Here is a 57,423-nt window from a genome sequence, read left to right as displayed (position 1 = left end):
GTGGGAACAGCCTGCCGCGGGTACGGCGTGAAGCGACGTGGAACAACACCGGGGTCGCGGCGGGGCGTTCGGTGGGGCGTTCAGAGGGGAGACACACCCGCCCAGAGGGGAGACACACCCGCCGCGTCACGCCAGAGTCGGTATGACGTCACGGACCTTGGCGGCGATACCGGCGGGCAGCGGCGCGTAGTGGATCTCGGACAGTGCCTGCTGGCCCTCCGTGCTCGCCGTATACGCGAGGAAGGACTTCAGGGCCGGGAGTGTCTCGGGCTTGTTCCCCCGGTTGCAGACGATTTCGTACGTGACCAGGACGATCGGGTAGGCGCCCTCGGCCTTGGTCGCGTAGTCGAGCTTCAGCGCCAGGTCCCCGTCGGTACCGACCACCTCGGCCGATCCGATGCCGGCCGATGCGGTCTGTACGGTGGCGGCCACCGGTTCGGCGGCGCCCGTGTCGATCCGGACGGTACTGATGTCGCGAGCGGCGGCGAAGGAAAGCTCGACGTAGCCGATTGCGCCGTCGTTGCCCTCCACCTCCGACGCGACTCCGTCCGAACCGCTTGCGGCCTGGCCGCCCTTGCCCTGCCAGGTCTTCTCCTTCGGGTACGGCCACTGCTCCGGCGCCGCACCTGCCAGATAGGCGTTGAGGTTCTGCGTCGTACCGGAGTCGTCCGAGCGGTGCACAGCATGGATGGGAAGGGCGGGCAGCGCGGCGCCCGGGTTGAGCTCCTTGATCGCCGGGTCGTCCCAGCGGGTGATCTCCGAGTCGAAGATCCTTGCCAGCGTCGGAGCGTCGAGTACCAGGTCGTCCACACCGGAGAGGTGGTAACCGATCGCGATGGTGCCCCCGACCATCGGCAGGTCGATGGCACGGCCGCCCGGGCAGACCCGCTTGGACTGGTCGGCCTGGCTCGGCTTCAGCGCACTGTCGGAACCGCCGAACGCCGTTTCGCCCAACAGGAACTGGGCTACGCCCGCCCCGGAGCCCTGGCCCCAGTACGCGATCCGGACGCCCTTGCAAGCCCGTTCGTACTGCTTGATCCACTGCTTCATCGCGTTCTGCTGAGCGGTGGAACCCGAACCGAGCACTTTGCCCTGGGGGGCGCAGTCGATGGCTGAGGCGACGGGCTGCCTGCCCTGGGCGTCACTGTCCGCCGCAGGACCCTCGTCGGCCAACCCGCACGAGGTGAGGAGCAGCATGGCTGCCGTCGCGATCACACCCGACACACGCGAGGCCGGCAAACGGGACCTGTTACTGCGTCGAAGCTGCACCGTCGAGTCTTCCTTCTGAGCGCCTGCGGAGTCGGCCGGCCACAACACCCGGTCCGGGCACAGATACTGGCCGAGCCGGGCACGGTCCCGGCAAACTGCAGACGAACAACAGGCGACGTGCTGCCTCTGTGTGACCCACCGTTCACTGTGGCCCGCCGACCGGCGTACGGGGGCGGGCCACAGCGATGCTCAGCGGCCGTACCGGATCAGGGCACGGACCATCGCGCAGGTGAGGTCGGACGGCGGGTGGATCCCGATCCCGGCCGCCGTGCTCCGGATCTTGCGGTTCGGTGCCATGTCCGGGTGGTAGACGCCGGTGTCGAGCAGGGCTATCGCCAGCCGCATGGCCTTGAGGCGGCGGTTGTGGGTTTCGTACCACGCGCGCGGCCGTCCGGCCGGCAGTGGCTTCTTCTGCGGGGCGTGCGGGGGCTGGTGCTGGGGTTTCGTCGCGAGTGCGGCAGCGGCCATCGGCAGCCTCCTGGGGAGCGGTGTCGGACTCTGTCGAACTACCTCGATTCTACTGCCCGGCACTGACAAAAGCCGCTGGCCAGAGGGCACTTCACGACTGCCCGAGCGGTGTTGGCGGTATCGTGCGGCCGCATGGAGATCTGGATCAATCCCGCGTGTTCCAAGTGCCGCAGCGCCGTTCATCTGCTTGATGCGGAGGGGGCCGAATACACCGTCCGCCGCTACCTCGAAGACGTGCCGTCCGAGGACGAGATCCGAGCGGTGCTCGACCGGCTCGGACTCGAACCCTGGGACATCACCCGGACCCAGGAGCCGGCCGCGAAGGAGCTCGGCCTGTGGGACTGGCCGCGCGAGGCCGACGCGCGAGACCGCTGGATCGCGGCGCTGTCGGCGCACCCGAAGCTGATCCAGCGGCCCATCATCACGGCGGACGACGGCAGCGCGGTGGTGGGGCGTACGGAGGAGGCGGTACGGGACGCGCTTTCGCGCTGAGGTGCCGACGGAACGCGCCACGGGCGGCCCGAGTTGCGGCGCGCTCCGGCGGAGTACCTGCGCGCGCCCGGGGTGTGCGAACGGATCCGGGGCCGCCCTGCCCAAGAAGGTGCGGACGGTCTGCTGACGCGGCATCCGGCGGCCATGTCGGCGGTGCGCGACGGGCTGGTGAGGTGTGCGGCGTCGCGCGACCACGCCTTCACCGAAGCCCTGGATGTACTCGGCCGGATCCCGGCGCCAGTGAACCCCGGTAAGTGGTAACGAAGTTATTTCAGTGACGGTTGAGACGAACGGGATTCCTACTCGTACGTAACGGCACACGGATCGAAGCCGGCCGGGGTTCATGGGCCGGGGACAGGGAGTCACGCGTGTCGCGTAAGAAGACCCTCAGCCGCAAGAAGAAGGTCGTACTGCTGATCAGCGCCGCGGCGCTGGCCGGCGGAACAGCGATTGTCATGACCGGGACAAGTCAGGCCTCGGTGGCTTGCGACGGCCTGGCCACGGCACTGCGCAACAACGAGAGCTTCATCGCCGGACAGCGCGCCAACCCGGACGCCCTGTCGGACGCCAGGATCGCCAACCGGCAGGACGTCATCGCGGAGATCAAGCGCAAGCAGGCTGCCTCCGGATGCGAGGTCGGCGAGGGCGGCGGCGAGGCCGCACCTGCACCGGAGCAGCCGCCGGCGCAGCAGCCCGCGAACCCGGGTGAGGCGGCACCGCCGGCCGAGGCCGCCCCGCCCGCCGAGGCCGCCCCGCCCGCCGAGGCGGCTCCGTCCGCCGGGGGGAACGCGGGCGGAGCTGCCGGCGAAGTCGTCTGCGCGGGATCGACCGTCACGCTCTCCGGCGAGGGCGGCGCGCCCGCCGCGTCCAGCAACCAGTTCCCCGTGGGCACCACACTGAAGGTCACCAACCTGGACAACAACAAGTCCACAACGGTACAGGTCACTTCGGTCTCCGGAAGCTGCGCGCTGCTGAACAACGCGGCCTTCGAGCAGGTCCGCGAGCCGGGCAAGTTCCTGATCCGCAAGGCACGGATCGAGCGGGTCGGCTAGGCCGAGGTCCGGGCACCGGGCCGGATCGGCGTGTGCGAGGCCGGACAGGGCGTTCAGGAGCAGTCGAAGCGGTACGCGATCGGCCTTCGGGGACAGTGCGGGCAGACGAACATGTAGATCCCGCCCATGTCCCCGAGCATCAGGCCGGGCGCGCACTGCAGGCTCATCCGCTCCTCGTACGGAAGATCGAGGACCGTCCCGGACGCGGGGCGGTCCTCCTCCGGCAGCCAGGTCCGCCAGCCCACGCCGTCGAACTCGACGCTCCCGACGGTCAGCAGATGGTCCATGCTCCGGCCGCACTGCGCACAGTCCGGCCAGTCGGGGCCCTGCGTCCAGCTCGGATAGCCGCCGGTCTTGATGCCGTCGGCCACGGCGAGGTGCGAGTCGTACTTCAGGCCCGTCTGCCGCTCGAGTTCGTCGAAGCGCTCGCGCAGCGCCTCCCACAGCGGCTCCGGCAGGTCCCGGCTCGGGTACTCCACGATCCGCTCGGGGTGCAGTACGCACGGGTCGGGCACATGGTCGTCAGGGGCACCGGCGGGCAGCGGCGGACCGCTCAGTATCGGCCCGTCGTACGTCGAGGCGCGCCAGTGCAGCCGCGGCTCGGGGGCGTAGTGCGGCTCGTGCTCGAACGGGCACCACAGGACCTGCAGGACGTCACAGTCCGACGGGAACGGCACGTCCAGCACGCCTGGTATGTCCGCCGCGTACAGCTGCAGTACCGGCACGAGCGGGACGGCGCCGTCCGCCGGGACGTCGAAGGCGACCGGCAGATGCTCCGACACGCAGTACGGCCAGGGCTCCCCGGCCGGCCACAGCAGCGGTCCGCCCACCGAACTGTCCCGCACGCCGGGGGAACCGGCCCGCGGGTGCAGCCGTACCGCCTCGCGGCGGTAGGGCACGACCTCGGGGAAGAGCGCCTCCACGTCGACCGGGCGTGGTGGTGTGGTGCGCGTCATCGGGCCCTCCGGCGGGTCTCGCGGTTCTGATCGAAGACTAACCGCGGACGCCGACAGCCCTCCTGGCCGGTCGCCGGCTCAGCGCCGGCCGCGGCTGTGCCGCGCCGGCGCATCTCTTCCCGGCCTTCGCCCGCACCTGAGCCCGCGCCTTCAACTCCGCCTACCCCTGCGCCTTCATCTCCGCTTCCGCTTCCGCCAGGATCTCCGTGACCCGCAGTCCGAAACGGAGATCGCAGGGATGCGGCACACCCGTGCGGACCGATTCCAGAAGGGCGTCGACCGCGCGGCCGAAGGCTCCGGGTACGTCGCTCCACTCCGGCAGCACCGCCACCCCCCGCTCACCCCGGAGCTCGATGCCCACGCCGGTCGCCCGGACCGGTGCGCCCAGCCCCAACGTCGCGGTGCTGGACGCGCCCGAGGCATGCCGCAGTACGAGATGGGCGGTGTCGGCCGGCCCGCCCGCGGCCGTCACCCTCGTCACGTCGCCGAGCACCGGCATGAGTACGGACAACACGTGCGGGCCGACGTCCCACAGCCCGCCCCTTTCCCGGCGCCACGGCGAGTCGGCGTACGGGCTGGTCGTGCCGGGCGAGTAGAGCGCGCCGAGCCACTGCGCGCGTGCGGTGAACCAGCCCTCCGCCGCAGCCTGTTCCGCGATCCAGCCCGCCGAGGGCGTGGCGAAGCGCAGAGTGAAGAAGACGACCGAGGCCACGGCTGCCCGATCCGCTGTGTCGGCGGCCTCGCGGGCCCCCGCCACCGTTGTCGCGACCGGTTTGTCCAGCAGCAGATGACACCCGGCGGCGGCCGCGGGTACGGCCATTGCCGTCTGTACGTCCGGCGGCAGCGCGAACGCCACGGCGTCGCAGTCGGCGAACAGGGCGTCGGCGCTTTCGTACACCTTCACGCCGTACGTCCGGGCGAGCGCACCCGCAGCCTCGGGGCGACGGCCCCACACGCCCGTGAAGTGAACCGCCGGGTGGGCGGCGAGGGCGGGCGCGTGGGTGCGGGCTGCCCACGGGCCGGTGCCGAGGAGCCCGATGCGCAGAGGGTTCGTATCGTACGAAGTCATCACCCACCCAGTCTGCCTCGGCCGAAACCTCGGTAACACGGGGTTCACATTCGGGCAACGGACGGGAAATCGCGTGTTGGCACGCTGCACCGCAGCACCCGCAATGACTGCGCCCGAAGCGACGCACTAAGGATGAAGCCCGTGACCTTCAAGGCTGAGTACATCTGGATCGACGGCACCGAGCCGACGGCGAAGCTTCGCTCGAAGACGAAGATACTGGCCGTCGGCGCCGAGCTCCCCATCTGGGGCTTCGACGGGTCCAGCACGAACCAGGCCGAGGGTCACGCCTCCGACCGCGTACTGAAGCCGGTCTTCTCCTGTCCGGACCCGATCCGCGGCGGTGACAACGTCCTCGTGCTGTGCGAGGTCCTGAACATCGACATGACGCCGCACGAGTCCAACACGCGCGCGCTGCTCCGTCCGGTCGCCGAGCAGTTCGCGGCCCAGGAGCCGGTCTTCGGCATCGAGCAGGAGTACACCTTCTTCGACGGCACCCGCCCGCTCGGCTTCCCGGTCAACGGCTTCCCGGCCGCGCAGGGTGGCTACTACTGCGGTGTCGGCTCGGACGAGATCTTCGGCCGCGAGATCGTCGAGAAGCACCTCGACCACTGCCTCGAGGCGGGTCTGGGCATTTCCGGCATCAACGCGGAGGTCATGCCCGGCCAGTGGGAGTTCCAGGTCGGCCCGCTGGCTCCGCTGGAGGTCGCGGACCAGCTGTGGATCGCGCGCTGGCTGCTCTACCGCACCGCCGAGGACTTCAACGTGTCGGCGACGCTCGACCCGAAGCCGGTGAAGGGCGACTGGAACGGCGCGGGCGCGCACACCAACTTCTCCACGAAGGCGATGCGCGAGGGCTACGGCGCGATCATCACCGCGTGCGAGTCGCTGGGCGAGGGCTCCAAGCCGCTGGACCACGTCAAGAACTACGGCGCGGGCATCGATGACCGGCTGACGGGCCTGCACGAGACCGCCCCGTGGAACGAGTACAGCTACGGTGTCTCGGACCGCGGCGCCTCGGTCCGTATCCCGTGGCAGGTCGAGCAGGACGGCAAGGGCTACATCGAGGATCGCCGCCCGAACGCGAACGTCGACCCGTACGTGGTCACGCGGCTGATCGTCGACACCTGCTGCAGCGCCCTGGAGAAGGCCGACCAGGTCTGATCCGGATTTGAGGCAACTCGGGGCGGGCGCCCACCGGTCACGGTGGGCGCCCGCCCCGTTGTCAGTGCCGGCAGAGTGGAACGGATCGCCGGACGCCGCGACAACGGTCATCGGGCTGGAGTGGTGCAAACGGCCGTCGGGTTGAGGCGGTGGCTCCGTCCGGCCGGGGCGCCAAGGTTCCGTATCGGCCTGTGAGAGGGCTCTGCTGCGGCAGCGTTACATCTGCTTCAATAGGGTCATGGCCAGCTACCAGCACATCGCGACAGGTCGCAGCGACCTCGAGCCGTTCTGGCCTTCCCGTCAGCATCACGATTTCGACCGGGTGTGTTGCCGCGCGACGACTGCGCCGGCCCTCTAACACCTCACCGGTCTTCGGCCAGCGCGCATGACGTACGTCTCCTGTCGACGACTCTCCGCGTGAAAGAGCTGACCTCTCATGGCGAACACCCGTTCCTTCTCCGCTGCGACCGCCACCCCCGGCGCTCCGCCCGTCAACCAGAACCGCCACCGACTGCGTGCCGTCGACCGCGACGAGGTGATCCATGTCGCGGACTTCCTGCCGCCGGGTGCCACCTGGCTGCCGGCGCCGCAGCACTCCGTTCCCAGCCTCCCGGGCCGGCCGCCCATGATCGGGTACCTGGTGCTCGTACCGGCCGATCAGCACCCGCCGTCGCTCGTCGCGTCCGCCCCCGCCGTGGAGGCGGTCACGACCGGTGACGATCGCGTACGGATCGACCCGGCCCAGCGCACCGCCGAGGTCGACGGGCAGGTGCTGGACCTGACGTACCTCGAATTCGAGCTCCTCGCCCACCTGGTGGCGCACCCTCAGCGGGTGCACAGCCGCGACCAGCTGGTGACCACCGTGTGGGGTTACGGGCACGTGGGAGACGGCCGCACCGTCGACGTCCACATCGCCCGGCTGCGCCGCAAGCTGGGTGCCGAGCACCGGGGCACGATTCAGACCGTGCGGCGCGTCGGCTACAAGTACACGCCCTGACCCGGCCCCGGCTCAGCGGATCCCACCATATTTCGCGTCACTCGACCACAGGGCCCCCGGAACACGCGTCCCGGGGGCCTCGTCGTGCGCGCGGTCAGGCCGCTTCGCCGGCCCGGCTGCGGGCGACCAGCCCCAGCACCACGTCGAAGGCCAGGAAGGCCAGCAGGCTGATCCCGAGCAGCGGGACGAACCAGCCGATCAGCGCGGTCGCTGCCACGAGGGGCAGCAGTACGGGGAGCGGCACGCGGCGCCAGGCGCCTCGAGGCATCGGCCGGCCCGCGCTCAGCCTGCGCTCCTTCGTCGGCCTGCGCAGCCACCACATCCGGTAGCCCCAGACGATGAGCAGGATCAGAGCGAGGGCGAGAGCCGCCAGTGCCAGCTGGTTGGCCAGGCCCAGGAAGGCACCCATGTGGGCGTCGATCCCGTAGCGGGTCAGCTTGGCGAGCAAGGGGTAGTCGGCGAAGCGCAGTTCATCCATCACCGTGCCGTCGGCCGGGTCGACCGCTACCGAGTCCAAGTGGACCGGGAACTGCTTGTCCGTCTCCTTGACGACATATCCGTTGCCCTCGCTCGGCAGGATCACCGATATCTCGGGCCCGTCGATACCGGCGGCGCGGGCCGCCTCGAGCGCTTTGTCGGCGCCGACGTCCTGGCCCTGGTGGGCTCCTCCGCCCGAGCCACTGCCGTGGCCCGCGTGTTCACCGCCTCCGTTGCCTCCGTCGAGGGCAGCCGAGACCACCGGGCTGGCGCCGCCGAGCTGGTCCTGGACCTTGCCGATGTTCTCGCCGGCGTACCGGGACCAGGTCAGTCCGGTGGCGGAGAGCAACACCAGTCCGATGACCGCCCACAGGCCGACCGAGCCGTGCCAGGACAGCGTCCTGCGGCGGCCGCTGGCGCCGCGCTCGGGCGCGATCAGGGCCCGCTTCCCGGACCGCTTGCGGCCGGCCCAGAGCAGCAGCCCGCCGAGGGCCACCACCCACAGCCAGCTGGCGGCCAGTTCGCTGTAGTGGCGGCCCGTTTCACCGAGCCGCAGATCGCGGTGCAGCTCGTCGAGCCAGGTGCGCAGCGGGAGGGCGCCCGAGCTGCCGTAGCTGGTGAGCTCGCCCCTTACCTCGGCGGTGTACGGGTTGACGAAGACGGCGAGGGACTTGCCCTCCTCGACCTCGGGAGTGGTCAGCAGCACGCGGGTGGTGGCGCCGTCCTCGGCCGACGGCCAGACCGCGGTCACCGTGCCCTCGGGGTGGGCGGCGCGGGCGGCCGCGATCTGGGCGTCGAGAGGCTTGGCCGCGTCACCGACCGGCACCTCCAGCTCATGGCTGTAGATGATCTTCTCCGCCTGGAAGGAGAGGGCGTACAGCAGCCCGCTCACGGCGGCGACCAGGAGGAGTGGGGCGATGAGCACGCCCGCGTAGAAGTGTATGCGCAGCACGAGGGGGCGCAGGGCGCTCCACGTCGACGGGCGCCCTTCCTGGGCTGCCGTCGCGGTGGGTGCGGTGGTTTCTTCTGTCCCCTTGACGGGGTCGTCGATGGCCATGGGTGTCCTAGGAGTCGGCGTAGACATGGGGAATCGGCCCCCAGGTCACGCCGCGGGTTGCTAGGCGGCAGTGATACGGCCGGAGGCCGTGGCGCGGCTGAACACCCGGGAAGGGGGCCCCCGTCGGGAGAGTGCGTGCGCGAGCAGTACGCCGTGGATGCGGTGCGGCGGCCGGGCCGGGGGGAGTCCGGGGTGCGGAGCCTCCGGCACGCGGAGCCGCACTGACGCGAGCAGGAGCCGCAGCGGGGCGAAGGAGAGCGTGCCGAGCGTGCGGGCCAGCCGGAACACGGCGGCCTCGCCACGAGCCAGCCACAACGCGCAGACGAGGGCAGCGAGGAGATGGGCGCCGAGCATCCCGGCGGTGCCATGGTCCACGGCGCCCGTGGTGAGTGTCTCGCCGGCCATGCCCGTGTGGGCGTGCCGCACGGCGTGCGTATCCGGATGCGGCCGCGCCGCGCCGAAGACCAGATGCAGGGCACCTTGGGCTGCGACCAGTCCCGTACCGATGGAGGGGACGCCACGTCGCTGTCCTCCGGCAAGCCAGGCGACAGTGCCGGTCACGGCGAATACGACCAGAAGCGAGCTGATCGGGATGTCATGCGCGGACATGTACGAATGACCCATCGCGGCCAGTGCTACACACACCGCCGCGAATACCGCGGCCCGTGTGGCGCGCATCGGCGACCGGGCATCCGTCATGGTGGGCACATGGTGCCATCCCCGCGGGGGTGGCGGGAGGCCAGGGGCGGAATGTCCGCCGGGACCGACGCGCCGGGCGCGGCGGTTGGGGGCCGGCCCGGCACGACGGCAGCCCGCCGGCACATTTCGGCACATCCGGGAATCTCATAACCGCCGGGCACACACCAGGTATCCGGCGGTTTTCCGTTCCCGCGCCCGCCGGTACGCGGTACATCGCCCGGTTTGCGGATGGAGTTTAGTACGAACTCGCAATTAGCTTGAACAGGCCGTGACGCCGATCCGTATGGAACGTCGCGCTTCTCCCCTGCCGGGCGTCCCCCTACCCCGGCATCGAAGCAGAGGAGTTCCATGGGACACGCATCGCGCAAACGATCAACACTGGCAAACCGGGCAATAGCCGCCTCAGCTGCTTTGATTCTGGGCGGAGGTGGACTGGTCGCGGCCAATGTCTACGCCTCCGCAGGAGAGGGCAAGTGGGGCGGCGGCGGCAACCGCACGCTCCAGGGCGAGAACGCGGGGCAGCAGGTTTCCACCATCGACTGTCCGGAGGTCGCGAATGGGCTGCCTGATGTGCCTCAGCAGTCTCGCGGTGAAGTCGACCGCGAACTGGCGGCAATCGACACTCAGATCACTGACGCCTACAAGCAGTTCGCGGACCAGAAGGAGGAGATCGAAAGGGACCCGAACCTCGGAAAGAACGCCATTCTCGATCCGCTGGAGGACAAGCGTCGCGCATCAATCGATCGCATAGCCGTCGCCATCGGCCGTTCCGGTCAGCAGCCGGGCAACCTCGAGGGAATGGCACCCTGCACCCTGCGCGCCGAAGAGGGCCAGAACCAGGACAACGGTCAGGGTCAGGACAACGGCCAGGACCAGGGCCAGAACCAGGGCCAGGACGCCGGCCAGGACGGCGGAGACGCCGGCAACGAGAACGGCGATCAGGGTGATGACCAGCAGCAACAGGGCAACGGGCCCAGTCCCGACGACTTTGTCGACATCACGACCGTCCAGCCGAACGTCCAGGTGCCCCAGAAGAAGCGCAACGCATCCAGGGGTACCTTCACCACCAATTGCGGCGTGAATGAGAATGGAAAGTTCAACCCGGACAACGTCATCGTCGCGCCTGGTGTGAGCAATGGCGCGCACCACATGCACGATTACGTCGGCAACCAGGCCAATGACGCCTTCGCGAGCGACGACGACCTGGCCGCCGGTGAGACCACCTGCCGCAACCAGGGCGACAAGTCCACGTACTACTGGCCTGTCCTTCGACTGCAGAACGGCCAGGACGAGGCCGACGTAAATGCCGACGGTGGCGGCAAGGACCAGAATATCGGTGAGATTCAGACACCGGACCAGGTCACTTTGAAGTTCGTCGGCAGCCCGGCCGCAAAGGTCGTCGCCATGCCACGTTTCCTCCGGATCATCACCGGTGACGCCAAGGCGTTCACCAACGGTGACGCGAACGCGAACGCGTCGTGGAGCTGCACCGGGTTCGAGAACCGGCAGCTGAAGGACAAGTATCCGATCTGCCCCGAGGGCAGCAAGGTAGTACGGACCTTCAAGTTCCAGAGCTGCTGGGACGGCCAGAACACCGACAGCGCCAATCACCGGACGCATGTGGCATTCGCGGACGGAAACGGCCGGTGCCAGAACGGGTTCAAGGCGATTCCGCAGCTTCAGCAGCGCATTGTCTACGACGTACCGCCCGGTCCGGGATTCGCGGTCGACTCCTTCCCGGAGCAGCTGCACAAGCCCATCACGGACCACGGTGACTTCATCAACGTCTTCGACGACAACCTGATGAAGAAGGTGGTCTCCTGCATCAACGGAGGCCGCAAGTGCACCTGAGCCACTGACCGGCGGAGGGCGGCGGTGGCCGCCGCCCTCCGCTTTCGGCCTGCGCGGTCAGCTCCCGTGGTGACCGGAGTGCCCGGACTCGTCCCCCCCACTGCCACTGCTCCCCGAGTGGTCCGAGCCCGACTCCACCGTCCCCCCGAGCCGGCCGCGCAGCGTCTTGACCACATCCGGTTCGCCGACGGCGACCCACTTGCGCCCCACCAGGTACTCACCGCCGTAGTCCTTGGCGCTGTTCAGCCACTCCCGCTGACCCCGGTCCGTGCTGAACGTGGCGAGCACCCAGCTGCCGTCCTTCGTCTTGCAGTTGGCCTGCCGCAGTTCCGCCGCATCCGTCTGGATGTTCGGCTTGCAGTCCGTCTTCGCCGCCAGCTGTTCCAGGCTGCCGGTGGCCGTCTCCGGCGCTTCCTTCGCGGCCTTGTCGTCACTCTTGCCGTCCGAGCTGCAGCCCGTCACCAGCGTGAGGGCCAGAACCGCCGCGGCAGCTGCTATCTGGGAGTACTTGCGCATCTGGCCATCGTGCCCCGAGCGCCACGCCCGTGGGGCGCGAATTGCGGGATCGCGCGCCCCCCGGATGCCGAGGTGACCATCCGACGATTCGCTCGTTTTGCTGAACGTGCCCTCACAGGATGCCCTCACCCGCACCCCACCCGGCCCCGTCGATATCGAGCAGGCCGAGGCCGCTCTCGTCGAGCACTATCCGCGGCTGGTGCGGCTCGCCTATCTGGTGCTGCCGCCCACACTCGGCCGCAACCGGCGGGTACTGACCGCACACGCCCTCACCCAGCGCGCGTTGCCCCGCAACCGCTCGGCGGTCACCGCGGCCGACATCCCGGTACCACGCCCGTCGGCGGACGGGACCGCCGCCGATCCCTGCTACGCGTACGTACGACGGCGCGTGCTGCAGACCGCGCTGGAAGCCGGGCTTCCGCTCAGGCGGCGCGCCTGGCCCAAGCGGGCGCAGCTGCCGCCGCTGCTGCCCCAGGTATGGGGACTGCGCCTGTTCCCGCGCTCGGGCGGCGCCGACGAACTCGCCCTGGACCAGCGGCTGTCCGCGGTGTCCGGGCCGGCCCGTGCGGCGTTCGCCCTGCGGGGTCTGGAGCACCTGGCGGACGCGGACGTCGAGCGGGTGCTCGCCACCGCCGGAGTGGCCGACCCGCGGGCGGCACTGGCCGAGGCCGGCCGCATCGAGGCGCCGCCGGGCCGCACCGGCGCCGGCCGGATGACGGCGGGCGGGTCCTCGGCCGCGCTGCTGGACTCCCCCGAGTTCGACCCCTGTTCGCTGCAGGCCCGCCCCACCGACCTGATACGGCGCAGGCAGCACGCGAAGGCGGCGCTGGCGGCCACCGCCGCGGTGCTGGTGTGCGGCGCGCTGTTGGGCCTGCCGGGTGAGGGCTGGGGGCCGGACGGAGCGGCCGCGCCGCCGTACGCCCGTAATCCCGCCGCCCAGCAGGCCCTGGACCCCGCCCGCCTGACCCTCGTCACTCCGGCCGCCTGGCGCTCCTCGACGCGTACCGACTTCTCCGTCTGGCCCGCGCGCGGCGACCGCACCACCGACCGCTCCCTGCTTCGCCGCGCGCTCGCCGTGTGGGCGAGGCCCGGCCCCTCGGTCCAGGTGTCGGCCACTCCCGGCACCGCGGCCGGTCCCCCGCCGGGCCCACCCCAGCTGCTGTTCGCGGGAGCGGTCGACCAGGCCGTGGTGGTCCTGCTGTACGACGGGCTGCGCGTGGCGCGGTACGCGGAACCCAGGCGGGGCGAGGCAAGTGGCGGTGGCGCGGCGCTCGACTTCGCCCGCGCCGACGGGGCCGACGCCGCGACGGCCAACGCCCTGGTGGTGGGCCGCACCGATGGCAATGTCCGCTATCTCACCGCCCCCTGGGTGACGGGAGCGTCGGTACGGGATCTGTTGCGGCCCGCCGACGCCCCCACCGCGCTGAAGCGCACGGCGGACGGCGTGACCGCCCCCTTCCCCAGCCCGGCCCAGGCCCGCGCCTGCACGGGCTGGAATGTCCTCGAGCTGGCCTCGGGCCGGGACACCCGCCTGCTGACGGACCTCGGCGAACTCACCCCCGCCCTGCTGACCTCGGGCCCGCCGTCCGCCCCGCGCGACGTGTCGGGCGGTACCGCGCTCGCCGGCTGGGCCCGCACCGCGTGCCTGCTGCCCGCGGTGCGCTCGCACGGCGTACGCAGCGTGAACTCGTGGCAGTACGCGAAGCAGCGGCTGCCCGAGTCCAACGGCACCGCGACGTGGCTCTGCACCCGTGCCGAGACCTGGCGGGGTCCGGCCAGCCGGGTGCTGGCGCAGTTCCACGCCCCGGCGGTGCAGGCATCGGCGCCCGGCGCCATCGCCGCCCGCGCCGAGGACTCACCGGCGTGCGGGACGCGTGAGCCGCGCGTCCTGGCGGGTGTGCTGTGGAAGTCACGGGGCGGGCAGTGGTACGTCCTGGCGGCAGGCAGCGAACAGTTCGCGTCGGTCACCACCTCGGGCGGCGTGAGCGGCAGCGGCGCGGGCAACCGGCTCGCCGTACGTGCGACGGAAGGCGCGCGGGCGGAGCTCAACGGCCGGCTGGAGGACGGCACCGAGGTCGGCGCACTGCGCTGAGGCGCCGAAGGACTCCACGACTGCTGCCAATGCGCTCGCCCCCGCAGGGGTACTACTGATCAGTCGGTCGGTAGGCTGGCCGCCATGACAACCGGGGTGCGCCGCAGGATGGGCGTGGAGGAGCGACGGCAGCAGCTGATCGGTGTGGCGCTGGAGTTGTTCAGCCACCGCTCCCCCGACGAGGTGTCCATCGACGAGATCGCGGCTGCCGCCGGTATCTCCCGGCCTCTGGTGTACCACTACTTTCCCGGCAAGCTCAGCCTGTACGAGGCCTCGCTGCGGCGGGCGGCCGACGAGCTGGCGGGCCGGTTCCTGGAGCCGCACGAAGGACCTCTCGGGGCTCGGCTGCTGCGGGTCATGGGACGGTTTTTCGACTTCGTCGACGAACACGGTCCGGGTTTTTCCGCACTGATGCGCGGTGGCCCGGCCGTGGGGTCGTCCACGACGAACGCGATGATCGACGAGGTGCGGCAGGCTGCCTACGAGCAGATCCTGGCCCATCTGGGGGTGACGGATCCGCCCGCGCGTCTGGAGCTGGTCGTACGGTCCTGGGTCTCGCTCGCCGAGTCGACGGCCCTGATCTGGCTGGACGGGCGCCGGATACCGCGCGCGGAGCTGGAGTTGCAACTCGTGCACGACTTCGCGGCGCTGGCCGCGGTGAGTGCGGCATACGACGCGGAGATGGCCGGCGTGCTGCTCGACATCCTCGCTGCGGAGCCCGCCGACGGGCCGTTCGGCGATCTCGTCGAACGGCTGGCGGCCCTCGCGCCCTCGGTTCATACAGCGCCGTCCGCGCCCTCGGTGCGTTCGGCGCACTCGGCACCCTCCGTGCCCGCGACGCCCTCGATGCCGGTTCAGCGCGTGCCGTAGGTGACGGTCACCCGCTCGAAGCCGAGCGAGTGCAGCAGGCCCTGCAGCATGCTCGTCGTGTTCTTCTCGGCGCGGGTGGCGAGTTCGCTCTCCTCGGCCGCCTTGCCGATGTGCTGTGCGGCGAGACGGTGGACGGCTCGTTCGTCGGCCGGGTTGTCGGAGAAGAAGTCACCGAGCCGGTCCAGGAGCCCCCGTTGCTTGGACACGGCGTACGAACGGTCCGCGTCCAGCGCCGGCTTGCCGAGTTCGGCGTGCGGCAGACGGATGGTGGCCACGGTCCGGTCCTTGTTGACGGTCACGCTCTTCCCGTCGGCCCGGCCGAGGTCGACATACGCGCCGACGGTTCCGGCCCCGACGTACAGCGTCCGGGTGCCACGGACCGCGTCCGGCAGGAACTTGGCGTCCTTCTCCAGATCGACGACGACCTGGAAGTTGCCGGAGGCCGCCTCGTAACGGCTCATGTCCTGAATGGACTTGAGGAGAGCCGGACCCGAGCGGTCGTGGGTCTCCTCGCCGAACACGTCGTCGAGGCCGGGCAGCAGGCTGAGCCGGGTGCCCAACAGAAGCAGCACCACGATCACCGCCAGCGCTGCGGGCAGCTTCACCCACCACGGCAGCCCGCGGCGACGCCGTGGTGGGCTGGGCTCCCGCTCGGGGGTGACTTCGGTGCGGCCCGTTGCGGGGTGACTGTGGATCGGCATCGCGGCGGTCCTTCCGGGCAGCGGAGGGGACTTCCTCCGGTACGGCTACCCCCGGAGCCCGCCGTCAGTCAGTTCCTGCCCTCCGGCTCGTCCGCGGCGGCCCGCACCGCGGCGGCGAGTTCCTTCTTGGTGGCGAGCTTGTCGAGGCGCTTGTCCAGCTTGTCCAGGCGCCGGCTGATCTGCCCAGCACGGCCGGGGTGACTGCGCCCGCGACCGCAACTGCCGTACGTCACATATGCATTCGAGATGTCGTGATCGGCACCCTAGCCCCGCTTGCCGCCCGGACTCAGACCTTCGGGGAAGGTTCGGCCAGCAATAATCTCCTTCATGATCGATTCGCCGAAGATAACGCTCCGCCACACGGCGGATGCCGATGCCGACACGCTCGTGGCCCTCTACGACCGGGCCGCCCGCTGGATGCGGGACAACTCCATCGAACAGTGGAAGCCCGGTGACAAGGACGCCGAGCACTTCCGCGAGCGCATGAGGACAGGCGAGGTCTGGCTCGCGGAGGCGGACGGGCGGCCCTGTGCGGCGTACGAACTGTGGTGGTCGGACGAGGCCGCCTGGGGCGTTCAGCCGCCCGTCGCCGGCTATGTGCACCGGCTGATGATCGACCGCAGGACCGCGCCGCCCGGCCTCGGCCGCAGGGTGCTCGGCCACGCCGAGCTGCGGATCGCCCGTACCGGGAGGGAGTTCGCCCGGCTGGACTGCCTCTCCTCGAGCCCCCGCCTGCGTACGTACTACGAGGCCGCGGGGTACCGGGTGGCGGGCGAGCACCCGTCCAAGGAGGCGGCCGACGGCAGTACGTACGCGGTGGTGCTGCTGGAGAAGCGGCTCGCAAGACAGCCCTAGACGCGGTCCGGGCGAGCGAGCCCCGTCGCGCCGCTTCGGTGCCGTAGCACCGGCACCGCAGCGGCGCGGGGGCTCAGTTCCGCTCGAAGACGGCCACCGTGCGCCCGGGAACGGTGAAGCTGCCGGAGCTCCCTTCGTACGAGGCCTTCTTGACGGTGGAGTCCGCACCCCCGGCCTGCACCTGGTGCAGCGCGTACGACCGGCCCGCGAACGCGTCGGCGCGCTGCGTCTGCGTGGCCGGGGTCGCGTTGAAGACCACGACCAGGTCACCGAGGACCATGGTGATGACGCCGGGAGTCTCGTCCTTGCCGGAGAGCGGGAAGGACAGCGCGGACTGCACGTCGGCCGCGGAGGACAGACTGAAGACGGGCTCGGTGGTGCGGATCTTCAGCAGGTCCCGGTACGCCGCCGAGGAGTCGGTGATCTCCGGGCAGCCGGCGGTGAGGGCCGGGGCGGTGAGCAGCGGTTTGGAGAAGGGCCACTTGGACCGGTTGTCGGCAGCGGGCGGCAGGCCACGGCCGAAGCCGTTGCCGGCGCGGCAGTCCCAGTGGATCGCGTTGAACCAGTCCCCGCTGTCGTAGGAGTTGCGGTCCAGGGACTTGGAGCGCAGCAGGTCCGTTCCGGCCTGGGAGAGCGCCGGACCCTGCGAGAGCGCCGCGGTGGCCATCGCCAGCACCTGCATCCTGGCCCGGTCACCGGCCTTCACCGCGTGCGGCAGTTTGAAGGCCAGTGCGTCGTACAGGCTCTCGTTGTCGTGGGCGTCCGCGTACGCGAGGGCGTCACCGGGGGCGGCCGCGTAGCCGGCCGGGGCGCCGTTGTAGTCCACCTCGGAGCCCTTGACCGTACGGCCGGCCGTGTCGGTGAAGGTGTACGCGGCCAGGTTGCCGCTCAGGCCGACCTTGATCAGGTCCTGGTAGTGCAGGAGCCGGGCCCGCTGGGCGGCCGGAGTGCCGTTGGCGGGCGAGGAGTTGGGCTCGGTGAAGAGTCCGGACGCGAAGCCCTGGACACCGGGGTCCTCGTCGAAGGGGCCGCCGCCGCGGACGGCGTCCCGTGCGCGGTCGGAGAAGGTCGCGATCCCGGTACCGGCCATGTTCTTCTGCGTGGCCTGGACGAAGCGGGCGTCGTCGGCGACCTCGCCGAAGTTCCAGCCCTCGCCGTAGAGGATGACATTCTTGCCGTCCACGCCGTCCTTGGCGATGGTGAGCGCGTCCAGGGCCTTGCGGACCGCCAGGATGTTGGCCTTCGGGTGGTGGCCCATGAGGTCGAAGCGGAAGCCGTCGACCTTGTAGTCCCGCGCCCAGGTGACGACGGAGTCGACGACGAGTTTGCCCATCATGGCGTTCTCGGGCGCGGTGTTGGCGCAGCAGGTGGAGGTCGCGACCGTCCCGTCGGTCAGCAGCCGCTGGTAATAACCCGGGACGATCCTGTCCAGCACGGACTTGTCGGCCTGGCCGCTCGCGACCGTGTGGTTGTAGACGACGTCCATGACGGTCCGCAGACCACCGGAGTTCAGTCCCTGCACCATCCGCCGGAACTCGACCGTGCGCTTCGTACCCTCCGGGTCACTGGCGTACGAGCCCTCCGGGACGGTGTAGTGCAGCGGGTCGTAGCCCCAGTTGTAGGCGTCCTTCGCCGCGGTCTTCGCGACGCACTCCTGCTGCTGGTCGGAGTCGGGGGCGAAGGAGGCGAGGTCGCAGCCGGGCTCGGCCCGGCCGGACTTCTGCTCCGGGATGGTGCCGATGTCGAAGACCGGCAGGAGGTGGACGTACGACGTGCCGGACGCGGCGAGCTTCTTCAGGTGCTTGACGCCGTCCGAGTCCTGCTCGGTGAAGGCCAGGTACTGGCCGGGGTGCCGGGACGTGCGGTCGGCGACCGAGAAGTCGCGGACGTGCAGCTCCTGGATCTGAGCGTCGCGCAGCTCGACGGCCGCCGGCTTCTTCAGCCCGGCCCATCCCTCGGGTGCGAGCTCCGGGTCGGCCAGGTCGACGACCAGGCTGTGCTTCGAGTCGGTGGTGAGTGCGGTGGAGTAGGGGTCGGTGACGTGGTTGGTGACGACCTTCTGGACGCCGGGCGCCCACACCGTCACGACGTACCGGTACGGCTTGCCGGCCCAGCTTCTGGGCCCGGTGACGGACCACACGCCGCTGCTGCCGTCCCGCTTCATCGGGACGGTTCTCCCGTCGAGTTCCAGGGAGACCTTCTGCGCGGTCGGCGCCCAGACGGAAAGGGTGGGACGGCCCTGGGAGAACACCGGGCCGAGGGACGCCCCGGTCGCGGCGCCGGAGTAGAGGTCGTCGAGTACGCCGGGGATCTGGACGCCGGTGGCGGCGAGCAGCGCCCCATTGGCGGCCCGCTGCGTCGCGATGAGCTGGCCCTTGAGGGCGTCACGCACCCGGTCCCGGTCGCGCGGGTCGACCGTGAACGCCGGATAGTCCTTGAGGTGGGGGTACTTGGCCCGCTGCGCGTCCGTCAGGACCGCCGGGGTGAGCCGGAGCCACTGGCCCTCGTCGGAGAGGGCGCCGTCCTTGACCGTGATGCCGCCCCGCGGGGCGTACACGAGCTGCTGGCTGGTCGCGTCGGTGGCCTTGACCTTCCACGCGACGGTGGTGCGGTCGATCCACTGCGCCTCGGCCCTGGTGAGGTCGAGGGACGGCGCGCCGCCCACGGTGGGCAGCAGGTACTTCGGCTTGCCACCCAGCAGCCACACCTCGTGCCCGAAGGTGGCGAGGTCCAGGGACTGGTCGCTGGGGAGGTCCTTCTCGTCCCCCTTGTGGAGGATGTAGCTGAGGGAGGTCGCGCCGGCGGCGAGCGGCACCTCGAAGGTCACCCCGTAGGCGTCCTCCTTCACCGGCTGCAGCGGCTTGGACCAGTCGGTCGGGTTGGCGGCGCCGGTCCAGGTGTGCAGGCCCCAGCCGTCGTGGTCGCCGCCGGGCCGTTGATAGTGGAGCACGGCCTTGGTCTTGTCCTGCGGGGGGTACGTGCCGTCGGGCGCCTTCTCGGACTGCCCGTCCTTGCCCTGTTCGATCCAGACCTCACCGGTCCGGCCGAGGGCGATCGTGCGTTCGGGCCCGTCCGTGCTCCCGTCCTTCTCGACGGTGTACGTGACGGTCGGTGCGCCGTCGGGAACCTCGACCCAGGCGAACGCGCCGTATGCGTCACGGCCGGTGAATTTCCCGGTCAGCCCACCGGAGCGGATCTGCCGGCCCTCGTAGTCGCCGTCGGTGCGCTTGTAGTGCACGACGGCGTACTCGCGCTCGACGGCCGTCGGCTTCTCGGGCGGCGGGGCCTGACCGGCGGTCGTCGAGGCGAGCGTGCTCGCGGTGCGGCCGGCGCTGTCCACCACGACCGCCTTGTAGCGCAGGGCGGTTCCGGGGGCCACCGTGGTGCCGATGTGCTGGGTGATCCGGTACGGGGCGTGGTCGACCGAGCCGAGGGTCTTCCACTTGCCGTTGCCGGTCTGGGCCGCGAAGACGACTCGGTTCAGCTGTCCGCCCTCGACATCGGCCGCGAGCTCCACGGTGCCGGTGGCACCGGCGGCAGGGGCCTTCAAGGTGAGGGACGGCTTTGTGCCGGGCCGGTCCAGCGGCTTCGCCGCCTGGAGCACGACGGAGGAGAGCGGGGGCACGGTGACGGTCAGCTTCTTGTCGCCGCCACTGCGGAAGGTGTCCGAACCGCCGTACAGCGTACGGAAGTCGGTGCTCGCGGAGCCGGTGTCCAGGTCCACGGTCCTCGCGACGGCCGCGTTGTTCACGGCGACCAGGTACTCGGTCTGCCGCTTGGAGTCCGTGCGGGAGAAGGCGTAGACGGAGTCCGTCGCGTACCTCGCGGTCTGGACGCCGTCCCGCAGGGCGGGGTGGTCCCTGGTGAGCTTCGACAGCGCGGCGATCGAGCGGTACAGCGGGTGGGCCGGGTCGTAGGCGTCGGAGGCGTGCGTCCGGTCCGTGCCGAGCTGGTCGTCGTCCAGGTAGTCGGCCGTCTCCGACGCGAAAAGCGTCTGACGGGCGTCCTTGTCGCCGCCGGCGCCGGTGAACCCCTGCTCGTCGCCGTAGTAGACGACGGGGTTGCCCCGGCTGAGGAACATCAGCTCGTTGGCGAGGCGGGCCCGCTTCACCAACTCGGCGTCGTCGGCCTTCGGGTTGTCCTGCCGCAGGAACGTGCCGATGCGGCCCATGTCGTGGTTTCCGAGGAACGTGACCTGCTCATAGGCATTGGCCCGGTCGGTGGCGTAGCGGTAGTCGTCCGCGAAGACCCGCGCGAGCCGGTCCGCCGACGCACCCTGGGAGGCGTACGCCCGGGCCGCGTCCTGGAAGGGGAAGTCGAGGGTCGAGTCGAGACGGCCGCGCGTCACATACGGCGATGTGATGGCGGTGTCCGACGAGTAGACCTCGCCGAACATGAAGAAGTCGTCGCGGCCCCGTTCGGCGGCGTACGCGTCGAGGGCGGTCGCCCACTGGGTCCAGAAGTCGAGGTCGACATGTTTGACGGTGTCGATGCGGAAGCCGTCGATGTCGAAGTCGCGGACCCACGTCTGGTAGACCCGCTGCATGCCCTTCACGACCTCGGGGCGCTCGGTCCACAGGTCGTCGAGGCCGGAGAAGTCGCCGTACTCGCTGCTCTCGCCGGCGAAGGTCGAGTCACCGCGGTTGTGGTACATCGCCGGGTCGTTGAGCCACGCCGGGACCTTGGTCTCCCCCGTCCGCGGCTGCGGGGTGTACGGGAAGGAGTCGGTGTCGGCCTTCGCGGAGACCGACGGCCGGTCGTCGAAGGGACGGCCGTCCCTGTCGAGGTAGGGGTAGGCGCCCTTGGGGCGGTACCCGTATTTCTTCTCCGCGTAGTCCACGGTGTCGGCCGTGTGGTTGGTGATGACGTCGAAGAATACCTTCATGCCCTTGGCGTGGGCCTTGTCGATCAGCTTCTCGAGCTCGGCATTGGTGCCGAAGTGCGGGTCGACCTGGGTGAAGTCGGTGATCCAGTACCCGTGGTAGCCGGCCGACGCGTCCTTGCCACTGCCCTGGACGGGCTTGTTCTTGAAGATCGGGGCCATCCAGATGGCGGTGGTGCCCAGGCCCTTGATGTAGTCGAGCTTCTCCGTCAGGCCCTTGAGGTCACCGCCCTGGTAGAAGCCCTTGTCGGCGGGGTCGTGACCGGTCTCCAGGCGCGAACCTGTCAGGCCACCACGGTCGTTCGCCGTGGAACCGTTGGCGAAGCGGTCGGGCAGGACGAAGTAGAACTGCTCACGGGTGAGGTCGTGGCGAGTCGGCTGAGCTGCGAGCTTCGCGTCCGAGGGCGGGGCCGGTGGAGCTGCGGACGCCGCCGGTACGGCGGGCGCGAGTGTCGCGCACAGCGCGGCGGCGAGGACGCCTGCGGTTCTGCGCAGGGCAGGGCGTATCACTGGAGGATCTCCTTCAGGAGGTACGAGAAGGAGGCCGCCCGGCACAGTCGGGAGAGTGCCGGGCGGCCGAGAACAGATACCGGAACAGATGCCGTTGGGGATGCCGTGGCGGATGCCGTACCGGATCCGGAGACGGTCAGCCGCGCCAGGTGTCGGTCAGTGCGACCTTGCCGGTCGCCGGCACGGTGGCGGTGCGATTGCCGCCGCTCTCCCAGGTGGCGTTTCCACCGCTGTCCTTGCGGACGTACTTGTACTCGAACGCCGTTCCGGCGGGCAGCGTCACGTCCAGCTTCCACACCGGGTAGTCCGCCGGGTCGAGCTTGAGCGCGCCGCCGGTGTTCCAGTTGCCGAGGGCGGCCTGGTTGCCGGTCACGTAGATGTTCTCGCCGGGCACGGTGGTGGCGTTGACGGCGAAGGACGCGCCCGCCACGTTGGAACCCGCCTTGCAGGTACGGGCGTTCACATGCAGGGCGACGGCCGTGTGAGCCCCGAGCGTCTTCGTGAACTGGCCGGAGCCGTTCACCGTCACGCCCGTGCCGCTCTGTACGTCGCAGTAGTCACCGGCGGGCAGTGACGTCTGGAACGTGCGGGTCAGCGCGGACCCCTCGTGGTTGATGGCCACGTACGCCTTGCTGCCGCGCCCGAAGGCGATCCGGTCCGCGCCGTTGTCCCACCAGTTCGTGACGCCGTGACCGCGCGCCGCGTTCCGGAAGGCCACCATGGACGAGATCTCGCGCCAGGCGTGCTGGCACTTCCACCCGTCGCTGTAGCAGGCGTTCACCGTGCCGCCGTTCGGCGGTCCGGCGTCCTTGTCGGTCCACTCGTACCCGGAGTGCACGTCGGGCGCCCCGTACGGCCAGGCCAGCATGAAGACGTTCGCGAGCGTGTAGGTCGCGCCGTCCTTGTAGCTGAGGGTGTCCCCGCCGCGCTCGGTGTCGTGGTTGTCCACGAAGACGGCCGACTTGCCGCTCTCCATGAAGCCCCAGCCCTCGCCGTAGTTCTTCAGGTAGGCGAGGTTCTCATTGTTGAAAACCTGCTTGAGGCCGCGGGCGTAACGGAACTCCTGGACATCGCCCGAACCGAGGTACTCGCTCGGGGACACGGCCTCACCGGCGCCGTATATCGCCTCCTGCTTCCAGTACACCCCTGGGTTGCTCAGCCGTCCCTTGATCGCGGCGAGGTCCGCCGCGGGCATGTGCTTGGCCGCGTCGATCCGGAAGCCGTCGACGCCGAGCGACAGCAGGTCGTTGAGGTAGGCGGCGATCCGGCCGCGCACGTAGTCCTCGCCCGTGTCGAGGTCGGCGAGCCCGACCAGCTCGCAGTTCTGTACGTTGCCGCGGTCGGCGTAGTTGGTGATGTGTGACCGGCAGTCGTCCAGATCGGCGCCGGAGTAGATGCCGGGGTAGTCGTACTTCGTGTACGAAGAGCCGCCGGTTCCCGTGCCGTTCGCCGACGCCATGTGGTTGATCACCGAATCTGCGACCACCTTGACCCCGGCGGCGTGGCAGGTGTCGACCATCTTCTTGAAGGCGGTCCGGTCGCCGAGGCGCCCGGCGATCCGGTAGCTGACGGGCTGGTACGAGGTCCACCACTGGGCGCCCTGGATGTGCTCCTGGGGCGGGGAGACCTGGACGTAGCCGTAGCCGGCCGGGCCCAGGGAGCTGGTGCAGGCCTTCGCAACCGAGTCGAACTTCCACTCGAAAAGGACAGCCGTGACGTCCTTGTCTCCGGGCGGGACCGCCTGAACGGGGCCCGCCGGTGCGACCACCGCGACCGCCGCGCCTGCCACAAGGGCGAGGGCGGCGGCGAGGGATCTGCCGGCCATGTTTCCTCCTGCATGGGGGGAGGTGCGGGTGACGGTGCAGCCTTGTCCGGCAACGCGCCATGCCCGTCAGGCCTTCGGTGGTTCTTGCTGCAAGAAAGCAGAAAGTTATTGCGGTCGAGACCGTACGAGCCACCGAGGTCACGGTCAACCCTTTGGACACACCCGCGTTGCATGGTGGAAATCTCGCCGTTTCCCGCCTGCAAGACCTTTCGCAAGCCTTGCAGCGGTGCTACCTTCACCATGACTCCGGGCCGGCCGGCCGAGGGTCCGGCACGTTGGGCCCGACGCGCCCGGCCGGCCGGTCCGGGTACGACCAGGGAGGTCCGGGGCCGCTGATTTCCCCGCCGCCCCACCCGGGGCCGGGCACCGGGCCTCCCTCGACGCGGTCCCGCCCCGGCAGCCGGCACGGCTCACGTCCCGGAAGTCGCCCCTCCGGCCGCGGTCTTACCTGCGCGCCTGCGCGGTGGAGCCGCGCACCACAAGCTCCGGCTGGAGTACGTACTCCGTGCTCGCCACGGGACTTCCCTGAAGCTCCTCCAGGAGTGCACCGACGGCCGCGGTCGCCATCGCGTTCACCGGCTGCCGGACCGTGGTCAGCGGCGGGTCGGTGAACGCCACCAGCCGTGAGTCGTCGAAGCCGACCACCGAGATGTCGTAGGGCACATCGAGGCCGCGTTCCCGGGCCGCCCGGACCACCCCGAGGGCCATCATGTCGCTGCCGCACACGATGCCGGTGCATCCCTTGTCCAGCAGGGATGCGGCGGCCGCATGGCCGCCCTCGACGCTGAAGAGGGTGCCCTGGACGAGCTGTTCGGCCGCCGCGGCGGTGTAGCCGAGGATGCTGCCGAGGGCGTCGGTGAATCCTTCGATCTTGCGACGGGCGGGCACATAGCGGATGGGGCCGATCGCCAGGCCGATCCGCTCGTGCCCCAGCTCGGCCAAATGGTTGACGGCCATCCGCATGGCCGCCCGGTCGTCGGCGGACACGCACGGTGCGCTGATGTGCTCGCTGTGCCCGTTGATGAGTACGAACGGGACTCCTCGGTCCGCGAGTCGGGCGTACCGCGTGTGGTCGGCCGCGGTGTCGGCGTGCAGGCCCGACAGGAAGACGATGCCGTTGACGCCACGTTCCTGAAGCTGCTCCACCAGCTCGTCCTCGGTCGCGCCCCCCGGCAGCTGGGTACACAGCACCGGTGTGTAGCCGTGGCCGGCCAGGACCTGCTCGACCGCCTGGGCGAAGGCCGGGAAGATCGGGTTGGTGAGCTCGGGGGTCAGCAGGCCGACGAGGCCCGCGCTGCGCTGCCGCAGCCGTACGGGCCTCTCGTATCCGAGCACGTCGAGGGCCGCGAGCACGCGCTGACGAGTACCGCTGGCGACCCCCGGTTTGCCGTTCATGACACGGCTGGCAGTCGCCTCGCTCACGGAGGCCTGCGCGGCGATGTCCGCGAGCCGCGGGACGCCGCCGTTCTGCACGGCGGCGTCCCGCGACGGGGGAATCGTCACACCGTCCACCACACAGCGCTGTCCGCGGGCAGTTCGGCCTCGCCCCCGGCGTGGTCCACGGCGGAGCTGGCCAGCAGGACGCGGCCGGGGGCAGGGATCCGTACGGGCGCGCCCGTCGTGTTGACCGTGCAGACGAACCCGCCCGCCCGGCCGAACGCGAGCACACCCTCAGGGGCGTCGAGCCACTGGACACTGTCGCCCGCGCCGAGCCCGGGGTGCTCGCCGCGCACCGCGAGGGCGCTGCGGTACAGCTCCAGGGTCGAGTCGGGGTCCCCGGTCTGCGCCTCGACGCTGAGCGCGGCCCAGCTGTCGGGCTGCGGCAGCCAGCTGCCGCCCGTGCCGAAGCCGTACGAGGAGCCGCCGGTGGTCCACGGGATCGGCACCCGGCAGCCGTCGCGGAAGCCGTCCTGGCCCTCGGTACGGCCGAAGGCCGGGTCCTGCCGGACCTCGTCGGGGAGGTCGGTGACGTCGGGCAGGCCGAGTTCCTCGCCCTGGTAGAGGTACGCCGACCCGGGCAGCGCCAGCATCAGCAGCGTGGCGGCGCGCGCCCGGCGCAGGCCGAGTTCGCGGTCGCCGGCCTCACGGATCTGCGTGCCGGCCGGCGGGCCCGCGAAGCGGGTGGCGTGCCGCGTCACATCGTGGTTGGAGAGCACCCAGGTGGCCGGGGCGCCGACGGGCCGCATCGCGTCGAGCGAGGCGTCGATGACCTCGCGCAGCTCGGCGGCGTCCCAGTGGGTGCCCAGGTACTGGAAGTTGAAGGCCTGGTGCAGCTCGTCGGGGCGTACGTAGTTGGCGGTGCGCTCCACGGTCGGGGTCCAGGCCTCGGCCACGGCGATGCGGTCGCCGGGGTATTCGTCGAGGATCTTGCGCCAGGCGCGGTAGATCTCGTGGACACCGTCCTGGTCGAAGAAGGGCATGACGTCATTGCCGAGCAGCTTCAGCTGCTCGTTGGCGCCGATGTCGGGCAGGCCTTCGGCCTTGACCAGGCCATGGGCGACATCGACGCGGAAGCCGTCGACGCCCATGTCCAGCCAGAAGCGCAGGATCGACCGGAACTCGTCGGCGACGGCCGGGTGGTTCCAGTTGAAGTCGGGCTGCTCGGGCGCGAAGAGGTGCAGGTACCAGTCGCCGGGGGTGCCGTCGGGGTTCTCGGTGCGGGTCCATGCGGGACCGCCGAAAATGGACTCCCAGTCGTTGGGCGGCAGTTCGCCGTCCACACCCTTGCCCGGGCGGAAGTGGTAGCGCTCCCGCAGCGGGCTCGCCGGCCCCTCGGCGAGGGCGCGCCTGAACCATTCGTGGGCGTCGGAGGAGTGGTTGGGCACCAGGTCGACGATGATGCGCAGCCCGAGGTCGTGCGCGTCACGGATGAGCCCGTCCGCGTCGAGCAGCGTGCCGAACATGGGGTCGATGGCGCGGTAGTCGGCCACGTCGTAACCCGCGTCGGCCTGGGGGGATGCGTAGAAGGGCGAGAGCCAGACGGCGTCCACGCCGAGTTCCCGGAGGTACGGCAGCCGGCTGCGGATACCCGGGAGGTCCCCCATGCCGTCGCCGTTCCCGTCGGCGAAGCTGCGCGGGTACACCTGGTAGATGACGGCGCTTCTCCACCAGTCCGCGGAAGGCGCGGACCGGTCGGCGGTGGTCTGGGCGTCAGCCAGGTACTGGGTCATTCTCGATCCCTTGGATGCTCGGGGAGCTGGGTGCGGCGTTCGGACGACCGGGGCACACGGCCATGGTCGGCCGGGCGCCCCGGGTCGGGCAGGTCGTGGGTCAGGACTTCGCGGCGCCGGCGGTGAGACCGGTGACCAGGTGCCGCTGCACGAGGTAGAAGACCAGCGCGGCGGGGAGGGCGATGAGCACGGAGGTCGCGGCCATCAGGTCCCACTGGGTGTCGTACTGGCTGACGAAGGTGGTCAGACCGATGGCCAGGGTGTACTTGTCCTCGCTCAGCATGAACACCGAGGCGTAGGCGACCTCGGCCCAGGCGGTGAGGAAGGTGTAGAAGGCGGCTACGGCGAGGCCGGGCCTGGCAAGCGGCAGGATCAGCCGGTAGAAGGTGCCGAACGGGGTGAGGCCGTCCACCCTGCCCGCCTCGTCGATCTCCTGCGGGATGGTGTCGAAGTAACCCTTCAACAGCCAGGCGCAGTACGGGATGGCGGTGGTGCAGTACACCAGGATCAGCGCCCCGTAGGTGTCCAGCAGGCCGAAGTTCGCCACGATGTTGTAGAGCGGCACCATCAAAATGGCGACCGGGAACATCTGGGTGACCAGGAAGGTCCACATCAGCTGGCGGTGGCCGGGGAAGCGCATCCGGGACACCGCGTAGCCGGAACTGGCGGCGATGAAGACACCGAGGACGCAGGTGCCGAGGGCCACGATCAGCGAGTTGGCGAACCACTGGAGGAACTGGGTGTCGCCCAGGACCGCGGAGTAGTTCTCGAAGCTGATCTTCCCGGCGATCTTGCCCGGGTGGAGGAAGTCCGTCTTGTCCGGGCCGAGTGAGATCCAGGCGATCCAGGCGACCGGGAAGAAGGCGATGAAGCTCGCCACGAGCAGCGTGGCGTGGATGGCGAGCGAGGCGCCGCGGCTGCGCTCGCCGCGCCGGCGGGTACCGGCGCGCTTGCCGGAGCCCGCGGACCGGGCGGCGTCGGTCGCCGCTGCGCGCTCGAGAGTGGTGCTCATGTCGGTGGCGTCCTTTCGTGCGTCAGGCGGCGGACTGCTCGTTGCGAGCGAGCCAGCGCCGGTAGAAGGAGGCGAAGACGATGAGCATCGACAGGATGATCACGCCGTACGCGGCCGATCCCGCGTAGTCGCGCGGGTCCTGCCCGAAGCCGAGGCGGTACGCCCAGGTGACGAGGATCTGCGCCTCGGGCGCGCCGGTCCCGCCGAAGAGCAGGAAGATCACGACGAACTGGTTGAAGGTCCAGATCACGCCGAGGAGGATCACGGTCGAGCTGACCGAGCGCAGGCCGGGCAGGGTGACATGGCGGAAGCGCTGCCAGGGGCTCGCGCCGTCCATCTCGGCCGCCTCGTACAGGTCTCCGTTGATCGACTGCAGTCCGCCGAGCAGCGAGACCATCATGAAGGGCACACCGACCCAGACGTTGACCATGACGGCGGCGGTGCGCTGCCAGAGGACGTCGCTGAGCCAGGCCGGCTGGGGCATATTGAGCCAGCCCAGCGCGGTGTTCAGGATGCCGCCCTCGTCGGCGAGGATCAGCCGCCAGGAGAAGACGGTGACGAAGGTGGGCACCGCCCACGGCAGGATCAGCACCAGGCGGTAGAAGGTGCGACCGCGGAGTTTGCGGTTGAGCAGCAGCGCGAGGCCCAGCCCGATGCCGTAGTGGAAGGCGACACAGATGGCCGTCCAGACGATCGTCCAGACGAAGTGCGGCCAGAACTGGCCGTCGGCGCCGGACAGGATCTCCGTGTAGTTCTCCAGGCCCACCCAGGAGAAGGAATCCGGGATCTCGTTGACGCCGATGGTCCGCCCGATGTTCTGGCTGTTGGCGTCGGTCATCGACAAGTAGATGCCGCGGGCGAGCGGGTAGAGCACGAGGGCGCCGAGGACGGCGACGACCGGGGCCACCATGGCCCACGCGTACCAGTGCTTCTGGTAGGACAGCTTCATGCGGGCGAAGAGCCCGGGGCGCGGGGCGTCACCACGCCCGCCCTTGCGGGCAGCACCCTCGACGGCGACGGTCATCTTCGGCACCTTCTCGGCAGATCTCTGCGGGGAATCGGTTCGGGAACGCAGCTGTACGGCCGGCCCGCCCCGTGAGTGGGGCGGGCCGGCCGTGGGACTCAGGAGTAGTCCGGGAGCAGCTTCTTGTAGGACTTGGCGGTGTCGTCCAGACCCTGCTTCACGTTCACCTTGCCCTGGAGGATCTTGGTGACGTTGGTCTCGAAGTCGGTGTAGAGCGAGCTGTAGCTCGGGTCCGAGCCGCGCGCCTTGCCGGCCTCGGCCAGCACCGTCTGCATGTCGGCGAAGCCGGGCAGCGCCTTGACCTCGGCCGTGTAGGCGGAGGTGCGGGTCGGCAGAGTGCTGTTCTTCACCGCGATCTTGGCCTGGGTCTCACCCGAGGTCATGAAGCCGACGAACTTCTGGGCGGCCGCCTGGTGGGCTGCGTCGGAACCGGCGTAGACCGAGAGGTTGTGGCCGCCGATCGGGGCACCCTTGCCGGCGGAGCCGGCCGGGACGGTGGAGATGCCCAGGTTCGCCTTGTCCGAGAAGGCGGCGCCCTTGTAGATGTTGGTGAGCTCCCACGGGCCCTGGACGATCATCGCGACCTTGCCGCTGGTGAAGGCGTCCTGCATGTGGGCGTAGGAGTCGGCGGAGACGTCGAGCTTGGCGACACCGTCCGAAGCCAGCAGGTCCTTGCTGGTCTCGATGGCCTTGGCGGCCTTGTCCGAGTTGACGGTGATCTTCTTGCCGTCCGAGTCGATCAGGTCGACACCCTCGCCGTAGAGGAACGGCATCTGGTAGTACCCGGCCTTGTTGAGCCAGAAGCCCTCGGCGTCGGTCTTGGACGCGACGGCCTTGGAGACGCTCTTCAGCTCTTCCCAGGTGGTGGGGGCCTTGTCGAAGCCGGCCTTCTTCAGAAGGTCCTTGTTCCACATGAGCGCGAGGCTGTCGGTGACGATCGGCGCGCCGTAGGTCTTGCCCTCGTACTGGGCCTGCTTGAGCAGGGCCGGGGTGATGTCCTCGGAGTTCTTCAGCGCGTCGGTGCCGTCGAGCGGGGCGAGGAACTGCGACTTCGCCCAGGAACCGGTCCAGCCGACGTCGGCACGGATGATGTCCGGAGCGCCCTTGCTGCCGGCCGCGGTCTGGAACTTGTTCTGCGCCTGGTCGAACGGGACGTTGACGTAGTTGACCTTGATCGTGGGGTTCGCCTTCTCGAACTCCGCGATCATCGCCTTGTAGGTCGGCGCTTCGTTGGTCGCGTTCGAGGTGTCCCACCAGGTCAGGGTGACCGGGCCGGCGGCCTTGCCGCCCTTGTCGCCGTCGCCACCGCACGCCGTCGCCGCCAGTGCGAGACCCGCTACCAGCGCGGTGGCCGCTATGCCACGCCGCATGTGAACTCCTTCAGAGATGCCCGAGATGGCGGGGGCGGCCAGGGCCCCCAGCCGACCGCTCCCTCGCGGCGCCGGGTTCGGGCAGGAACGTAACAAGGATGCAAGACCGCCGAAAGACCTTGCGGCAACTTTCTGCAAGAGCGGCGGATCGTTACATCCACGTGTCCGTAGAGTTGCCGATACATCGCTTGACAGAGGCACTTTCCGCCGACCCCGACGCCTCCGCAAGGAGCGGCAGCATCTTTCGCAAGTCCTTGCAAAGCGGTTTACTTGCCCGACAGAGCACCGTCACTCCGGGCACATACCCGCGTTGACCTCGTTGGTTGTACGACTCCCCGACCCAGGACCGTACGAGAGGGACTCCCTATGACCCACGACCTCGCTCCCGCCGTCGACGTCCCCGTCTGCACGGCCGCCGAGGTGCAGCCTCCTGCAAGCTCTTCCAGCAAGGGCAGTGGCTGGTGGCGCGATGCAGTCATCTACCAGGTCTACGTGCGCTCCTTCGCCGACAGCGACGGTGACGGCATCGGCGATCTGCGCGGGGCCACCGCGCGCCTTCCCCATCTCGCACAGCTGGGGGTCGACGCCGTCTGGCTCACCCCCTTCTACGCCTCGCCGCAAGCCGACGGCGGCTACGACGTCGCCGACTACCGGGTCGTCGACCCGCTCTTCGGGGACCTCGGCGACATCGACGACCTGGTACGCACCGCCCACGAGCTGGGGCTAAGGGTGATCGTCGACATCGTCCCCAACCACACCTCGGACCACCATCGCTGGTTTCTGGAGGCGCTGGCCGCTGAACCCGGGGGAGCTGCCCGCGACCGCTACCACTTCCGCCCCGGCAAGGGTGTGGCGGGCGAGCTGCCGCCCAATGACTGGGAGTCCGTCTTCGGCGGTCCCGCCTGGACCCGCACCCCGGACGGAGAGTGGTACCTCCATCTCTTCGCACCCGAGCAGCCCGACCTCAACTGGGACAACCACGAGGTGCACGAGGAGTTCGACGCGGTCCTGCGCTTCTGGCTGGACCTCGGCGTCGACGGTTTCCGTGTCGACGTCGCGCACGGCATGGTCAAGGCGTCCGGCCTGCCGGACATCGGCCACAAGGAACAGGCCAGGCTGATCGGCACGCAGACGTTGCCCTTCTTCGACCAGGACGGGGTGCACGAGGTCCACCGGTCCTGGCGCAGGCTTCTCGACTCCTACCCAGGAGACCGGATCGGAGTCGCGGAGGCCTGGGCGCCCGGCCCGGAACGCCTCGCGCTGTACGTACGCCCCGACGAACTGCACCAGGCGTTCAATTTCCAGTTCCTGAAGTGCCCCTGGGACGCGGAAGCGATGCGAGACGTGATCAATGAGTCACTGATGGCCACCGCCTCCGTCGGGGCGCCGACCACCTGGGTCCTGTCCAACCACGACGTCGTACGCCACGTCACCCGCTACGGCGGCGGGGAGCAGGGACGGCGCCGGGGCCGCGCGGCCGCGCTGATGATGCTGGCGCTGCCCGGCTCGGCGTACATCTACCAGGGTGAGGAGCTGGGCCTGCCCGAGGTCCTCGACCTGCCGGACGAGGTGCGCCAGGACCCCGCCTTCTTCCGGGCGGCCGGCCAGGACGGCTTCCGGGACGGCTGCCGGGTGCCCATCCCGTGGACCACCGAGGGGCCCTCCTACGGCTTCGGGCCCGGAGCCGGCTGGCTCCCGCAGCCCGAGGACTGGCGGGAGCTGTCCGTCGAGGCCCAGACCGGCGACGCACACTCGACGCTCGAGCTCTACCGCTCGGCGCTGGCCCTGCGGCGCCGGCTGCCCGGGCTCGGTGATCCCGCAGGCGGTGAGGGCGGTGCAGCCTCCGGCAGCGTGGGAATGCGGTGGCTGCCGGCGCCCGACGGCCTGCTCGTCCTGTCCCGGCCGGGGCTGGTCTGCACTCTCAACACCGCCCGCCACGAGGTCGAAATCCCGCTGCCCGGCAGGCTGCTGCTCTCCTCGGAGACCATGAGGGCGACGGCTGACACAGCCCGTATTCCGGCCGATTCCGCTGCGTGGTGGGCAATCTGAGATGCGACCGGTACAGTCCAATCCTGTGACCGCACGGCTTGCCGACATCGCAACCCAGGCGGGGGTCAGCGAAGCCACAGTCAGCCGCGTGCTCAACGGCAAGCCCGGCGTGGCAGCGGCCACCCGCGAATCCGTCCTCGCCGCTCTCGACGTGCTCGGGTACGAACGCCCGGTGCGGCTCCGGCAGCGCAGCGCGGGCCTGGTCGGCCTGATAACTCCGGAACTCGACAACCCCATCTTCCCCGCCCTCGCTCAGGTCATCGGCCAGGCTCTGACCCGGCAGGGCTACACCCCGGTTCTCGCCACCCAGACGCCAGGCGGTTCCACCGAGGACGAGCTCACCGAGATGCTGGTCGACCGTGGGGTCTCCGGGATCATCTTCGTCTCGGGTCTGCACGCCGACACCACCGCCGACATGCAGCGTTACGACCAACTGCGCGGACAGGGAGTCCCCTACGTCCTCCTGGGCGGCTTCTCGTCCAAGGTCAAAGCACCTTTCGTCTCCCCGGACGACCGCGCCGCGATGCAGCTGGCCGTGACCCATCTGGTCTCGCTCGGCCACAGCCGGATCGGCCTTGCCGTCGGCCCGAAGCGATTCGTCCCCGTACTGCGGAAGATCGAGGGTTTCCAGCAGGCGCTCCAGGAACAACTCGGCCTCGCGCCCGAGGAGTCCGAGGAGCTGATCCAGCACTCCCTCTACACCCTCGAGGGCGGTCAGGCAGCCGCGTCCGCGCTGATCGAGCTGGGTTGCACCGCCGTGGTGTGCGCCAGCGACATGATGGCGCTGGGCGCGATCCGGGCCGCGCGCGGACGCGGTCTCGGGGTGCCGCGCGACGTCTCCGTGGTCGGCTTCGACGACTCCCCGCTCATAGCGTTCACGGACCCGCCGCTGACCACCATCCGGCAGCCGGTCCAGGCCATGGGACAGGCGGCGGTCCGCACGCTGCTCGAGGAGATCAGCGGGACCCCCGCGCCGCACAGTGAGTTCGTGTTCATGCCGGAGCTGGTGGTACGGGGATCAACCGCCTCGGGACCGGTACAGCGAACCTCCTAGCGGGCCGCGCAGCCCCCTCTCAGACCACGGAGGCCCCTTACTGGGACCCGGTGCGAGGGCTCCTCCGCAGGGCGGAGAGAATGCGCCGAAGACCAGTCCGCGGGATGATCGGTGCTGGGATGCGCATCTGGCAGACTCTCTCCCCATGGGTGAAGCGACCGTGAAGACACTGGAAGGCCGGACGGCCACCACGCCACCCATCGTGGACGAGGACCACCCGGCTTCGAAGCGGGCACGCGCTCTGCTCGGCCGGGTCCGAACGCCGCGTCGCCCCCGGCTCTGGTTCGAAATCCTGCTCATCGCGGTCTGCTACTGGACGTATTCACTCGTCCGCAACGCGGTACCTGAGCAGCGGGCCGCCGCCCTGCGCAACGCCGACTGGATCTGGAGCGCGGAGAGGACGATCGGGCTCGCTTTCGAGCAGACGGTCAACCATGCCGTGAACTCGGTGACATGGCTCATCGTCACGATGAACTACTACTACGCGACACTGCACTTCATCGTGACCATCGGCGTGCTGGTCTGGCTCTACCGCTGGCACCCCGGCCGTTACGCCGCCACCCGGCTCGTGCTGTTCCTGACCACGGGTGTGGCGTTGGTCGGTTACTACCTGTACCCGCTCGCGCCGCCTCGGCTGATGAGCGGGCAGAAGTTCATCGACACGGTGCTGGTGCACCACACCTGGGGTTCGATGGCCTCGGGCAACTTCAAGAACATGTCGAACCAGTACGCCGCGATGCCGTCCATGCACATCGGCTGGTCGCTGTGGTGCGGGGCCACCATCTTCGCGCTGGCCTCGGCGCCCTGGGCCAAGATCCTGGGCCTGCTCTACCCGACGCTCACCCTGGTCGTCATCGTGGCCACCGCCAACCACTTCTGGCTGGACGCGGTGGGCGGCCTGCTCTGCCTGGCCTTCGGTTACCTGATGTCGTACGGCTGGTACGGCGCGCTCCCGCAGCGGCTGCCGAAACTGGTCGAGGACGACCGGGCCCGGCAGCGGAGTGACGACGGTCTCGTCCCGGACGGTGTCCGGGTCTAGACGGGACGGGGGCCACAGCCCCCGGCTCCACTGCGGGCAGCCGCTCCGGGCCGTGCGGGCCGGGCCGTGCGGGCCGGGCCGTGCGGGCCGGGCCGGCTCAGGACCTGCGAGGTCGTGTGCGAGAGGGAGAAGTAGCCCGGTCGGGCACGGTCCGGGGAGGCGCTCGCCGGGGCGTCGGTGTCTATCGCGTACACCATGAGAGGGGTCGAGCCCGTCGGGCCGGTCGCCGTGGCACGCAGGCGGTAGCGCTCGGTTCGTGTGGCTTCGCGGGCGAGCGGGGTGCCGCCCTCGTACATCGAGTGCGGCAGCACATCGTTGGCAACGCGCAGCTGCGCGGTACGCCACGCACCCGCCGCGTGGTCCCATTTCTCCAGCACGAAGCCGGGGCCGGAGCCGGGCTCGTCGCCGGGCTCGTGGATCAGGCCCTCCATCTGAAATGCGAGCCGCAGATGCCGGTACGCGTGGGTGTTGCCGTTGCGGAGGGTGACGGTGAACTCCTGGGCCGCGCCGGCGCGGACCAGATCGAGGCGTCCTCCCCTGGTCCCCGCGTAAACCGTCAGCAGGGTGGGGACTGCTGGCCTGGGAGGAGTGCTCACCGCGATCCGGGGCGAAGGCGGAGTGGAAGCCGCCGTCCGGCTCGGGCTGGGGCTCGTGCGCGTCGACGGGCCGGCCGATGGACCGGCCGATGGACCGGGCGCCGGCGATGTCGGCGTGGCCGCCGACGTGGCGCCGGCCGGACCGCGCGCGGCCTCCCCCTCGCCGCAGCCCGTGAGAGCCCCCGCGATCAGTACAGACAGCACCGACAGTGCCGCGCAGGCAGCGCTTCTTCCGCCAAGACGCATGCCGGGCCCCCTCTGTCGTCGATATCCCGCCAAGCAGACTTGAAGTAAACAGCGGCCGGTCACCCGGGAACTGACTGCAGATATAACTTTTCGGATTCGCGGATGACGGTTTGATCACGACCCTCGAAGCGAGGGGCGCGCCGCCGTGCCCTGCCCCGGGAGGTGATGTGCCCGCCGGTCTAACGGCATTCCTCCTGGACCGCGAGGGTGAACTCTCCCGCTGCGTGCGCGCGGCGAGTTGACTCCATTTCACATGCGATGATCATATTTTTCCGATTGTGTCCGCAATCAGGAGGTCATCCGAATGGAGGGGCAACGTGCGATCGCTGCCTTGGATCAACAATTGGGCCGTCCGAGCCGCCTTGATCATCGCTGCGGCTTTCGGCCTGCTAGCTGTGAACACGGCGAACGGTGAAGCCGTCGCGGTGGTGGCCAAAGCCGAGACTCCGGTCCAGAAATACGGAAAAGTCCGCGTCTGCGGCGTCTACTTGTGCGACGCATCAGGCAAACCCGTTCAGCTCAAGGGCATGAGTACACACGGCACGCAGTGGTACGCCCATTGCCTGACCGACGCCGCACTGGATGCGATGGCCTACGACTGGAAGGCGAGCGTCCTGCGCGTCGCGACGTATGCGAGAGAGGGCGGGTACGCGGCGAATCCGGCGAAGTTCACCAAGCTGGCGAGCGATCTGGTCGACAAGGCAACCAGCCGCGGCATGTACGTCATCGTGGACTGGCACATGATTCACCCGGGCGACCCGAATGCCGACATCGCCAACGCGACGGCGTTCTTCAAGGCGATCGCCAAACGGCACAAGAACAAGACCAATGTGCTCTATGAAATCGCCAACGAACCCAACCGGGTGAGCTGGTCGAAGATCAAGACCTATTCGGACAAGGTCATCAAGGTGATCCGCGCCGAGGACCCCGACAGCGTGATCCTGGTCGGAAACCATGGCTGGTCCACGCTCGGCAAGTCAGACGGTTCCACGGAGCAGAAAATTCTCGACAACCCCGTGCGCGCCTCCAACATCATGTACACGTTCCACTACTACGCCGCCTTCTACCGGGACAAGTTCCGCGCGCACCTCGACCGTGCGTCCAACAAGCTCCCCATCTTCGTGACGGAGTGGGGCGCCCCGTCCTACACGGGGGTCGGCAGCGACTTCCCCATGTCGCAGAAATTCGTCGACCTGCTGGCCAAGAAGAAGATCAGCTGGACCGCCTGGGCCCTCGCCGACAACGTCAAGGAGATGTCGGTGTTCAAGCAAGGCGCTTGCAGCGGCGGCAAGTTCGCCGGACCCGGTGTGCTCAAGCCGGGGGGAGTCTGGATGCGTGAGCGGATCAGAGGTTGAGCAGGCATGTGAGCCAGTTGGACCCGGTCGAGTCGGACCTGGTCGAGCCAGGCGGCCGAACCGACCACCGCCTGGCGTCGTCAACAGCCCCCAGGAGCACGCACGATGGCAAACCCCAGACAGTCGCGAAGAATCATGCTGCCCACCTTGGCCGCCTCGTCAGCCGCCGCGGTGGCCGCCGGACTGCTCGCCCTGAGCCCGAGCGGCGGAGCCAGCGCCCAGCCCCGGCCCGGTACGGGCCCCGCCGCTGCCCCCTTCGAGATCAAGACCATCTCCTCCGGATGGAATTTCCCCTGGGCAACGAGCTGGCTGCCGGACGGCTCGGCGCTGGTCACTGAGCGGGACTCGTTCCAGGTCTCCAGACTCACCCAGTCCGGAACCAGGACCAGGATCCCGGTCGCGCCCTCCCTCGCGGCCGCCGAGAAGGCGGGTGGCGACCTGCTCGGCATCGCCGTGTCGCCCAACTGGAGCCGCGACCACCACGTCTACGTCTATCACGGGGTCAAGGAGGGCAACCGGATCGCCCGGATGACGTATGACGGTTCCACCCTGAGCAATTACAAAGTGCTCGTCACCGGCATCAAGAGGGGCCTGCACGAGGGCGGTCGGCTCAAGTTCGGCCCCGACGGCTACCTCTACGCCACCACCGGCGACGCCGACACGGCCTCGGACGCGCAGGACAAGAAGTCCCTCAACGGCAAGATCCTGCGTATGACCGGCGACGGCAAGCCGGCCCCGGGCAATCCGTTCGGCAACCTCGTCTACTCCTACGGCCACCGCAACCCGCAGGGCATCACCTGGGACGCGGAAGGCCGCCTGTGGGAGACCGAGATCGGCCACAACAAGTGGGACGAGCTCAATCTCATCCGGGCGGGCAAGAACTTCGGCTGGCCCACCTGCGAGGGCCGCTGCTCCACCACCGGCCTGGAGAACCCCGCGCGGCAGTGGCGCCCGAGAGAGGGGGGCGTGCCCAGCGGCCTCACCTACACCGAAGGCGCCCTGTACGTCACGTCGCTGAAGGGCCAGCGGCTCTGGCGTATCCCAGTCACCGGGTCGACGCTCGGCACCTCGGTCGCGCACTACGTCGGAGAGTACGGGCGGCTGCGCTCCGTCGAGAAGGTCCCTGGCAAGAGGGCCCTGTGGATCACCACCGACCGAGCCGGCAAGGACGCGGACCGGGTGCTGCAGGTCGAGCTCGGGTAGCAGCCCCCTGCCTCGGGGGTACGAGGACGTACTGCAGATGGGGGAAGGACCGGGCCCAGGCCCGGTCCTTTTCACGTCGCGGCTCGAACGGCTGTCAAGGCGTGTGCCCCGCGGCCGCGGGGCACGACCCCTCCCCCGGCCTCGTGGTGGCTCCCGCTCATGTACGGGCTCCACCCGGCACGGCCGGGTGGTGCCGAGTGCGGGTGCGGACCCGCTCCCGGCTCCACCCATGCGGCTGCCTGAGGAGGAAACGACGACTCAGGTGTTCTCGGACTCGACCAGAGCCTTCCGCAGAACAGGACGAGCGGACACTTCGGGGGCGCCGCCTGAGGGGACGGCGCTGCGTGAGGGAACAAGGACACGGCCCACGATCACGGCGTAGAACAGTCCGGAGGCCAGGACCAGGGCGAAGTCGGGCGGGTACAGGGTGAGCATCCGCCAGAGCGCCGCGCATACCCAGATCAACGCCGTACCGCCGCTCCAGACCCAGACGCCGGTCCGCAGGCGCCGGCTCCCGTCCTTCTTCGCGGTGGCCGATCCGGTGGGGCGCCAGCTGAGGCGCCGGCCGCGCACCATGTCCCAGATGGCGAACGCATGGGCCCAGCCGTACATCAGGCGCGCCGCCCACGCTTCCAGTCGATAGGGGCACTTGTGCCACCACGGAAAGACGACGGTGACGTAAAGGACACTGGGCAGCACCAGCACCGTGTACTCGACCTTGAGCTTGTCCGGCATGACCACCAGCAAGGCGATGGGAATCAGCGGGGCCGCGAAGGTGAAGAGCGCCGTGTGAATGTAGTAGAGGAAGCCGGAAAGGTAACAGAGGCGGCTGGAAAGCCTCAGTTCGGCGTTCCAGAACTTCTTGCTTCCCAGGAGGCTCATGGAGCCCGAACACCAGCGGTACTGCTGATGGAAGAAGGCCGTCACATTGTCCGGGCAGACCCCGGTGGCGAGAGGAATCGGCACATAGCGCAGGCTCCACCCCAGACGGCGCAGGTCGAAGCCGGTGTGTACGTCCTCCGAGTGGTCGATGAGGGTGGTGCCGCCGTTGTCGTCGAGAGCGGCACGGCGGTACACGGCGCAGCTGCCTACACAGATGGCCCCGTCGCGGCGCTGCCGGGAAACCTGGACCGCCCGGTAGAACAGCTCCTGGACGGCACCGGCCCCGCGCTCGATCCACGACTGCTGACCGAGCACGCGGAAATACTGGGGCGACTGGACGATGCCGGTCCGCGGATCGTCCTCCATGTACGGGAGCAGCTCGTCGAGCAGGTCCGCGCGAGGTGCGAAATCGGCGTCGAGGATGAGGATGTACTCGTCGTCGGACATGCTGAGGCCGTAGTGGAGGTTGCCGGCCTTCTTGTACCAGCCACGGTTGGGCCGGCTGCCGTACACGAAACCGAATTCGGCGGCCAGGCCGGCGAGCTCGGCGTTGTCGGAGTCGTCGAGGACGTACGGAGTGGCCTCGCCGGGGTAGCGGTCGGCGAGCCGACGCACGTGCGTCCAGGTGTTGCGGAGCACTTCGACGGGCTCGCCGCACACCGGCAGGAAGACTCCGACGGTCGGGTAGGTCTCCGGACACCACTCCCGCACCAATCGGTCATGCGCCTTCAGGTCGAAATCGACGGTGAAGGCGTTCACCCGCAGGGAGATCACGTAGTACAGGACCGTGCCGATCAGGAACGGCAGGAAGACGTACAGCCAGGGTGACGACTGCACCAGCTTGAACTGGCTGAAGGCGAGACAGCTCATGCTGATGAGCGAACTCGCCGTGAGGACCCACAGGCGGCGCCTGACGTAGGAGTACTTCTCCTTGTCGTTCGGGGGCTGCGGCAGCACACAGGTCTCTGCCTCCCCGGGTTGGCTGATCTGCGGAGCGACCGCCGGCCGGCTCACGTCCGGCAGCGCTTCGGCGGAGTCAGGGATCATCGCCTGGCTCCCCACGAGGAGCAGTTCCCCCGGTGCGCCAACCGTTGTGGTACGCGGCAGCCGGTTCTTCGTCTTGACAGGACCGGCCCACCGTCCGATCTGGTCATGGCCTTGCGGCAAGCGTGTTCAGCAGCAAACATCGGCATGGATTGCTCCTTGAGCCCGCAACGTCGGAGGGAAGGGGACCGGTCCGACGTTGCTCACGACGGCACCGGTCAGCTCAACGACATCCGGCCGGAGCGGGGGCCGCATTTCCGGTTGGGCCGATTGCTGCGAATTTCGTCCCCTGGCCGATTCGGATCAGGCCAAGCAGCCCTACGGTCGGGCCGAATGGGTACCGGCGGCCGCACCCGGGGTTGCGCCGGAAACGGAGATCTCCCCTCGCGCCACGTTGCTCGAGGGCGTGCCGGGCTGTCTGATCGGGAGGTTGACGGTTCACCGTTCCGACAAGGCCGCCCGGACAGGGCCTACGCCCCGTAGAACAGTTCCTCGACGACCGCCCGCGCGCGCCGCGTCGTGCGCCGGTAGTCGTCGATCAGCTCGCCCGCGCGGCCGGGACCGTACCCCAGGTACCGTCCCACGGCCGCCAGCTCCCGTCCGTCCGAGGGGAACGTGTCGCCCGCCCGGCCGCGTACCAGCATGACCGCGTTCCGCACGCGCGTCGCCAGGACCCACGCCTCGTCCAGGGTCTGGGCGTCCTCGGTCGGGATCAGGCCCGCCGCCCGCGCGGCGGCCAGCGCCTCGCGGGTCCGCGTGGTGCGCAGGCCGGGTTCCGCCCAGGCATGCCGCATCTGCAGCAGCTGGACGGTCCACTCGACATCGCTCAGCCCGCCCCGGCCGAGCTTGGTGTGCAGCGTCGGGTCGGCGCCGCGCGGCATGCGCTCGGACTCCATCCGGGCCTTCAGCCGGCGGATCTCACGCACGGCGTCCTCACCCAGCCCCTCCGGGGGGTACCGCAGCGGATCGATGAGGTCGATGAAGCTCCGGCCCAGCTCCTCGTCGCCCGCCATCGGCGCGGCCCTCAGCAGGGCCTGGCTCTCCCAGACCAGGGACCAGCGCCGGTAGTAGGCGGCGTACGAGGCGAGCGTCCGCACGATCGGGCCGCTCTTACCCTCCGGGCGCAGATCGGCGTCGATGAGCAACGGCGGGTCGGCGGTCGGGAGTTGGAGCAGGCGGCGCATTTCGGTGACAACGGTCTGCGCGGCCCTGGCGGCGTCGTGCTCCCTGACCCCCTCGCGCGGTTCATGTACGAACAGCACATCCGCGTCCGAGCCGTAGGCGAGCTCATGGCCGCCGAAGCGGCCCATGCCGATGACCGCGAAGCGCGCGGGCAGCGTGTCGCCCCACTGCTCGCGCACCGCGGCACGCAGGGCACCGGAGATGGTCGCCGCGTTGAGGTCCGTGACGGCCTTGCCCACGAGGTCGACCAGTGCGCCGGCGTCCTCCTCCGCGGGGCTGTCCTCCGTGCCGTACGAGCCGATGATGTCGGCCGCGGCGGTACGGAACAGCTCCCGCCGCCGTACTCCGCGCGCCGCCGCCACCGCGCCCTCGGCGGTGTCGGCGCGGTTGACCGCCGCCAGCACCTCCTGCTCCAGGTGGTCGCGGCCACGCGCCTTCAGCCCCTCCGGGTCGCCGAGCAGAGCGACCGCCTCGGGCGCGCGCAGCAGCAGGTCGGGAGCGAAGCGCCCGGCTGACAGCACCCGCGCGAGGTTCTCGGCGGCGGCGCCTTCGTCGCGCAGGAGTCGCAGGTACCAGGGCGTCTTGCCCAGCGCGTCGGAGACCTTGCGGAAGTTGAGCAGGCCCGCGTCGGGGTCGGCGGAGTCGGCGAACCAGCCCAGCAGGACGGGCAGCAGCGTGCGCTGGATCGCTGCTTTGCGGGACACCCCCGAGGCGAGCGCCTCCAGATGCCGCAGCGCGGCGGCGGGGTCCGCGTACCCGAGGGCCTCCAGACGCTGCCCGGCCGCCTTGGGGCTCAGCCGGGTTTCGCCGGGTGTGAGCTGCGCCACGGCGTCCAGAAGCGGCCGGTAGAAGAGCTTCTCGTGCAGCCGCCGCACCACCGAAGCGTGCCGCCGCCAGGCCTGGTTCAGCTCGGCAACCGGATCGGTGCGCATGCCGAGCGAGCGCCCGAGGCGCCGGAGATCGGCCTCGTCCTCGGGCACCAGATGGGTGCGGCGCAGCCGGTAGAGCTGGATGCGGTGTTCCATCGCCCGCAGGAATCGGTACGCCTCGGCGAGCTGAGCGGCGTCCACCCGCCCGACATAGCCGCCGGCCGCCAGTGCCTGCAGGGCGTCCAGGGTGGTGCCGCTGTGCAGTGTGGCGTCACTGCGTCCGTGCACCAACTGCAGTAGCTGTACGGCGAATTCGACGTCCCGCAGGCCGCCGGGACCGAGTTTGAGCTCACGCTCCACCTGCGCCACTGGGATGTTGTCGACCACCCGGCGGCGCATCTTCTGCACGTCGGGGACGAAGTTCTCGCGCTCGGCGGCCTGCCACACGAGCGGCGCCACCGCGTCCTCGTAGTCCGCGCCCAGGTCGGGGTCGCCCGCCACGGCACGGGCCTTCAGCAGCGCCTGGAACTCCCAGGTCTTGGCCCACCGCTGGTAGTAGGCGAGATGCGACGACAGGGTGCGGACCAGCGGACCGTTCCTGCCCTCGGGCCGCAAATTTGCGTCGACCGGCCAGATGGTGCCCTCGACCGTGGTCTCGGAGCAGATCCGCATCAGATGCGAGGCGAGCCGGGTCGCTGCGCGCAGTGCCTTGCCCTCGTCCGCGCCGTTCGCGGGCTCGGCGACGAAGATGACGTCCACGTCGGAGACGTAGTTCAGCTCGTGGCCGCCGCACTTGCCCATGGCGATGACCGCGAGCCGGCACATCGCGGCGTCCTCGGGGGCGGCGGCACGGGCGATCGCGAGAGCTGCCCGCAGCGTCGCCGTGGCCAGGTCGGCCAGCTCGGCCGCCGCCTGGGCGACATCGGTCGTACCGCAGACGTCGCGTGCCGCGATCGCCAGCAGGCAGCGCCGGTAGGCGATGCGCAGCGAGACCGGGTCGGTCGCCTCGGCAAGGCAGCGCTCGAACTCCTGAACACCCGGGTGCAGATCGGCCGACTCGTAGGTGACCAGCGCCCGCCAGTCGCGCGGATGGCGTGCCAGATGGTCGCCGAGTGCCTCGGATGCGCCGAGCACCCCGAGCAGCCGGTCACGGAGCGGCTTCGCGGCGACCAGGGTGGAGAGCATGGCCCGCCGCTCCTCCGGGTCCTGGGCCTCCACGAGCCGCACCAGCCCGAGGAGCGCGAGATCGGGGTCGGCGGTGGCGCCGAGGGCGTCGAGCAGCACCGGGTCGGTGCGTACGGAGGACAGCTCGGCGGTGTCGAGCAGCCGCCCGGCGGCGGACGGATCGGTGAAGCCGTGCCGCAGCAGTCGCGTGAACGTACTGCTCCTGCGCCCGGGCACCGACGTCATCCCGCCGCCTCCGTCCGATCAAGCCCCGGCCGATCCGGGACCGGCCGATCAAGGTCCGGTTCCCGAGCCTAACCCGCGGGGTCGCGCAGGTCACCGAGTGAGATAGCCAACATCACTCACTTCTCGAACAGATGAACCGAAAGACTGACCTTTCAGTCTTCTTCGCTGCTCAGCGGCTTCCGCACCTTGAAACACCGAAAGCACATCTCTTCATGTCTGCATACCGGCGCGTCCTCTGCGCGGCCCTGCTCATAGCCCTGCTCGCGGGAGCGACGGGCATCGTGTCCCTGGTGGGAGCGGGGGAGGCCACCTCGTCGGAGTCGTCCACGACCGTGCCGGTCCCGCCGACGCGCACGAGCGGGGAGTCGGTGATGCAGATCGTCGCCCACCCGGACGACGACCTGTTCTTCATGAACCCGGACCTCAGCCAGTCCATCGCCGCGCGCCGGAGCCTGACATCCGTGTACCTGACCGCGGGTGAGTCGGACGGCGTGAACGCCGCCAAGGGCCCTCACCTCAGGGATCCCGAGCCGCGCGCCGACAAGGCCCGGTACGCGGAGGCACGGCAGAACGGCATCCGCGCCGCCTACGCCCAGATGGCCACCGGCAACCGGACCAGCCCCTGGCAGCGCAGCGTCATCCGTACCGCCGGTGGCGGCACGGCGGAGCTGGACGTCCTCAAGGCCCGCCCCGAGCTGAGTCTGGTGTGGGTGCAGTTGCGGGAGGCGGGCAGCATCGCGGGTGACCGTCCGCACAGCCTGCACGGGCTGTGGGACGGCAGGGTGTACGCCCTGCGGTCCCGGCTGTCCTCGGGCACCCCGGTCCGCACGGGTTTCTCGTACACCAAGGAGCAGACCGTCCGGACGATCACCGGTCTGCTGGAGCGCTTCCGGCCCACCTTCGTCCGGATGCAGGACCCGACGCCCGGCCGCTCCGCACAGACCCACAAGTACAGCGACCACCAGGACCACATGTACGGCGCCCGGTTCGTGCAGGCCGCGCTCGCCCGGTACGCCCGGTCCGGCGACCGCCCGCACTTCTCGGTCCAGAACTACCTGGGCTACCTCAACGGCGGCCTGCCGCACGCCCTGGACCCCGCGGCGGCCGCGGCGAAGCTGAGCGTTCTGAAGACGTACGCCTGGATGGACCACACCGACTACTGCGGCAGCGACGCCGGCTGCGGCGACCGCAAGGTGGCGGCCCGTCCCGCCGGGCGGGACTGGGCGCAGAGCATCCGGTACGCCCGCGGGGAGAGCACGTCCTGGCTGCAGGCCGGGCCGGGCGGTGGCCAGTGGGCGTTCGCGGTGCTGGACGGCCGCCTGGCCGTCTGGCAGCGGCCGGGCGGCGACACCGCATGGACGGGGCCGCGGCTGTTGCCGGGCGCCGGGATCGATCCCGGGGTGCGTACCGCAAAGCTTCCCGACGGCCGGATCGCCGCCTTCGCCACCCGGACCACGCTCGGCGCCGAGGCCGCCGGCTACCGCAGGGCCGTCGTCGTCACTGTGCAGCGCACGCCCGGCGGCGGGTTCGGCCCGTGGCAGTCGCTGGGCACTCCCGAGCGCGACGACGAGACGTGGACCTCAGCCATCAGCGCCCCCGCGGTGACGGTGGACACCGCCGGCCGGATGACGGTTCTGCTGCGCGACGGCAGCCGGACGCTCAGCGCCCGCGCGCAGCGGGCCGACGGCAGTTGGGGGCCGTGGCGGAGTCTGGGCGGAAAGGCCCTGCACGGGGACCCGGTCACCGCGACGGACCGGGCCGGCCGCTCCTATGTCTTCGCCGCGACCCCGACGTCGGTACTGGTGTGGCCGGGGCGCGAGGCACCGGGGACGCAGAGACAGGGAGAGCGGGGACCGGCGCACCGGGAACCGGCGCGGCAGGGACCGGCGCGGCAGGGACCTTTCCCCACCGGCCTGCCGCCCACCACCGGCCCGCTCACGGCGGTGCCGGACGGCGACGGCGTACGGCTGTACTTCCGCAAGCCCGACTCCGGCGATGTCCGCACGGCGCTCGTCTCGGCCGGCGGTGCGCTGCCCGTCTCCGTCTCCCCCGTCGTGGAAGCGGGCGGCAAGGCCGGTTTCGGCCCGGTCAGCGCCTCCGGGTCCCTGCTGGCGGCCAGGTCCGGTACGGGGGCTCTGGCCGTCCGGCCGGGCAGCGCTCCCGGCTGGACGACGACGGGTCCGATGTTCGCCGGAGCCCCGGCGAGCGTCCCGCAGAGCTCCGGGACCATCGGTCTGGCGGTACTGGGCCTGGATGCCCGGCTGCACTGGACCACCACGGCAAACGGCTCCCTGGCGCCCTGGCAGGCCGTCGGCCGATGAGTTCCGCGGGCGCGGGCGGTCCACACTGAGAAGGGTCCCGGCCTCCTCGCGAGCGGAAGGAATCACCATGACGGAGCACCAGCCCCCCATCGGACCGCTGACCGAACTCGACACCAGGTACAGCAGCTCGGACGCGACCGCGACGCCGTGGTTCGAGGCCGTACAGCATCTGGACACGGCTGAGATCTTCTGGCTGTCGACCGTACGTCCCGACGGCCGGCCGCATGTCACGCCGCTGCTGGCCGCCTGGGTCGACGACGCGCTGTACTTCTGCACCGGCGCGGACGAGCGCAAGGCGAAGAACCTCGCCGCGAACCCGAACGTCGTCCTCACCACCGGGGTCAACGCCCTCCGCGAGGGCTTCGACCTGGTGATCGAGGGCCGGGCCGAGCGGGAGACCGACGAGAAGGCGCTCCAGCGCGCCGCGGACCGGTACGAGGAGAAGTACACCAGCGAGTGGCACTTCGACGTACGCGACGGAGCGTTCTGGGCGGAGGACAATCGGGCGGTGGTCTACCGGGTCGAGCCCACGACGGCGTTCGGCTTCGGCAAGGAGCCGTACAGCCAGACCCGCTGGCGTTTCGCGTAGCGGCGGTGATTCCGGTGCGGCCGGGCCGGGCCGACCGCTCGCTCCAGCCGACCGTCCGCCGCACGAAGCGGCCCGACTTCAGACTTCATGGGGTCACGCTTCGGTGACCGGCGCGTCCTCCGGCAGGCCGAAGTGCGTGCGGGCCTGTGCCTCCATCGCGTCCGTGCCGTCCCAGTCTCCGTGCCGCACCACCGCGGCGCCGCCCTTGGAGAAGGAGCGGCCGATCCACGCGTCGTACCAGGCACCGTCCGGGGCGGTGTCCTCGCGACGCACCTGGTGGCCGCCCTTCCTGTCCGGCGACAACTCCCACACCCACGGTGCCCGCACGGCCGTCCCCTGCACCAAGGTCCCGCCGCGGGAAGCCAGTTCGGAACAGACCGCTTCGATACCGACCTGCAGGGTGCCGTTCTCCGTCTCCCGGATCTCGACGACCTGCTCGGCACAGAACCAGCGGGCTGTGGGCGACAGTTCCACATAGTCGGACAGCACGCCGACGTCCTTTTCCAGCGAGGCGACCAGCGCATCGTGCACGACCGGCTGTACGGCCTTCCGCAGGACCGGGTCGACCTCCGGCGGCAGCGCGGTACATCCGAGGACCACTCCGGCCAGCACCACGTACGCCCCGGCGCCCCACCACCCACACACCCTGCTCATGTCCCCGTCCCCGTCCCTCGTCCGGCCTGCGAGCTGCAACGACAAGCTGGAGAGATCGTCGCAGCAGCCCGCATGACCATCAACCGAAGGGCCGCCACAGGTGGGCGGCTGCCACCATGGACGGTCCTGTCGGGCGTGCCGTCGTCAGCAGGTGCGTCCGACGTACGAGGCCCCGTCGATGCTGCCGGCCGATCCGAGCCAGGTGACCCCGGGGCTCACACAGCGCTCGTAATTGGGGCCCCATACCTCCACTTCGACGACCACTCGCGAGCCGTCGCTCGTGCAGTGGTTGTAGTACGCGTCGCTGGAGGTCGAGTAGAACCCGCAGGGGTTGGCGACCGCCGACGGGGCGGCAGCCGTGGACAGTCCGAGGATGAGGGGTACGGCGCCGAGGACGACCGACAGGGTACGGCGAACGCTCACGAGGCAACTCCTTCATGTGGGCGCGATGCCCGAGCACTGAGATGGGATGTATACGGAGAGCATTCCATTTCTCACTCTCCGTAGTAGTCGATCTCGCTCGGACGAATGCAGGAGTTCACCGGATCGAGTGCGGAGGCACCGTGTGCACCCCCGGCCGGCTGTCGTACCGCGCCTATCAAGGTCGCCGCCGTCCGTCAAGTCCCGAAATGTAGCGACATGACGCAGTGCGGCCGCCAAGGCTTACTTGAAGCACGGGTTCACGCAGAGCAGGTGGCCCACCCGCACCGCCTCGAAAGCCCCGCGACGTGGCAGGGCCGTCCGGTACCTCGTCCCAAACTTTCATGATCAAGGAGAACACCATGTTCCGCACCTCCCGTACCCAGCGTCTGGCCCTGCTGACCGCCTCGACCGCCCTGGCCGCAGGAGGCTCGCTGCTGTCCTCCAGCGCCTTTGCCGCTCCGGCCGCGGCGCACACAGCTCCCGCCGGCGTGGTAGCGGATCACAACGACGGCGACCGGTTCAAGCACAAGAAGAAGCAGAAGAAGCGTTCCAAGAAGGTGACGGAGACGACGAGGACCACCGAGATCCGCAAGGACGGGACCGTCATCATCACCGAGAAGGTCAAGGTCACCGAGCGGAAGGGCCTCAACAAGGTCAACGGCAACGTCAACGGCAAGGTCAACCGCTAGGGTCAATCGTTCGCATCTTGCCGGGCTCGCAGGCCCTGGCACGCACGCTCGCCGCGTTGTCGCCGGTCGGCGTCGAGTGAGTGGGCGGTCCGACAGCTGAGACACCTCCGGGCCGACGGTCGATGACCGTCGGCCTGGAGTTCCACACCGGCTGAAAGATCGTTGGCCTGCGCCTACAGCACCGGCAGGTTCTTGCGGAGCTCGAAGGCCGTGACCTCCGAGCGGTACTCCTCCCACTCCTGCTTCTTGTTGCGCAGGAAGAAGTCGAAGACATGCTCGCCCAGCGTCTCGGCGACCAGTTCGCTCCGCTCCATCAGCGTGATCGCCTCGCCCAGGTTCTGCGGCAGCGGCTCGATGCCCATCGCGCGGCGCTCCGCGTCCGACAGGGCCCAGACATCGTCGTCCGCGCCCGCCGGGAGTTCGTAGCCCTCCTCGATGCCCTTCAGCCCGGCGGCCAGCAGGACCGCGTACGTCAGGTACGGATTCGCTCCGGAGTCGATCGAGCGGACCTCGACGCGCGAGGAGCCGGTCTTGCCGGGCTTGTACATCGGGACCCGGATCAGCGCGGAGCGGTTGTTGTGGCCCCAGCAGATGTACGAGGGAGCCTCGCCGCCGGAGCCGGCCGTACGGGCCGAGCCGCCCCAGATGCGCTTGTAGGAGTTCACCCACTGGTTGGTGACCGCCGAGATCTCGGCGGCGTGCTTGAGCAGACCGGCGATGAAGGAGCGGCCGACCTTGGAGAGCTGGTACTCCGCGCCCGACTCGTAGAAGGCGTTGCGGTCGCCCTCGAAGAGGGAGAGGTGGGTGTGCATGCCGGAGCCCGGGTACTCCGAGAAGGGCTTGGGCATGAACGTGGCCTGCACGCCCTGCTCCAGCGCGACCTGCTTCATGACCAGGCGGAACGTCATGATGTTGTCGGCGGTGGAGAGCGCGTCGGCGTAGCGGAGGTCGATCTCCTGCTGCCCGGGGGCACCCTCGTGGTGGCTGAACTCGACCGAGATGCCCATGGATTCCAGCATGGTGATCGCCTGGCGGCGGAAGTCCATGCCGACGTTCTGCGGGGTGTGGTCGAAGTAGCCGGAGCTGTCCGCGGGGGTGGGCCGGGTGCCGTCGACCGGCTTGTTCTTCAGCAGGAAGAACTCGATCTCCGGGTGGGTGTAGAAGGTGAAGCCCAGGTCGGAGGTCTTGGCCAGGATGCGCTTCAGTACGTACCGGGGATCGGCGAAGGAAGGCGAGCCGTCAGGCATCAGGATGTCGCAGAACATCCGGGCGGTACCCGGGGCCTCGGCGCGCCAGGGAAGGATCTGGAACGTGCCCGGGTCCGGCTTGGCGATCATGTCCGATTCGTACACCCGCGCGAAGCCCTCGATCGCGGAGCCGTCGAAGCCGATGCCCTCGTCGAAGGCCTGCTCCAGCTCCGCCGGAGCCACCGCGACCGACTTGAGGAAGCCGAGCACATCGGTGAACCACAGGCGCACGAAGCGGATGTCGCGCTCCTCGAGCGTACGGAGCACGAATTCCTGCTGCTTGTCCATAGCTACATCCTTGCAGTTCAGACGGCCTGTGCACCACCGCCCGGGCAGAGGGGAGAACCTCCAGTATCCCGACCCGTCGTTTCCGCCACATTACGCAACCCGTATGACGTGCGGCACGTCGCCGCCCACTACCATCTGGCCCCATGGGGGGATCCGGGCACACGCGGCGCGGGCGCATCAGGCGCCCCGCGGCGATGCTGTGCGCCCTGGCCACTCTGCTTGCCGGGCTTTTCCTCTGTGCGAGCCCCGGTGACCTGCACGGCGGCGGCGGTCCTGAGCCGGGCCCGCCGCGCGTCTCGACCGACGCCCATGCCGAGTACACCTGCCCGTTCGACCGCTCGGACTGCGGCCCCTTCTCACATCTGACGCCTGCGGTCCTCACGGCTCCGCCGCCCGACGCCCCGGTCGCCACGGCCGGCGAAGCGCACGCCGGAATCGTCGGGGCCGCTGCTGATATACGCGCCGCGGGGGCCCAGCCCCGCGCCCCCGACCTCCATGTCCTTCAAGTGCTGCGGACGTGAGCCGGGCCTCGCATCAAGGTTCTCGCCCCCATATCCCGCTCCCGCAGAAGGACACCTCTTCCATGGCTTCCAACAAGAACCAGAAGCAGAACAGCTCGCGCAAGGCCCGAATAGAGGAGATGCGCCGCGCCGAGAAGGCGCGTGACCGCCGCAACCGCATCATCGCCATCACCGTAAGCGCGGCCGTCGTCGCCGGACTTGTCGGCCTCGGCGCGTATGTCCTGAACGAGGAATCGGAGAAGAAGGCGAAGGCGGAGGCGGCCGTCAAAGCGCCGGTGACCGGCGAGAAGAGCTGGGACGCCAAGAAGCTCGGCCGCAACCACGTCGCCAAGGCCGTGAAGTATCCGATGAAGCCACCGGTCGGCGGTGACCACCACCAGATCTGGATGAACTGCGGGGGCGACGTCTACAAGAAGCCGGTCCCCGAGGTGAACGCCGTGCACTCGCTGGAGCACGGCGCCGTCTGGGTGACGTACAACGACAAGGCCCCGGCGGCGGACGTGAAGAAGCTCGCCGACAAGGTCGGCAAGACGCCGTACTCCCTGATGAGCCCGGTCAAGGACCAGTCCGGCGCGATCATGCTGAGCGCCTGGGGCAAGCAGGTCACGGTGGACGGCGCCGCCGACCCGCGGGTCGACCAGTTCTTCACCAAGTACGTGCAGGGCCCGCAGACCCCTGAGCCGGGTGCGGCGTGCACCGGCGGAATGGGCGAGCAGTGACCCGTACGCACTGGGCGGCCATCACGGCCGTCGTCCTCGCGCTGCTCGTCGCGGCGGCCGCCACGGTCGCCACCGCGAGTGGCGGCGCGTCGTCCGGGCAGGCCGCTTCCGCGGCCGCCCCGGCCGAGGACTCCGCGGACGCCGGTTTCGCCCGGGACATGGCGGTCCACCACCAGCAGGCGGTGGAGATGTCGTTCATCGTGCGCGACCGTACGGAGGACGAGGACGTGCGGCGGCTGGCGTACGACATCGCCAATACGCAGGCCAACCAGCGGGGCATGCTGCTGGGCTGGCTGGACCTGTGGGAGCTGCCGAAGATCTCGATGGGCGAGCCGATGGCGTGGATGGCGTCGGAGCAGTCGGGGACGGCGGAGCAGAAGCCGGGCGGCCACGGCGACGGGCACGGCGGCGCACACGATGGGCAGAGCGGCGGGCACTCCGGCGGGCACGAGGTGCGCGACGGCTCCCTCATGCCCGGCATGGCGACCAGGACCGAGATCGCGGCGCTGGCCGAGGCGGAGGGCAGGCAGGCCGAGATCCTCTACCTCCAGCTGATGACCGTCCACCACAAGGGCGGTGTGGTCATGGCCCGGGGCTGCGCCGACCTCTGCGAGATCGGTACGGAACGCAAGCTCGCCCAGGGCATGGTCGACGCCCAGGAGTCCGAAATGGCCCTGATGGCAGACCTGTTGAAGCAGCGGGGCGCCAAGCCGCGCGCCTGACCCGCTGCCGCGCGGCCGTCCGCCCGCCCCGGGCGCCCTGAGCTCGGGATGGGCGGGCGGCCGCCGCGCCTCCATGAGCTGCGGCGGTGGTCACGCGTGGCTGCCGAGCACCGCCCGCGCCACCGACCACGGGTCGTCCAGCATGACCAAGTGCCCGGACCGCTCGGCGGCTTCGAAGCGGGCGCCGAGCCGGTCGGCCAGCGCGGCCTGGCGGTCGAGCCACCGCATCGCGCACCGGCCATTGCTGCCGTCATGCCCGGCGAGGACCGTCACCGGCACGTCCGGGAGCGGGTGGCGCTCACGCAGCGCCAGCAGTTCCGCCGCCACGTCGAGGTAGCGCGCGTTCTCCAGCAGTGCGCCGCGCAGCACGCGCCCGGTGCGGTAGCAGCGGCGTACGAGCGCGTCCGGCGCCGGATCGCCGCCGCCCGTGCGCGAGAGCCGGACGAGCGCGCGGCGGGTGAGCGGGCCGAGCGCGGCCGGGGCGCCGGCGGCGGTGAGCACCGAGCCGAGGGTGCGGGCGGCGGCGGTTCGCAGGGCCGGGGCGGCGGGGGCACGGGCGTGCTCCTCGACGCTGCCGTCGACCAGGATCACAGCGGCCGTCCGGGCGGGCTGGAGACGGGCGAAGGCCTCCACATGGAAACCGGCGATGGAGTGGCCGACGACCGTGGCCGGTCCGGTCAGCCCGAGGGCGTCGAGCACTCCCGCGATGCGGTGTGCCTCCCCGGCGGCGGTGGGCGGGACGGCGGCGGGGGCGCTCAGTCCGTGCCCGGGCCGGTCGAAGCGGACGACGGTACGGGAGGGGGCCAGTAGCGGGACGACCCGGTCCCAGTCGTACCAGCTCATCGCCAGGCCGGCGCTCAGCACGCACACCGGTCCGCTGCCCTCGACAACCACATGCAGCGGCACGCCGCCGACCCGTACGAACGCCATGTACGCCCTTCCCGGTGCTCCGGCCGAGAACAGTACTCGCAGGTGCCTCCGGCCCCCGGAGGGCGCCAGATACCCGGTGGGGGTAGTCTGCGCTCTGTGACAACCTTGCGAAGGGCGGCGTACGGGCGGCAGTTGCTGCTGCTCGCCGTGCTGCTCCTCGGGATCGTCACCATGCACACACTGGGGCATCCCACCCAAGGGCACAGCGAGGGAACGGCGGCGCACACGGTGTCCGCGGCGCCGCCGGAACACCACACCGCCGGCCGCAGCGCCCCGCCACACACCGCCCCGCACACCGCGCTCCACGCAGCCGTGGAGTCCGCAGCCGGGCGGACCGCACCCGGACAGACCGCCGCCGGACGGGCGGGGCCGGAGCTGCCGGGTACGGACATGGACCCGATGTCCGTCTGTCTGGCGGTACTTGGCGCGCTCACCCTCTTCGTACTCGCCGCGGGACCGCTGCGCGCAGGCCCGGTCGGCGCGCTCCCGTCCGTTCCGGACCAGCTGCTTCGCGCGCTGTGGCCCGACCCGCCACCCCGTAAGGCCGTCCTCGCCAGGCTGTCGGTGCTGCGGATCTAGAACCGGGCCCCGCTGCCTGGGAACCTCCGCGCTCCGAGCGGTGTACCAGAAGCAGCAGACGCGCCCATCTGCACGCATCACCACACACCACGAGGTGCACTCAGTCATGCGCACTCACCACACTCGCCGCGCCGTGCTCGGCGCCGGGATCGCCGTCGCGGGTACGGGAGTTCTGGCCGCCTGCTCCGGCTCGGCCGGCGGTATGGACCACGGCTCGGCGAATCACGGCTCGGGGAACCACGGCGGCTCGCCGTCGGCCGCCCCGGGCTTCGTCACACCGGACGGCAAGGAGGTCGCCGCGGCCGAAGCGGGACGGGGCCGGGGCCCGGTTCGTACGGTCAGGCTGACCGCCACCGCCACTCCGCTCGACCTGGGCGGCGGCCGTACGGTCAGGTCCTGGGCGTACGGGGACCGGCTGCCGGGCCGGGAGGTCCGCGTCACGGCGGGCGACACGCTCGCGCTCACCCTCGCCAACAACCTGCCGCAAGCCACGTCGTTGCACTGGCACGGTCTGGCCCTGCGCAACGACATGGACGGCGTCCCCGGCCTGACGCAGCGCGACGTCCGGCCGGGCGCCTCGTTCGACTACCGCTTCACGGTCCCGCACCCCGGGACGTACTGGTTCCACCCGCACTCGGGCACCCAGCAGGACCGCGGCCTGTACGCGCCGCTGATCGTGGAGGACCCGCGAGAACCCCTGCAGTACGACAAGGAGTGGGTCGTCGTACTGGACGACTGGGTCGACGGGGTGGACGGCTCCACGCCGGACGGGGTGCTGGCCGAACTCGGCAAGGGCATGCGCCACGGGTCCGCCGGAACGGGCGGATCCGCCGGGTCCGGCGAGCCCGGTGGGCACTCCAGTCACGGCATGCCCTCACCGTCCCGGCGGGCCGGCGGCCCGTCCCGGATGACGACGGGCGCCACCAGCCCGCTGCTCGGCGGTGACGCGGGAGACGTCGCCCACCCGTACTACCTGGTCAACGGGCGGACGCCGGACGACCCCGCCGTCTTCACGGCCAAGCCCGGCGAGCGCATCCGGCTGCGCCTGATCAACGCCGGGGGCGACACCGCGTTCCGGGTCGCGCTCGGCGGCCATGAACTGACGGTGACGCACACGGACGGCTTCCCCGTGGAGCACGCGAAGACCGACGCCCTCCTCCTCGGCATGGGCGAGCGGTACGACGTCGTGGTCACCGCGCAGGACGGCGTCTTCCCGCTGACCGCGCTCGCGGAGGGCAAGAAGCAGACCGCCCGGGCCCTGCTCCGCACCGGCGGCGGCACTGCGCCGAGCCCGTCCGTACGGCCCCGCGAGCTGGACGGGAAGCTGCTGACGGCAGACCGCCTGAAGGCGCACGAGTCCGTGGCCCTGCCCGCCCGGAAGCCGGACCGCACGATCGGGCTGAAGCTGACGGGCGGGATGGACAAGTACGACTGGGCCTTCGACCGCAAGCCCTACTCCCCCGGCCGGCGCCACGCGGTCCGGGCGGGCGAGCGGGTCCGGGTGGTCTTCTCCAACTCCACGACGATGTGGCACCCGCTCCATCTGCACGGCCACACGTTCGCCCTGGCGGGCATGCCCGACGGTCCCCGCAAGGACACCGCGGTCATCCTGCCGAACGGCACGCTGACGGTGGACTTCGACGCCGACAATCCGGGCCTGTGGATGGTCCACTGCCACAACGTCTACCACTCGGAGGCGGGAATGATGACCGTGCTCGGTTACCAGAGGTAGCCCGGGCGGGGGCGCCCCCGCCCGGGGCGCCCCGCACCTGCCCGCCAGGCCATCGCGTCAGACAGACGATTACACTGGGCGGCGTGCCTCAACTACGCCTCGCTCTGAATCAGATCGACTCGACCGTCGGCAGCCTCGCCGCCAACGCCGAATCGATCGTCCATTGGACCCGGCACTCCGCCGAACAGGGCGCCCATCTGGTGGCGTTCCCCGAGATGGTGCTGACCGGCTACCCCGTCGAGGACCTCGCGCTGCGCTCGACCTTCGTCAAGGCCTCGCGCGACACACTGCACGCGCTCGCCGCGCGCCTCGACGCCGAGGGCTTCGGTGAGCTGCCCGTCATCGTCGGGTACCTCGACCGGTCCGAGAAGGCCCAGCCGCGCTACGGCCAGCCGGCCGGCGCCCCGCGGAACGCCGCCGCGGTGCTGCACCGGGGCGCTGTGGTGCTGACCTTCGCCAAGCACCATCTCCCCAACTACGGCGTCTTCGACGAGTTCCGGTACTTCGTGCCGGGCGACTCCATGCCGGTGATCCGGGTGCACGGCGTCGATGTCGCGCTCGCGATCTGCGAGGACCTCTGGCAGGAGGGCGGCCGGGTGCCGGCCACCCGGTCCGCCGGCGCCGGGCTGCTGGTCTCCGTCAACGCCTCGCCGTACGAGCAGGACAAGGACGACACCCGGCTCGAACTCGTACGCAAGCGTGCGCAGGAGGCCGGCTGCACCACCGCCTATCTGGCGATGATCGGCGGTCAGGACGAGCTGGTCTTCGACGGCGACTCGATCGTGGTCGACAAGAACGGCGAAGTCATCGCGCGCGCCCCGCAGTTCGCCGAGGGCTGCGTGCTGGTGGACCTGGATCTGCCTGCCGCCGCGCCCGAGCCGCCCTCGGGGGTCGTCGACGACGGATTGCGCATCGACCACGTGGTCCTGTCGGAGGACCCCGTCCCCGCGTACGAGGCCGAGGTCGGCGGCGGATACGCCGAGCGCCTCGACGACGACGAGGAGGTGTACTCGGCCCTGGTGGTGGGCCTGCGCGCGTACGTCGCCAAGAACGGCTTCCGGTCCGTCCTGATCGGCCTGTCCGGGGGGATCGACTCGGCCCTGGTGGCGGCGATCGCCTGCGACGCCGTCGGTGCCCAGAACGTGTACGGCATCTCGATGCCTTCGCAGTACTCCTCGGATCACTCCCGGGACGACGCCGCCGAACTGGCCCGCCGTACCGGGCTCAACTTCCGGACCGTGCCGATCGCGCCGATGTTCGACGCGTACATGGAGTCGCTGCAGCTGACCGGGCTCGCCGAGGAGAACCTCCAGTCACGGCTACGCGGCACGCTTCTGATGGCCGTGTCCAACCAGGAGGGCCACATCGTGTTGGCGCCGGGCAACAAGTCCGAGCTGGCGGTTGGCTATTCCACGCTGTACGGCGACTCGGTCGGCGCGTACGGCCCGATCAAGGACGTCTACAAGACGTCCGTCTTCCGCCTCGCGCAGTGGCGGAACCGGGCAGCTGAGGAGCGGGGTCAGACCCCGCCGATCCCGGAGAACTCCATCTCCAAGCCGCCGAGCGCGGAACTGCGGCCGGGTCAGGTCGACACCGACTCGCTGCCCGACTACCCGGTGCTCGACGCGATCCTCGCCATGTACGTGGACCGCGACCAGGGCATCGACTCGATCGTCGAGGCGGGCTTCGACCGGGAGCTGGTGGCCAAGACGCTGCGCATGGTGGACATGGCGGAGTACAAGCGCCGCCAGTACCCGCCGGGTACGAAGATCTCCGCGAAGGGGTTCGGCAAGGACCGCCGGCTGCCGATCACCAACGGCTGGCGCGAGCACTGACGGCTTGAGGCCCGAGGTACGGCGGAGGCCCGGGGATTCGTCCCCGGGCCTCCGGCCCGTCAGAGCTCGACGCGCGCCGCGATCGGCAGATGGTCGCTGCCCGTCTCCGGCAGCGTCCACGACGACACGGGCGTGAGGCCCTTGACCATGATCTGGTCGATCCGCGCCATCGGGAACGCAGCGGGCCAGCTGAAGCCGAACCCGTCCCCCGCCGCCCCCTGGGTGGAGCGCATCTGTGAGGTGACCGGGGAGAGCGCTCGGTCGTTCATGGTGCCGTTGAGGTCGCCGAGAAGGACGACCCGCTTCAGCGGATCCCGGACGATGGCATGGCCCAGCGCGTCCGCGCTGACGTCGCGCTGATGGGCGGTGAAGCCGGCGTTGAGCTTCACCCGCACCGACGGCAGATGGGCGACATAGACCGCGACCGGCCCCTGCGGGGTCTCGACGGTCGAGCGCATCGCGCGGATCCAGCCCAACTGGATGTCCACGGGCCGGGTGTCGCTCATCGGGTACTTGCTCCAGAGCCCGACCGTCCCCTGCACGGAGTGGTACTTGTACGTCGGCGCCAGCGCGCTCTCGTACGACGCGACCGCGCCCGCCTTCAGCTCCTCCAGCGCCACCACGTCCGCACCCGAGGCAGCCACCTTCTTCGCCGTGCCCTCGGGGTCGGGATTCTCGGCGTTGACGTTGTGCGTGGCGACGGTGAGGTTGCCGCCACCGCCCGACTTGCCGGTGACGAGTCCGCCGAAGAGGTTGAGCCAGACGACTGCCGGCAGCAGTACGGCGATCACCGCCGCCGCGGAGCGCCGCACCAGCGCGAGCACGAGCAGCAGGGGGATGGCGACGCCGAGCCAGGGCAGGAACGTCTCT

General features: G+C 70.1%; 46 protein-coding genes (1 of these 46 only partly in view). 22 read left to right on the top strand and 24 right to left on the bottom strand.

What is annotated here, in order from left to right:
- Positions 1-126: 126 nt before the first annotated feature.
- Together pstS and AB0M62_RS11770 are read right to left on the bottom strand one after the other, a co-directional pair.
- Complete coding sequence (gene pstS / locus AB0M62_RS11775; RefSeq protein WP_366073981.1) at positions 127-1,239, bottom strand: phosphate ABC transporter substrate-binding protein PstS; 1,113 nt, start codon at positions 1,237-1,239, stop codon at positions 127-129.
- A gap of 219 nt (positions 1,240-1,458) precedes the next feature.
- Positions 1,459-1,737, bottom strand: coding sequence for a hypothetical protein (locus tag AB0M62_RS11770; protein ID WP_366073980.1), 279 nt, complete (start codon positions 1,735-1,737; stop codon positions 1,459-1,461).
- 132 nt (positions 1,738-1,869) lie between these two features.
- Between AB0M62_RS11770 and AB0M62_RS11765 the strand changes: the two genes are divergently transcribed.
- Both AB0M62_RS11765 and AB0M62_RS11760 read left to right on the top strand, forming a co-directional pair.
- Positions 1,870-2,229, top strand: a complete 360-nt coding sequence (locus AB0M62_RS11765) for an arsenate reductase family protein (RefSeq protein WP_366073979.1) — start codon at positions 1,870-1,872, stop codon at positions 2,227-2,229.
- A gap of 368 nt (positions 2,230-2,597) precedes the next feature.
- Positions 2,598-3,281, top strand: a complete 684-nt coding sequence (locus AB0M62_RS11760; RefSeq protein WP_366073978.1) for a hypothetical protein — start codon at positions 2,598-2,600, stop codon at positions 3,279-3,281.
- A 53-nt stretch (positions 3,282-3,334) separates the two neighbouring features.
- Here AB0M62_RS11760 and AB0M62_RS11755 read toward each other — a convergent pair whose 3' ends face one another.
- Entirely contained in the window at positions 3,335-4,237 is a 903-nt protein-coding gene (locus tag AB0M62_RS11755) for a DUF1963 domain-containing protein (RefSeq protein ID WP_366073977.1), read from the bottom strand.
- Positions 4,238-4,397: 160 nt separating this feature from the next.
- Positions 4,398-5,306: a Gfo/Idh/MocA family oxidoreductase gene (locus AB0M62_RS11750; RefSeq protein ID WP_366073976.1), complete on the bottom strand. Its 909-nt coding sequence runs from the start codon at positions 5,304-5,306 to the stop codon at positions 4,398-4,400.
- 141 nt (positions 5,307-5,447) lie between these two features.
- Here AB0M62_RS11750 and glnII point away from each other — a divergent pair, with 141 nt between their 5' ends.
- Both glnII and AB0M62_RS11740 read left to right on the top strand, forming a co-directional pair.
- On the top strand, positions 5,448-6,467 hold the full coding sequence (glnII, locus tag AB0M62_RS11745; RefSeq protein ID WP_366073975.1) for a glutamine synthetase: 1,020 nt from the start codon (positions 5,448-5,450) through the stop codon (positions 6,465-6,467).
- Positions 6,468-6,903: 436 nt separating this feature from the next.
- Positions 6,904-7,464, top strand: a complete 561-nt coding sequence (locus tag AB0M62_RS11740; RefSeq protein WP_366073974.1) for a winged helix-turn-helix domain-containing protein — start codon at positions 6,904-6,906, stop codon at positions 7,462-7,464.
- Between the two features lie 94 nt (positions 7,465-7,558).
- On the opposite strand, the gene AB0M62_RS11735 is transcribed toward AB0M62_RS11740, so the two are convergent.
- Positions 7,559-8,998 carry a PepSY domain-containing protein gene (locus AB0M62_RS11735; protein ID WP_366073973.1) on the bottom strand — a complete coding sequence of 480 codons (1,440 nt, stop codon included), beginning with the start codon at positions 8,996-8,998 and terminating at the stop codon, positions 7,559-7,561.
- A 60-nt stretch (positions 8,999-9,058) separates the two neighbouring features.
- Positions 9,059-9,607 carry a hypothetical protein gene (locus AB0M62_RS11730; RefSeq protein WP_366073972.1) on the bottom strand — a complete coding sequence of 183 codons (549 nt, stop codon included), beginning with the start codon at positions 9,605-9,607 and terminating at the stop codon, positions 9,059-9,061.
- Positions 9,608-10,045: 438 nt separating this feature from the next.
- Between AB0M62_RS11730 and AB0M62_RS11725 the strand changes: the two genes are divergently transcribed.
- Entirely contained in the window at positions 10,046-11,548 is a 1,503-nt protein-coding gene (locus AB0M62_RS11725) for a DUF1996 domain-containing protein (protein ID WP_366073970.1), read from the top strand.
- A gap of 57 nt (positions 11,549-11,605) precedes the next feature.
- Here the strand turns inward: AB0M62_RS11725 and AB0M62_RS11720 are convergent, their stop codons facing one another.
- Positions 11,606-12,064, bottom strand: a complete 459-nt coding sequence (locus AB0M62_RS11720) for a hypothetical protein (RefSeq protein WP_366073969.1) — start codon at positions 12,062-12,064, stop codon at positions 11,606-11,608.
- A 97-nt stretch (positions 12,065-12,161) separates the two neighbouring features.
- Here AB0M62_RS11720 and AB0M62_RS11715 point away from each other — a divergent pair, with 97 nt between their 5' ends.
- Entirely contained in the window at positions 12,162-14,156 is a 1,995-nt protein-coding gene (locus AB0M62_RS11715; protein ID WP_366073968.1) for a hypothetical protein, read from the top strand.
- Between the two features lie 84 nt (positions 14,157-14,240).
- Complete coding sequence (locus AB0M62_RS11710; RefSeq protein ID WP_366073967.1) at positions 14,241-15,026, top strand: TetR/AcrR family transcriptional regulator; 786 nt, start codon at positions 14,241-14,243, stop codon at positions 15,024-15,026.
- Here AB0M62_RS11710 and AB0M62_RS11705 read toward each other — a convergent pair.
- Positions 15,011-15,727 (bottom strand): DUF4230 domain-containing protein, encoded by a 717-nt coding sequence (locus AB0M62_RS11705; protein WP_366073966.1) that lies wholly within the window; start codon positions 15,725-15,727, stop codon positions 15,011-15,013. The two genes, AB0M62_RS11710 and AB0M62_RS11705, sit on opposite strands and share 16 nt — an antisense overlap.
- 68 nt (positions 15,728-15,795) lie before the next feature.
- On the bottom strand, positions 15,796-15,960 hold the full coding sequence (locus AB0M62_RS11700; RefSeq protein ID WP_366073965.1) for a hypothetical protein: 165 nt from the start codon (positions 15,958-15,960) through the stop codon (positions 15,796-15,798).
- A gap of 94 nt (positions 15,961-16,054) precedes the next feature.
- Between AB0M62_RS11700 and AB0M62_RS11695 the strand changes: the two genes are divergently transcribed.
- Positions 16,055-16,582, top strand: a complete 528-nt coding sequence (locus tag AB0M62_RS11695; protein ID WP_366073964.1) for an N-acetyltransferase — start codon at positions 16,055-16,057, stop codon at positions 16,580-16,582.
- Between the two features lie 73 nt (positions 16,583-16,655).
- Here the strand turns inward: AB0M62_RS11695 and pulA are convergent, their stop codons facing one another.
- The 7 genes from pulA to AB0M62_RS11660 all read right to left on the bottom strand — a co-directional run bounded on the left by pulA (position 16,656) and on the right by AB0M62_RS11660 (position 30,375).
- Entirely contained in the window at positions 16,656-21,974 is a 5,319-nt protein-coding gene (gene pulA / locus AB0M62_RS11690; RefSeq protein WP_366073963.1) for a pullulanase-type alpha-1,6-glucosidase, read from the bottom strand.
- Positions 21,975-22,110: 136 nt separating this feature from the next.
- The gene (locus AB0M62_RS11685) at positions 22,111-23,799 is read right to left on the bottom strand and encodes a carbohydrate-binding module family 20 domain-containing protein (protein ID WP_366073962.1); all 1,689 of its coding nucleotides are present in this window, start codon (positions 23,797-23,799) and stop codon (positions 22,111-22,113) included.
- A 444-nt stretch (positions 23,800-24,243) separates the two neighbouring features.
- A complete protein-coding gene (locus tag AB0M62_RS11680) occupies positions 24,244-25,314 on the bottom strand; it encodes a LacI family DNA-binding transcriptional regulator (protein WP_366073961.1) in 1,071 nt (356 codons plus the stop codon).
- The gene (locus AB0M62_RS11675; RefSeq protein WP_366073960.1) at positions 25,299-26,969 is read right to left on the bottom strand and encodes a glycoside hydrolase family 13 protein; all 1,671 of its coding nucleotides are present in this window, start codon (positions 26,967-26,969) and stop codon (positions 25,299-25,301) included. Before AB0M62_RS11675 ends, AB0M62_RS11680 begins: the two co-directional genes overlap by 16 nt.
- Positions 26,970-27,069: 100 nt before the next feature.
- Positions 27,070-27,981, bottom strand: a complete 912-nt coding sequence (locus AB0M62_RS11670; protein ID WP_366073959.1) for a carbohydrate ABC transporter permease — start codon at positions 27,979-27,981, stop codon at positions 27,070-27,072.
- Positions 27,982-28,003: 22 nt separating this feature from the next.
- Positions 28,004-29,005: a sugar ABC transporter permease gene (locus AB0M62_RS11665; protein ID WP_366073958.1), complete on the bottom strand. Its 1,002-nt coding sequence runs from the start codon at positions 29,003-29,005 to the stop codon at positions 28,004-28,006.
- A gap of 98 nt (positions 29,006-29,103) precedes the next feature.
- Positions 29,104-30,375 (bottom strand): extracellular solute-binding protein, encoded by a 1,272-nt coding sequence (locus tag AB0M62_RS11660; RefSeq protein WP_366073957.1) that lies wholly within the window; start codon positions 30,373-30,375, stop codon positions 29,104-29,106.
- Positions 30,376-30,741: 366 nt separating this feature from the next.
- On the opposite strand from AB0M62_RS11660, the gene AB0M62_RS11655 reads away from it, so the two are divergent.
- The 3 genes from AB0M62_RS11655 (at position 30,742) to AB0M62_RS11645 (ending at position 34,517) form a co-directional block, all read left to right on the top strand.
- On the top strand, positions 30,742-32,424 hold the full coding sequence (locus AB0M62_RS11655; RefSeq protein ID WP_366073956.1) for a glycoside hydrolase family 13 protein: 1,683 nt from the start codon (positions 30,742-30,744) through the stop codon (positions 32,422-32,424).
- A 25-nt stretch (positions 32,425-32,449) separates the two neighbouring features.
- A complete protein-coding gene (locus tag AB0M62_RS11650; protein WP_366073955.1) occupies positions 32,450-33,478 on the top strand; it encodes a LacI family DNA-binding transcriptional regulator in 1,029 nt (342 codons plus the stop codon).
- A gap of 145 nt (positions 33,479-33,623) precedes the next feature.
- Positions 33,624-34,517, top strand: a complete 894-nt coding sequence (locus AB0M62_RS11645) for a phosphatase PAP2 family protein (RefSeq protein ID WP_366073954.1) — start codon at positions 33,624-33,626, stop codon at positions 34,515-34,517.
- Here AB0M62_RS11645 and AB0M62_RS11640 read toward each other — a convergent pair.
- Entirely contained in the window at positions 34,514-35,113 is a 600-nt protein-coding gene (locus AB0M62_RS11640) for a hypothetical protein (RefSeq protein WP_366073953.1), read from the bottom strand. The genes AB0M62_RS11645 and AB0M62_RS11640 overlap by 4 nt on opposite strands.
- 524 nt (positions 35,114-35,637) lie before the next feature.
- Here AB0M62_RS11640 and AB0M62_RS11635 point away from each other — a divergent pair.
- On the top strand, positions 35,638-36,714 hold the full coding sequence (locus AB0M62_RS11635) for a glycoside hydrolase family 5 protein (RefSeq protein ID WP_366073952.1): 1,077 nt from the start codon (positions 35,638-35,640) through the stop codon (positions 36,712-36,714).
- A 105-nt stretch (positions 36,715-36,819) separates the two neighbouring features.
- Complete coding sequence (locus AB0M62_RS11630) at positions 36,820-37,917, top strand: PQQ-dependent sugar dehydrogenase (RefSeq protein ID WP_366073951.1); 1,098 nt, start codon at positions 36,820-36,822, stop codon at positions 37,915-37,917.
- A 258-nt stretch (positions 37,918-38,175) separates the two neighbouring features.
- On the opposite strand, the gene AB0M62_RS11625 is transcribed toward AB0M62_RS11630, so the two are convergent.
- Positions 38,176-39,669 carry a cellulose synthase catalytic subunit gene (locus AB0M62_RS11625; RefSeq protein ID WP_366074018.1) on the bottom strand — a complete coding sequence of 498 codons (1,494 nt, stop codon included), beginning with the start codon at positions 39,667-39,669 and terminating at the stop codon, positions 38,176-38,178.
- Positions 39,670-40,313: 644 nt separating this feature from the next.
- On the bottom strand, positions 40,314-43,304 hold the full coding sequence (locus AB0M62_RS11620; protein ID WP_366073950.1) for a bifunctional [glutamine synthetase] adenylyltransferase/[glutamine synthetase]-adenylyl-L-tyrosine phosphorylase: 2,991 nt from the start codon (positions 43,302-43,304) through the stop codon (positions 40,314-40,316).
- A 212-nt stretch (positions 43,305-43,516) separates the two neighbouring features.
- Here AB0M62_RS11620 and AB0M62_RS11615 point away from each other — a divergent pair, with 212 nt between their 5' ends.
- Together AB0M62_RS11615 and AB0M62_RS11610 are read left to right on the top strand one after the other, a co-directional pair.
- On the top strand, positions 43,517-45,625 hold the full coding sequence (locus AB0M62_RS11615; protein WP_366073949.1) for a PIG-L family deacetylase: 2,109 nt from the start codon (positions 43,517-43,519) through the stop codon (positions 45,623-45,625).
- Positions 45,626-45,692: 67 nt separating this feature from the next.
- Complete coding sequence (locus AB0M62_RS11610) at positions 45,693-46,214, top strand: pyridoxamine 5'-phosphate oxidase family protein (protein ID WP_366073948.1); 522 nt, start codon at positions 45,693-45,695, stop codon at positions 46,212-46,214.
- Between the two features lie 93 nt (positions 46,215-46,307).
- Here the strand turns inward: AB0M62_RS11610 and AB0M62_RS11605 are convergent, their stop codons facing one another.
- Positions 46,308-46,868 (bottom strand): hypothetical protein, encoded by a 561-nt coding sequence (locus AB0M62_RS11605; RefSeq protein WP_366073947.1) that lies wholly within the window; start codon positions 46,866-46,868, stop codon positions 46,308-46,310.
- Positions 46,869-47,012: 144 nt separating this feature from the next.
- On the bottom strand, positions 47,013-47,291 hold the full coding sequence (locus AB0M62_RS11600) for a DUF6355 family natural product biosynthesis protein (RefSeq protein ID WP_366073946.1): 279 nt from the start codon (positions 47,289-47,291) through the stop codon (positions 47,013-47,015).
- 359 nt (positions 47,292-47,650) lie between these two features.
- On the opposite strand from AB0M62_RS11600, the gene AB0M62_RS11595 reads away from it, so the two are divergent.
- Positions 47,651-47,980: a hypothetical protein gene (locus AB0M62_RS11595; RefSeq protein ID WP_366073945.1), complete on the top strand. Its 330-nt coding sequence runs from the start codon at positions 47,651-47,653 to the stop codon at positions 47,978-47,980.
- Between the two features lie 173 nt (positions 47,981-48,153).
- Here the strand turns inward: AB0M62_RS11595 and AB0M62_RS11590 are convergent, their stop codons facing one another.
- Positions 48,154-49,515 carry a glutamine synthetase family protein gene (locus AB0M62_RS11590; RefSeq protein WP_366073944.1) on the bottom strand — a complete coding sequence of 454 codons (1,362 nt, stop codon included), beginning with the start codon at positions 49,513-49,515 and terminating at the stop codon, positions 48,154-48,156.
- Positions 49,516-49,658: 143 nt separating this feature from the next.
- On the opposite strand from AB0M62_RS11590, the gene AB0M62_RS11585 reads away from it, so the two are divergent.
- From AB0M62_RS11585 to AB0M62_RS11575, 3 genes are all read left to right on the top strand, one after another.
- Positions 49,659-50,036: a hypothetical protein gene (locus AB0M62_RS11585; RefSeq protein WP_366073943.1), complete on the top strand. Its 378-nt coding sequence runs from the start codon at positions 49,659-49,661 to the stop codon at positions 50,034-50,036.
- Positions 50,037-50,098: 62 nt separating this feature from the next.
- Positions 50,099-50,755 (top strand): DUF3105 domain-containing protein, encoded by a 657-nt coding sequence (locus tag AB0M62_RS11580; RefSeq protein WP_366073942.1) that lies wholly within the window; start codon positions 50,099-50,101, stop codon positions 50,753-50,755.
- Positions 50,752-51,477: a DUF305 domain-containing protein gene (locus tag AB0M62_RS11575; protein ID WP_366073941.1), complete on the top strand. Its 726-nt coding sequence runs from the start codon at positions 50,752-50,754 to the stop codon at positions 51,475-51,477. The genes AB0M62_RS11580 and AB0M62_RS11575 overlap by 4 nt, the downstream gene beginning before the upstream one ends.
- A 90-nt stretch (positions 51,478-51,567) precedes the next feature.
- Here AB0M62_RS11575 and AB0M62_RS11570 read toward each other — a convergent pair whose 3' ends face one another.
- Positions 51,568-52,407 carry an alpha/beta hydrolase gene (locus AB0M62_RS11570; protein WP_366073940.1) on the bottom strand — a complete coding sequence of 280 codons (840 nt, stop codon included), beginning with the start codon at positions 52,405-52,407 and terminating at the stop codon, positions 51,568-51,570.
- 96 nt (positions 52,408-52,503) lie between these two features.
- Here AB0M62_RS11570 and AB0M62_RS11565 point away from each other — a divergent pair, with 96 nt between their 5' ends.
- The 3 genes from AB0M62_RS11565 to AB0M62_RS11555 all read left to right on the top strand — a co-directional run bounded on the left by AB0M62_RS11565 (position 52,504) and on the right by AB0M62_RS11555 (position 56,553).
- A complete protein-coding gene (locus AB0M62_RS11565; RefSeq protein ID WP_366073939.1) occupies positions 52,504-52,986 on the top strand; it encodes a hypothetical protein in 483 nt (160 codons plus the stop codon).
- 106 nt (positions 52,987-53,092) lie between these two features.
- Positions 53,093-54,718: a multicopper oxidase family protein gene (locus AB0M62_RS11560; RefSeq protein WP_366073938.1), complete on the top strand. Its 1,626-nt coding sequence runs from the start codon at positions 53,093-53,095 to the stop codon at positions 54,716-54,718.
- An 83-nt stretch (positions 54,719-54,801) separates the two neighbouring features.
- Positions 54,802-56,553 (top strand): NAD+ synthase, encoded by a 1,752-nt coding sequence (locus AB0M62_RS11555; RefSeq protein WP_366073937.1) that lies wholly within the window; start codon positions 54,802-54,804, stop codon positions 56,551-56,553.
- Positions 56,554-56,612: 59 nt separating this feature from the next.
- Here AB0M62_RS11555 and AB0M62_RS11550 read toward each other — a convergent pair whose 3' ends face one another.
- A protein-coding gene (locus tag AB0M62_RS11550; protein WP_366073936.1) for an endonuclease/exonuclease/phosphatase family protein crosses the window boundary here: on the bottom strand, positions 56,613-57,423 show its 3' portion. It continues 212 nt past the right edge of the window; only the last 811 of its 1,023 coding nucleotides appear in the window; its start codon lies off the right edge, out of view; its stop codon occupies positions 56,613-56,615.

This window comes from Streptomyces sp. NPDC051219 (assembly GCF_040682335.1).
GTDB lineage: Bacteria > Actinomycetota > Actinomycetes > Streptomycetales > Streptomycetaceae > Streptomyces.
Note: the sequence above shows the minus strand (reverse complement) of the source record. Positions and strands in the feature narration are given on the sequence as shown.

Bases quoted from the DNA above. Each gene is read 5' to 3' on its own strand.
- AB0M62_RS11595 (WP_366073945.1), top strand. From the start codon at position 47,651: ATGTTCCGCACCTCCCGTACCCAGCGTCTGGCCCTGCTGACCGCCTCG.
- AB0M62_RS11665 (WP_366073958.1), bottom strand. From the start codon at position 29,005: ATGACCGTCGCCGTCGAGGGTGCTGCCCGCAAGGGCGGGCGTGGTGAC.
- AB0M62_RS11750 (WP_366073976.1), bottom strand. From the start codon at position 5,306: ATGACTTCGTACGATACGAACCCTCTGCGCATCGGGCTCCTCGGCACC.
- AB0M62_RS11755 (WP_366073977.1), bottom strand. From the start codon at position 4,237: ATGACGCGCACCACACCACCACGCCCGGTCGACGTGGAGGCGCTCTTC.
- AB0M62_RS11645 (WP_366073954.1), top strand. From the start codon at position 33,624: ATGGGTGAAGCGACCGTGAAGACACTGGAAGGCCGGACGGCCACCACG.
- AB0M62_RS11685 (WP_366073962.1), bottom strand. From the start codon at position 23,799: ATGGCCGGCAGATCCCTCGCCGCCGCCCTCGCCCTTGTGGCAGGCGCG.
- AB0M62_RS11605 (WP_366073947.1), bottom strand. From the start codon at position 46,868: ATGAGCAGGGTGTGTGGGTGGTGGGGCGCCGGGGCGTACGTGGTGCTG.
- AB0M62_RS11625 (WP_366074018.1), bottom strand. From the start codon at position 39,669: ATGAGCTGTCTCGCCTTCAGCCAGTTCAAGCTGGTGCAGTCGTCACCC.
- AB0M62_RS11570 (WP_366073940.1), bottom strand. From the start codon at position 52,407: ATGGCGTTCGTACGGGTCGGCGGCGTGCCGCTGCATGTGGTTGTCGAG.
- AB0M62_RS11585 (WP_366073943.1), top strand. From the start codon at position 49,659: ATGGGGGGATCCGGGCACACGCGGCGCGGGCGCATCAGGCGCCCCGCG.
- AB0M62_RS11660 (WP_366073957.1), bottom strand. From the start codon at position 30,375: ATGCGGCGTGGCATAGCGGCCACCGCGCTGGTAGCGGGTCTCGCACTG.
- AB0M62_RS11655 (WP_366073956.1), top strand. From the start codon at position 30,742: ATGACCCACGACCTCGCTCCCGCCGTCGACGTCCCCGTCTGCACGGCC.
- AB0M62_RS11695 (WP_366073964.1), top strand. From the start codon at position 16,055: ATGATCGATTCGCCGAAGATAACGCTCCGCCACACGGCGGATGCCGAT.
- AB0M62_RS11770 (WP_366073980.1), bottom strand. From the start codon at position 1,737: ATGGCCGCTGCCGCACTCGCGACGAAACCCCAGCACCAGCCCCCGCAC.
- AB0M62_RS11740 (WP_366073974.1), top strand. From the start codon at position 6,904: ATGGCGAACACCCGTTCCTTCTCCGCTGCGACCGCCACCCCCGGCGCT.
- AB0M62_RS11705 (WP_366073966.1), bottom strand. From the start codon at position 15,727: ATGCCGATCCACAGTCACCCCGCAACGGGCCGCACCGAAGTCACCCCC.
- AB0M62_RS11560 (WP_366073938.1), top strand. From the start codon at position 53,093: ATGCGCACTCACCACACTCGCCGCGCCGTGCTCGGCGCCGGGATCGCC.
- AB0M62_RS11580 (WP_366073942.1), top strand. From the start codon at position 50,099: ATGGCTTCCAACAAGAACCAGAAGCAGAACAGCTCGCGCAAGGCCCGA.
- AB0M62_RS11675 (WP_366073960.1), bottom strand. From the start codon at position 26,969: ATGACCCAGTACCTGGCTGACGCCCAGACCACCGCCGACCGGTCCGCG.
- AB0M62_RS11735 (WP_366073973.1), bottom strand. From the start codon at position 8,998: ATGGCCATCGACGACCCCGTCAAGGGGACAGAAGAAACCACCGCACCC.
- AB0M62_RS11610 (WP_366073948.1), top strand. From the start codon at position 45,693: ATGACGGAGCACCAGCCCCCCATCGGACCGCTGACCGAACTCGACACC.
- AB0M62_RS11710 (WP_366073967.1), top strand. From the start codon at position 14,241: ATGACAACCGGGGTGCGCCGCAGGATGGGCGTGGAGGAGCGACGGCAG.
- AB0M62_RS11730 (WP_366073972.1), bottom strand. From the start codon at position 9,607: ATGTCCGCGCATGACATCCCGATCAGCTCGCTTCTGGTCGTATTCGCC.
- AB0M62_RS11620 (WP_366073950.1), bottom strand. From the start codon at position 43,304: ATGACGTCGGTGCCCGGGCGCAGGAGCAGTACGTTCACGCGACTGCTG.
- AB0M62_RS11590 (WP_366073944.1), bottom strand. From the start codon at position 49,515: ATGGACAAGCAGCAGGAATTCGTGCTCCGTACGCTCGAGGAGCGCGAC.
- AB0M62_RS11630 (WP_366073951.1), top strand. From the start codon at position 36,820: ATGGCAAACCCCAGACAGTCGCGAAGAATCATGCTGCCCACCTTGGCC.
- AB0M62_RS11670 (WP_366073959.1), bottom strand. From the start codon at position 27,981: ATGAGCACCACTCTCGAGCGCGCAGCGGCGACCGACGCCGCCCGGTCC.
- AB0M62_RS11720 (WP_366073969.1), bottom strand. From the start codon at position 12,064: ATGCGCAAGTACTCCCAGATAGCAGCTGCCGCGGCGGTTCTGGCCCTC.
- AB0M62_RS11725 (WP_366073970.1), top strand. From the start codon at position 10,046: ATGGGACACGCATCGCGCAAACGATCAACACTGGCAAACCGGGCAATA.
- AB0M62_RS11765 (WP_366073979.1), top strand. From the start codon at position 1,870: ATGGAGATCTGGATCAATCCCGCGTGTTCCAAGTGCCGCAGCGCCGTT.
- AB0M62_RS11615 (WP_366073949.1), top strand. From the start codon at position 43,517: ATGTCTGCATACCGGCGCGTCCTCTGCGCGGCCCTGCTCATAGCCCTG.